The 57,671-nt window shown below is 46.2% G+C and carries 57 protein-coding genes and 1 riboswitch (2 of these 58 cut by a window edge); of the genes, 14 read left to right on the top strand and 43 right to left on the bottom strand.

The window, feature by feature from the left end:
• The 13 genes from AC2TDN_RS16800 to AC2TDN_RS16740 all read right to left on the bottom strand — a co-directional run.
• Positions 1-479: the 5' portion of an HNH endonuclease gene (locus tag AC2TDN_RS16800; RefSeq protein ID WP_484689088.1), read on the bottom strand. Its footprint begins 187 nt before the window's first position; 479 of the gene's 666 nt are visible here — the first part of the coding sequence; its start codon is at positions 477-479; the stop codon falls past the left edge of the window.
• A gap of 128 nt (positions 480-607) precedes the next feature.
• Complete coding sequence (locus AC2TDN_RS16795) at positions 608-748, bottom strand: hypothetical protein (RefSeq protein ID WP_169084850.1); 141 nt, start codon at positions 746-748, stop codon at positions 608-610.
• A 24-nt stretch (positions 749-772) separates the two neighbouring features.
• Entirely contained in the window at positions 773-1,720 is a 948-nt protein-coding gene (locus tag AC2TDN_RS16790) for a carbon-nitrogen hydrolase family protein (RefSeq protein ID WP_484689087.1), read from the bottom strand.
• A 177-nt stretch (positions 1,721-1,897) separates the two neighbouring features.
• A complete protein-coding gene (locus AC2TDN_RS16785) occupies positions 1,898-2,584 on the bottom strand; it encodes an ECF transporter S component (RefSeq protein WP_484689086.1) in 687 nt (228 codons plus the stop codon).
• Complete coding sequence (locus tag AC2TDN_RS16780; protein ID WP_484689084.1) at positions 2,572-4,224, bottom strand: ABC transporter ATP-binding protein; 1,653 nt, start codon at positions 4,222-4,224, stop codon at positions 2,572-2,574. The genes AC2TDN_RS16785 and AC2TDN_RS16780 overlap by 13 nt, the downstream gene beginning before the upstream one ends.
• Complete coding sequence (locus AC2TDN_RS16775) at positions 4,197-5,084, bottom strand: energy-coupling factor transporter transmembrane component T (RefSeq protein ID WP_484689083.1); 888 nt, start codon at positions 5,082-5,084, stop codon at positions 4,197-4,199. Before AC2TDN_RS16775 ends, AC2TDN_RS16780 begins: the two co-directional genes overlap by 28 nt.
• The gene (locus AC2TDN_RS16770; RefSeq protein ID WP_484689081.1) at positions 5,081-5,860 is read right to left on the bottom strand and encodes a DUF4430 domain-containing protein; all 780 of its coding nucleotides are present in this window, start codon (positions 5,858-5,860) and stop codon (positions 5,081-5,083) included. The genes AC2TDN_RS16775 and AC2TDN_RS16770 overlap by 4 nt, the downstream gene beginning before the upstream one ends.
• A gap of 183 nt (positions 5,861-6,043) precedes the next feature.
• A riboswitch (cobalamin riboswitch) is annotated at positions 6,044-6,242 on the bottom strand.
• Between the two features lie 118 nt (positions 6,243-6,360).
• The gene (locus AC2TDN_RS16765; RefSeq protein WP_484689159.1) at positions 6,361-7,809 is read right to left on the bottom strand and encodes a DHA2 family efflux MFS transporter permease subunit; all 1,449 of its coding nucleotides are present in this window, start codon (positions 7,807-7,809) and stop codon (positions 6,361-6,363) included.
• A gap of 57 nt (positions 7,810-7,866) precedes the next feature.
• Entirely contained in the window at positions 7,867-8,454 is a 588-nt protein-coding gene (locus AC2TDN_RS16760) for a TetR/AcrR family transcriptional regulator (protein WP_482068302.1), read from the bottom strand.
• A gap of 437 nt (positions 8,455-8,891) precedes the next feature.
• The gene (locus tag AC2TDN_RS16755; RefSeq protein ID WP_482068303.1) at positions 8,892-9,518 is read right to left on the bottom strand and encodes an FMN-dependent NADH-azoreductase; all 627 of its coding nucleotides are present in this window, start codon (positions 9,516-9,518) and stop codon (positions 8,892-8,894) included.
• Positions 9,519-9,681: 163 nt separating this feature from the next.
• Positions 9,682-10,341, bottom strand: a complete 660-nt coding sequence (locus tag AC2TDN_RS16750) for a response regulator (RefSeq protein WP_484689079.1) — start codon at positions 10,339-10,341, stop codon at positions 9,682-9,684.
• 9 nt (positions 10,342-10,350) lie between these two features.
• The gene (locus AC2TDN_RS16745; RefSeq protein ID WP_484689077.1) at positions 10,351-12,003 is read right to left on the bottom strand and encodes a sensor histidine kinase; all 1,653 of its coding nucleotides are present in this window, start codon (positions 12,001-12,003) and stop codon (positions 10,351-10,353) included.
• Positions 12,004-12,111: 108 nt separating this feature from the next.
• Positions 12,112-13,341 (bottom strand): multidrug effflux MFS transporter, encoded by a 1,230-nt coding sequence (locus AC2TDN_RS16740; RefSeq protein ID WP_484689157.1) that lies wholly within the window; start codon positions 13,339-13,341, stop codon positions 12,112-12,114.
• 166 nt (positions 13,342-13,507) lie between these two features.
• Here AC2TDN_RS16740 and AC2TDN_RS16735 point away from each other — a divergent pair, with 166 nt between their 5' ends.
• Entirely contained in the window at positions 13,508-14,449 is a 942-nt protein-coding gene (locus AC2TDN_RS16735) for a ribose-phosphate diphosphokinase (protein WP_484689075.1), read from the top strand.
• A gap of 511 nt (positions 14,450-14,960) precedes the next feature.
• Here AC2TDN_RS16735 and AC2TDN_RS16730 read toward each other — a convergent pair.
• The 3 genes from AC2TDN_RS16730 to AC2TDN_RS16720 form a co-directional block, all read right to left on the bottom strand.
• Positions 14,961-15,731, bottom strand: a complete 771-nt coding sequence (locus AC2TDN_RS16730; RefSeq protein WP_484689074.1) for a DUF3891 family protein — start codon at positions 15,729-15,731, stop codon at positions 14,961-14,963.
• 251 nt (positions 15,732-15,982) lie between these two features.
• Positions 15,983-16,177, bottom strand: a complete 195-nt coding sequence (locus AC2TDN_RS16725) for a phytanoyl-CoA dioxygenase family protein (protein ID WP_484689072.1) — start codon at positions 16,175-16,177, stop codon at positions 15,983-15,985.
• Positions 16,178-16,202: 25 nt separating this feature from the next.
• The gene (locus AC2TDN_RS16720) at positions 16,203-16,517 is read right to left on the bottom strand and encodes a hypothetical protein (protein ID WP_484689071.1); all 315 of its coding nucleotides are present in this window, start codon (positions 16,515-16,517) and stop codon (positions 16,203-16,205) included.
• A 192-nt stretch (positions 16,518-16,709) separates the two neighbouring features.
• Here AC2TDN_RS16720 and AC2TDN_RS16715 point away from each other — a divergent pair, with 192 nt between their 5' ends.
• A complete protein-coding gene (locus AC2TDN_RS16715; protein WP_484689069.1) occupies positions 16,710-17,165 on the top strand; it encodes a helix-turn-helix transcriptional regulator in 456 nt (151 codons plus the stop codon).
• Positions 17,166-17,204: 39 nt separating this feature from the next.
• Here AC2TDN_RS16715 and AC2TDN_RS16710 read toward each other — a convergent pair whose 3' ends face one another.
• Both AC2TDN_RS16710 and AC2TDN_RS16705 read right to left on the bottom strand, forming a co-directional pair.
• Positions 17,205-18,143 (bottom strand): aldo/keto reductase, encoded by a 939-nt coding sequence (locus tag AC2TDN_RS16710; RefSeq protein WP_484689067.1) that lies wholly within the window; start codon positions 18,141-18,143, stop codon positions 17,205-17,207.
• Between the two features lie 30 nt (positions 18,144-18,173).
• Positions 18,174-19,175, bottom strand: a complete 1,002-nt coding sequence (locus AC2TDN_RS16705) for a Gfo/Idh/MocA family protein (protein ID WP_484689065.1) — start codon at positions 19,173-19,175, stop codon at positions 18,174-18,176.
• A gap of 218 nt (positions 19,176-19,393) precedes the next feature.
• Between AC2TDN_RS16705 and AC2TDN_RS16700 the strand changes: the two genes are divergently transcribed.
• Positions 19,394-20,230, top strand: a complete 837-nt coding sequence (locus tag AC2TDN_RS16700) for a helix-turn-helix transcriptional regulator (RefSeq protein ID WP_482068314.1) — start codon at positions 19,394-19,396, stop codon at positions 20,228-20,230.
• Between the two features lie 32 nt (positions 20,231-20,262).
• Here the strand turns inward: AC2TDN_RS16700 and AC2TDN_RS16695 are convergent, their stop codons facing one another.
• Together AC2TDN_RS16695 and AC2TDN_RS16690 are read right to left on the bottom strand one after the other, a co-directional pair.
• Positions 20,263-21,273, bottom strand: coding sequence for a Gfo/Idh/MocA family protein (locus AC2TDN_RS16695; RefSeq protein WP_484689062.1), 1,011 nt, complete (start codon positions 21,271-21,273; stop codon positions 20,263-20,265).
• A 27-nt stretch (positions 21,274-21,300) separates the two neighbouring features.
• Positions 21,301-22,149: a sugar phosphate isomerase/epimerase family protein gene (locus tag AC2TDN_RS16690; protein ID WP_484689060.1), complete on the bottom strand. Its 849-nt coding sequence runs from the start codon at positions 22,147-22,149 to the stop codon at positions 21,301-21,303.
• A 172-nt stretch (positions 22,150-22,321) separates the two neighbouring features.
• On the opposite strand from AC2TDN_RS16690, the gene AC2TDN_RS16685 reads away from it, so the two are divergent.
• From AC2TDN_RS16685 to AC2TDN_RS16675, 3 genes are all read left to right on the top strand, one after another.
• On the top strand, positions 22,322-23,227 hold the full coding sequence (locus tag AC2TDN_RS16685; protein WP_484689058.1) for a helix-turn-helix domain-containing protein: 906 nt from the start codon (positions 22,322-22,324) through the stop codon (positions 23,225-23,227).
• Between the two features lie 172 nt (positions 23,228-23,399).
• On the top strand, positions 23,400-24,479 hold the full coding sequence (locus AC2TDN_RS16680; RefSeq protein ID WP_484689056.1) for a Gfo/Idh/MocA family protein: 1,080 nt from the start codon (positions 23,400-23,402) through the stop codon (positions 24,477-24,479).
• A 168-nt stretch (positions 24,480-24,647) separates the two neighbouring features.
• Entirely contained in the window at positions 24,648-25,313 is a 666-nt protein-coding gene (locus AC2TDN_RS16675) for an SIMPL domain-containing protein (protein ID WP_484689054.1), read from the top strand.
• A 67-nt stretch (positions 25,314-25,380) separates the two neighbouring features.
• Here AC2TDN_RS16675 and AC2TDN_RS16670 read toward each other — a convergent pair whose 3' ends face one another.
• From AC2TDN_RS16670 to AC2TDN_RS16655, 4 genes are all read right to left on the bottom strand, one after another.
• Complete coding sequence (locus AC2TDN_RS16670; RefSeq protein ID WP_482068320.1) at positions 25,381-25,557, bottom strand: hypothetical protein; 177 nt, start codon at positions 25,555-25,557, stop codon at positions 25,381-25,383.
• Between the two features lie 145 nt (positions 25,558-25,702).
• The gene (locus AC2TDN_RS16665) at positions 25,703-26,182 is read right to left on the bottom strand and encodes a hypothetical protein (protein WP_482068321.1); all 480 of its coding nucleotides are present in this window, start codon (positions 26,180-26,182) and stop codon (positions 25,703-25,705) included.
• Positions 26,183-26,274: 92 nt separating this feature from the next.
• Positions 26,275-27,021 (bottom strand): GTP pyrophosphokinase, encoded by a 747-nt coding sequence (locus AC2TDN_RS16660; RefSeq protein ID WP_482068322.1) that lies wholly within the window; start codon positions 27,019-27,021, stop codon positions 26,275-26,277.
• Positions 27,022-27,049: 28 nt separating this feature from the next.
• Positions 27,050-27,466 (bottom strand): MarR family winged helix-turn-helix transcriptional regulator, encoded by a 417-nt coding sequence (locus tag AC2TDN_RS16655; protein ID WP_482068323.1) that lies wholly within the window; start codon positions 27,464-27,466, stop codon positions 27,050-27,052.
• 105 nt (positions 27,467-27,571) lie between these two features.
• On the opposite strand from AC2TDN_RS16655, the gene AC2TDN_RS16650 reads away from it, so the two are divergent.
• Positions 27,572-28,033, top strand: coding sequence for a MarR family winged helix-turn-helix transcriptional regulator (locus AC2TDN_RS16650; protein WP_484689050.1), 462 nt, complete (start codon positions 27,572-27,574; stop codon positions 28,031-28,033).
• Between the two features lie 74 nt (positions 28,034-28,107).
• On the opposite strand, the gene AC2TDN_RS16645 is transcribed toward AC2TDN_RS16650, so the two are convergent.
• The 3 genes from AC2TDN_RS16645 to AC2TDN_RS16635 all read right to left on the bottom strand — a co-directional run bounded on the left by AC2TDN_RS16645 (position 28,108) and on the right by AC2TDN_RS16635 (position 33,599).
• A complete protein-coding gene (locus AC2TDN_RS16645; RefSeq protein WP_482068325.1) occupies positions 28,108-29,730 on the bottom strand; it encodes an MDR family MFS transporter in 1,623 nt (540 codons plus the stop codon).
• Between the two features lie 203 nt (positions 29,731-29,933).
• Positions 29,934-31,055 carry an NADH-dependent flavin oxidoreductase gene (locus AC2TDN_RS16640; protein ID WP_482068326.1) on the bottom strand — a complete coding sequence of 374 codons (1,122 nt, stop codon included), beginning with the start codon at positions 31,053-31,055 and terminating at the stop codon, positions 29,934-29,936.
• Between the two features lie 273 nt (positions 31,056-31,328).
• A complete protein-coding gene (locus AC2TDN_RS16635) occupies positions 31,329-33,599 on the bottom strand; it encodes a chondroitinase-B domain-containing protein (RefSeq protein ID WP_484689048.1) in 2,271 nt (756 codons plus the stop codon).
• A gap of 169 nt (positions 33,600-33,768) precedes the next feature.
• Here AC2TDN_RS16635 and AC2TDN_RS16630 point away from each other — a divergent pair, with 169 nt between their 5' ends.
• Positions 33,769-33,912, top strand: coding sequence for a hypothetical protein (locus AC2TDN_RS16630; RefSeq protein ID WP_484689046.1), 144 nt, complete (start codon positions 33,769-33,771; stop codon positions 33,910-33,912).
• 117 nt (positions 33,913-34,029) lie between these two features.
• Positions 34,030-34,932: a hypothetical protein gene (locus tag AC2TDN_RS16625; protein WP_484689044.1), complete on the top strand. Its 903-nt coding sequence runs from the start codon at positions 34,030-34,032 to the stop codon at positions 34,930-34,932.
• 79 nt (positions 34,933-35,011) lie between these two features.
• Here AC2TDN_RS16625 and AC2TDN_RS16620 read toward each other — a convergent pair whose 3' ends face one another.
• Positions 35,012-35,791, bottom strand: a complete 780-nt coding sequence (locus tag AC2TDN_RS16620; RefSeq protein ID WP_484689155.1) for a squalene/phytoene synthase family protein — start codon at positions 35,789-35,791, stop codon at positions 35,012-35,014.
• 411 nt (positions 35,792-36,202) lie between these two features.
• Between AC2TDN_RS16620 and AC2TDN_RS16615 the strand changes: the two genes are divergently transcribed.
• The 3 genes from AC2TDN_RS16615 to AC2TDN_RS16605 all read left to right on the top strand — a co-directional run bounded on the left by AC2TDN_RS16615 (position 36,203) and on the right by AC2TDN_RS16605 (position 38,874).
• Complete coding sequence (locus AC2TDN_RS16615; RefSeq protein ID WP_484689042.1) at positions 36,203-36,745, top strand: sigma-70 family RNA polymerase sigma factor; 543 nt, start codon at positions 36,203-36,205, stop codon at positions 36,743-36,745.
• 49 nt (positions 36,746-36,794) lie between these two features.
• Positions 36,795-38,132 carry a hypothetical protein gene (locus tag AC2TDN_RS16610; RefSeq protein ID WP_484689041.1) on the top strand — a complete coding sequence of 446 codons (1,338 nt, stop codon included), beginning with the start codon at positions 36,795-36,797 and terminating at the stop codon, positions 38,130-38,132.
• Positions 38,133-38,271: 139 nt separating this feature from the next.
• The gene (locus tag AC2TDN_RS16605; RefSeq protein ID WP_484689039.1) at positions 38,272-38,874 is read left to right on the top strand and encodes a DUF1349 domain-containing protein; all 603 of its coding nucleotides are present in this window, start codon (positions 38,272-38,274) and stop codon (positions 38,872-38,874) included.
• Positions 38,875-38,967: 93 nt separating this feature from the next.
• Here the strand turns inward: AC2TDN_RS16605 and AC2TDN_RS16600 are convergent, their stop codons facing one another.
• From AC2TDN_RS16600 to AC2TDN_RS16590, 3 genes are all read right to left on the bottom strand, one after another.
• Positions 38,968-40,656 (bottom strand): type 2 periplasmic-binding domain-containing protein, encoded by a 1,689-nt coding sequence (locus tag AC2TDN_RS16600; protein ID WP_484689037.1) that lies wholly within the window; start codon positions 40,654-40,656, stop codon positions 38,968-38,970.
• 79 nt (positions 40,657-40,735) lie between these two features.
• Entirely contained in the window at positions 40,736-42,370 is a 1,635-nt protein-coding gene (locus tag AC2TDN_RS16595) for a response regulator transcription factor (RefSeq protein WP_484689035.1), read from the bottom strand.
• 1 nt (position 42,371) lies between these two features.
• Positions 42,372-44,183 (bottom strand): sensor histidine kinase, encoded by a 1,812-nt coding sequence (locus AC2TDN_RS16590; RefSeq protein ID WP_484689033.1) that lies wholly within the window; start codon positions 44,181-44,183, stop codon positions 42,372-42,374.
• Positions 44,184-44,351: 168 nt separating this feature from the next.
• Between AC2TDN_RS16590 and AC2TDN_RS16585 the strand changes: the two genes are divergently transcribed.
• Positions 44,352-45,278 (top strand): ABC transporter permease, encoded by a 927-nt coding sequence (locus AC2TDN_RS16585; RefSeq protein WP_484689152.1) that lies wholly within the window; start codon positions 44,352-44,354, stop codon positions 45,276-45,278.
• 15 nt (positions 45,279-45,293) lie between these two features.
• Complete coding sequence (locus AC2TDN_RS16580; protein WP_482068335.1) at positions 45,294-46,166, top strand: carbohydrate ABC transporter permease; 873 nt, start codon at positions 45,294-45,296, stop codon at positions 46,164-46,166.
• Positions 46,167-46,231: 65 nt separating this feature from the next.
• On the opposite strand, the gene AC2TDN_RS16575 is transcribed toward AC2TDN_RS16580, so the two are convergent.
• The 12 genes from AC2TDN_RS16575 to AC2TDN_RS16520 form a co-directional block, all read right to left on the bottom strand.
• Complete coding sequence (locus AC2TDN_RS16575) at positions 46,232-46,648, bottom strand: VOC family protein (RefSeq protein ID WP_484689030.1); 417 nt, start codon at positions 46,646-46,648, stop codon at positions 46,232-46,234.
• A gap of 12 nt (positions 46,649-46,660) precedes the next feature.
• Positions 46,661-47,230, bottom strand: coding sequence for a hypothetical protein (locus tag AC2TDN_RS16570; RefSeq protein ID WP_484689028.1), 570 nt, complete (start codon positions 47,228-47,230; stop codon positions 46,661-46,663).
• Positions 47,231-47,310: 80 nt separating this feature from the next.
• Positions 47,311-47,613 (bottom strand): YhfM domain-containing protein, encoded by a 303-nt coding sequence (locus AC2TDN_RS16565; RefSeq protein ID WP_484689027.1) that lies wholly within the window; start codon positions 47,611-47,613, stop codon positions 47,311-47,313.
• A gap of 190 nt (positions 47,614-47,803) precedes the next feature.
• The gene (locus tag AC2TDN_RS16560) at positions 47,804-48,286 is read right to left on the bottom strand and encodes a tetratricopeptide repeat protein (protein ID WP_482068339.1); all 483 of its coding nucleotides are present in this window, start codon (positions 48,284-48,286) and stop codon (positions 47,804-47,806) included.
• 1 nt (position 48,287) lies between these two features.
• A complete protein-coding gene (locus AC2TDN_RS16555; RefSeq protein ID WP_484689024.1) occupies positions 48,288-49,601 on the bottom strand; it encodes an ABC transporter substrate-binding protein in 1,314 nt (437 codons plus the stop codon).
• 240 nt (positions 49,602-49,841) lie between these two features.
• The gene (locus AC2TDN_RS16550) at positions 49,842-51,314 is read right to left on the bottom strand and encodes a response regulator (RefSeq protein ID WP_484689022.1); all 1,473 of its coding nucleotides are present in this window, start codon (positions 51,312-51,314) and stop codon (positions 49,842-49,844) included.
• Positions 51,292-52,977 (bottom strand): cache domain-containing sensor histidine kinase, encoded by a 1,686-nt coding sequence (locus AC2TDN_RS16545; RefSeq protein ID WP_484689149.1) that lies wholly within the window; start codon positions 52,975-52,977, stop codon positions 51,292-51,294. Before AC2TDN_RS16545 ends, AC2TDN_RS16550 begins: the two co-directional genes overlap by 23 nt.
• Positions 52,978-53,245: 268 nt before the next feature.
• The gene (locus AC2TDN_RS16540; RefSeq protein ID WP_482068342.1) at positions 53,246-54,079 is read right to left on the bottom strand and encodes a carbohydrate ABC transporter permease; all 834 of its coding nucleotides are present in this window, start codon (positions 54,077-54,079) and stop codon (positions 53,246-53,248) included.
• 19 nt (positions 54,080-54,098) lie between these two features.
• The gene (locus AC2TDN_RS16535) at positions 54,099-54,989 is read right to left on the bottom strand and encodes a carbohydrate ABC transporter permease (protein ID WP_484689019.1); all 891 of its coding nucleotides are present in this window, start codon (positions 54,987-54,989) and stop codon (positions 54,099-54,101) included.
• A 97-nt stretch (positions 54,990-55,086) separates the two neighbouring features.
• On the bottom strand, positions 55,087-56,466 hold the full coding sequence (locus AC2TDN_RS16530; RefSeq protein WP_484689147.1) for an ABC transporter substrate-binding protein: 1,380 nt from the start codon (positions 56,464-56,466) through the stop codon (positions 55,087-55,089).
• Positions 56,467-56,745: 279 nt separating this feature from the next.
• Entirely contained in the window at positions 56,746-57,555 is an 810-nt protein-coding gene (locus AC2TDN_RS16525) for a carbohydrate ABC transporter permease (protein ID WP_482068345.1), read from the bottom strand.
• On the bottom strand, positions 57,552-57,671 hold the end of the coding sequence (locus AC2TDN_RS16520) for a carbohydrate ABC transporter permease (RefSeq protein WP_482068346.1). 834 nt of this gene lie beyond the right edge of the window; 120 of the gene's 954 nt are visible here — the last part of the coding sequence; the start codon falls outside the window, past its right edge; the stop codon is at positions 57,552-57,554. Before AC2TDN_RS16520 ends, AC2TDN_RS16525 begins: the two co-directional genes overlap by 4 nt.

Genomic DNA, 57,671 nt, shown 5'->3' with positions numbered 1-57,671 from the left:
TCCAAAATATAGCGCCGAAAATCCTTGTTGCTGAACAATCTTCGAATCGTATGCCGGTTGACGATAACCGCAGCATGCTCCTTCACGAGCGTTATCGCCAGCTCCAGGTCTATTTCTTGATACCACCGCCGACCTTTATCCGTCTTGCCTCTCATCCAAATCGTCCCTTGCCGAGTCGTTTTTAGAGCGGCGGGGTCATTCGGTAATGGGATGGAAGGCCTTGGAGGCGAAGAAGGCTGTGGTTTGGATGCTTGAGCGCTGCGTCGTTTCACTACATTCTCTTTGGCCGCGACAGCTGCCAATGGTGCAGCTGCAGCCAAAGGGGCGACAGCAGCCTTCGCCTTTCTGCAAGCCCGGCATGCGCCGCGGCGCGATCCGGCACTTGAGCGTCTGCCCGTTCGCCGCAAAAATTCGGAGAGCGGCTTCTCTTCCTTGCAGCTGGCGCATTGCTTAGTGACAAGAGGTTCTGTTTCATCCATCAGTTTGTCCGGGGCATCTCTCTTGGTTATGCTCCCGATTTCGTCCCCTCATGTTTTTCTCCTATTGTAGCATTAAATGCTAAGCCATGGGAGCTTCGCTTCAATGACACGAATAAAGTCGCTTCTGGCTAATAGTGTTTGCCTTTCGTCTCGGTATCCTGGTCTTCCCATCTCCGGGAGTATGCCTTGTTCGTAATCCAAAATGTAATCCATGCTAAAATAACGACAATAATCGCAGAAGCGATCCATACGCCAACTGGCACTTCCATTTGAGTTCCTCCTCATCATTATTATCAAGTAAAGGTTACAATGCTTTGCTTCGATTCGTTCACGTGAAGCTGAAATATATCCGAACGGTTATAGTGGCCGACAACGTCGAAATCAAAGCGGCTTGCGGTCACAAGCGACATATCCAAATCCGCGTACAAAATCGTCTCTTCCCCATATACCGGCTCGGTTACATAATCACCCAAAGGGCCAACGATTGCACTTCCTCCCCGGCATAGCGTGTCCGGGTCCTGCGCAAGCTCCGCATAACCATTTATATCCCCAGGATAAGAGTCCTTTGTAACAAATTGGTTGCTCGACAATACGTAGCACCTCCCTTCGCATGCTATATGCTTCAGCGTTGCTTGCCATGTATCTCTTGCATCTGCTGTTGGCGTTACTAAAATATCGATCCCTTTCGCATACATGGCCGTTCTGGCAAGAGGCATATAGTTCTCCCAGCAAATTAACCCGCCGATTCGGCCAAATGGAGTATCAATTACAGTAAGCGTACTCCCATCGCCTTGTCCCCAAAGCAACCGTTCCGAGCCGGTCGGCATCAGCTTCCGATGCTTGCCAAGCAACCTGCCGTCCGGTCCGATATAAATAATGCTATTGTAAAGCGTTGAGCGGCTATAATCCTGATCCCGCTCCACAACGCCTACGATCAAATAAACGCCAGCTTCCTTCGCGACTTCTCCAAGCAAATCGGTATCCGTTCCGGGAACATCAATCGCGCTTTCCCAATAGCGTGCAAAGTCCTCGCGTCCTTCCATCGTTCTGCTTCCGACCCGGGCGCCGAAGGAGAGCCCTCTTGGATAGCCGGCGATAAATACCTCGGGAAAAAGCAGCAGCTTGGCGCCTTGTGCCTGCGCTTGCTTGGCATAGCCTGCCATTTTGTGAAAGGCGGACCATTTATCGAATAATATCGGAGCTGCCTGAACGACAGCTACCCTTGCGTTTCGTTCGTTCATCTTCGCCGTCTCCTTCTTAAATCCAGCCAATGATATTCAACGCACCTTATAAGACAATCATAAATGGACCTCCCCCACTTGTAACCGTCCAATTGGCGTGTATTTTACCCAACCAATTTAAGCAACAAATAAGACGCCAGCACAATTGCTGGCGCCTGATTTTTTATACAATGAATGTTACGAATCCAATAAGCCATACTTCTTCTTGAACCGAGACAAAATAGCGATCCAGCTGCTGCCAAACACAGCAAGGAAGAACACATTTGACAGCGCATGCGCAAGATCAAAATAAAAGCTTTGAATATAGGCGATAATAATCAAATTCCAGCTCAGCGCATCAGGCAAGCCAATGATATACCATATATTCATGATCCAGCCGAACAGAAAGCCCCACACAAAGCCGAATGTAAGCAAGCCGATCTTCGTTTTGATGAGCCAAGTATGGCGAAGCCAGCCTGCAGTAGCCCCAATCATGCCCCAGCAAAACATTTGCCACGGCGTCCACGGCCCCTGTCCAAGAAAAATATTTGACACTACCGCGGCGATTGCTCCAATAATGAAGCCCGACTCCGCGCCGAACACGATTGCCGCAATAATGATCACGAACGAAGTAGGCTGTACACTTGGCAATGGCGCGAACGGCACGCGGCTAACGGCAGCAATTGCAGCCAGTACAGCCAGAATGACGATTTCGCGGGCTTCAATCGTTCGTCTCTCAAACCTTGCAAAGAAAGGCAGCATCGTTGCAAAGAGCAGCACAATGCTCAGCATCAGGTAATGCTCATCTGTAATGGCTGCCGATAACGCCATGGCAGCAATGAACAGCAAGGTGCTAGCGAGAAACCAAAGCTTTAATTTGCCCATCGATCGATCACATCCTTGGTCGTCAACGCATCCGGAAGCCATTCGCGAACCGTTCGGTTGATGGCCGTCGTATAGAAATAATTGGTTCCAAAAAAAGCTGCCGGAGCTGCTTCCGCTGCTATCGCTCCGTCAAACAGCATTGCACAGCGCGTCGCATGCTCAGCGGCAAATTCAATATCATGCGTAACCATGACAATAGTTTTGCCTAATTGACAAAGCTGCTGCAGCAGCTCCGCTGTTCTCTGCTTCGCAATAGGATCAAGTCCCTTCGTCGGCTCATCGAGGCACAGCACATCAGGCTCACCAAGAAGCACCAAGGCAAGTGCTGCCCGCTGCTGTTCACCGCCGCTCAAATCATAAGGATGCTTCGTCAATATTGCGGCGATCTGGAGTGCGTCTACGACGCTTGCGATCTTGCGCTCACGATCCGCGAGTCCCGCGTAATCGGCCATTCGCTGCAGCTCCTCTTCAACGGTATCGTAGCTGAAGTAGAGGAGCGGATTTTGAGCTAAATAGCCTACCTTGCTATTTTTCTCCCGCTTCACCTTGCCTCGCTGCGGCTGCAAAAGTCCGGCCATCATCATCAGCATCGTCGTTTTTCCGGCCCCGTTGCCGCCAAGCACCGCCAAAAACTCATGCTTATACACGTTAAGCGACAGCTTCTTCAGCACCTCTGAACCCGTTTTCTCATACTTGAACGTAATTTCATCACAGGCTAGCAGCCATTGCTTCTCACCTTGCAATTGGTGTTCGCGATTATGTTCATGCTGCGATAAATCCGGCTTTATTCCGCCTTGGCCAGCCAGCCACTGCTTTCCTTCCCGCACCGTAAGCGGAATATCTTGAGCTGCAATAGGCTTGCTTGACGCATGAGCTGACAAAAACAGCTTCGTGACGGAAGGCAAATACGACATATCATTTGTCGCTGCTTCATTTGCTAAGATCGATTGGCATAGCTCCCTCGGGGCAGCGTTGTACTTTACTCTGCCGCCCTCCAGCATAACAATTCGATCTGCAAGCGGGATAACATCCTCCAGCCGGTGCTCGCTAATGATAACTGTCATAGACATTTCCTGATTCAAGCGGTAAAGCAGCTGCAAAAAATCACGCGAAGCAACCGGATCAAGCTGCGAGGTCGGCTCATCCAGTAGAAGCAGCTTCGGCTGCAGCAGCAGGACGGAGGCAAGATTTATCAGCTGCTTCTGGCCTCCCGATATTTCATGCACGGACTTGTAAAGCAGCTCCTCAAGACCGAAGAAATGGCTTATCTCAGCTAGACGCTTGCGCATAACCGCCTGCTCATAACCGACATTTTCCATCGAAAAAGCAAGCTCATGCCACACCTGGTCCATCACGATCTGATTCTCGGGATTTTGGAAGACCATGCCGATATGCTCTGCCGCCTCTATCGCAGGGAGCTCATCCAGCAAAACACCATTATACATAACGGAGCCAGAGCGTTTGCCTACCGGAAGTGTCTCTTTTTTCAAATGCCGAAGCAGCGTCGTTTTCCCACAGCCCGAAGCGCCGCATAAAACGACGAATTCGCCCTGCTTCACATTAAACGATACTTCGTCCAGCGCCGCCCCCTTTGCTTCGGGATAGCGGAACGTCAATTGATTGACTTGAATGACTTCCATGACCTTCTCTCCATTCCTTCGAGTACGACCGGGGTTAGCAGGAAAGCACAGTAGCACCCATATGCAAAACCTTCCCCTCGGTGAAATTGCATCGTTTCGAGCCGCGGATAAATGGTCAACACGCCAAAGCCCTGTGCCCAGCCCCATAGGCATGCAAGTCCCATCGCAGTTAAAAATAAGAGCGTATATCCGTCTCTTCGATCCATGCGGTATATGACGTACGAGCTCCGCTTAGCCGCGCCATAACCGCGCGCTTTCATGGAATCCGCCGTCTGCAGCGCTTCCTCAAGCGACCAGGTCAATAACACGCGAACGAGCAGCATGCCGTCCTTGCTGCGCTTCCGCAGGCTGCCCTCCATGATCGATACGCCCTTTGTCCGCTGTACGGTTGTAATCTGCTCCAGCCTTCGCAAAAAAAGCGGCACGAAACGAATCGACATTGACGTGAGCAGAGAGGTTCGCGGAAGCACGCGGGAAAACAAATACATCCATTTGTCTGTCGTGACGATATGCTGAAACGATACGAATGCCAGTAAAATCCCTAATAAGGAAAGCATCATTGTCACTCCATACAAAATCGCTTCTAGCGTAATTGGCTGATCCATGAAATAAAATAAAATATGCCTCCCGCGATGCGAAAAAAGCGGATTGAGAACAGCGACGGAGCCGCCCATCAGCACATAATAAGGAAGCAGCTTAAGCAGCCGCTTCCCTTCGCCGTGAATAATAATAACCAGCGTAACCACAGCAAGCGAGGTCACTAGAAATAAAGGGTGGAAGAGCAGCATGCTAAAAGCGATCGCACCTGCGTAGTAGCTGAAGCTAGTGATCGGATGTACGGAATCGAAGGCGGTATTCATTCATATTCAGCTCCTAGATCCTTGCCGAGATCAATCGTGTACAGCCACTCGATAACATCGCCTTCCTTGAGCGCATAGGCACCTGCGCTTTTGTTAGGAAACTCGCCATTTACTTTGTACATCCAGCCGCTCTTCGCGCCGTGGTCGAATTCGTATACGTTATCGATCCCTTCGATATACGCCGCTGCTTTTAAACCTTTGTACTCCATCTGAATTTTATTTTTTCGGGTAATTCTCTTCAAAACCTCAAGCACCGTATCGTCCTTCTTGAGCTCAACGGCGGTCGGTTCAAGCACAGTGCCCGTCTCTTCATCCGCTATAATCGAAATGGTCACGATATTCGTCGGCTGCGGCGTTACGGCAGGCGCAGGCTCATCCGTCTTAACCGGCTTCGCCGTTGCACTTGGAATCGCTGAAGGAGAAGTAATCTGCTCCTTCGCTGCGGGAGCTTTGACCTGGTTAGCGTCAGGCTTTGACGCAGCTGTTGCCGGCTTATCTCCTGCGGCGTCCGCAGGCTGCTTATTTTCTGTGCTGTGTGTCGAAGTCGACTTTGGCTCAGCTGCCGGGGCAGCCGCATCGGATTTCACTGCCTCGCTTGTCGCTGAAGGCTGTTCCTTGCTGCCGGCATTCGTTGCTTGATCGCCTTGCGATTCACCGACTTCCTGCGTCTGATTCGCCTGTACATTCACATCTTGCCCCGGTGCGGCGCAGCCAGCTAACAAACCAATAATCAGTACGAGTATGATGCAGCCGGAAAACCATCTTTTACTATTCATAACCATCGTCTTCTCTCTGCTCCCTTTCAACCTAACTAATCAAACAACGCTGTTAAAACAAAAAAAAGATCCCTCTTTGAAAGGGATCTGCATGTCAAATTAAAGATCAGTTCAGCATATAAATAGGATACGATATGTGCTGCGTTTCGATCACGCCTCCTCATTCTTACCCCCGAAGAATAGGAAACAAAATAAGAAAAGGCAGGTCTCCTGGCTCGTGCGTCATCACGCTTCTCTGCCTTCCCATCCTTTGATCGGACAGTGGCTTGTTTAGAGAATCGCTCTTCACTTACAGTGGCGGGACCGCGCCGGCGTTGCACCGGACTTCCCTATTAAGCAAACAAAAAAACGACTTGTCTGCACCTTTTCTTTATCATTATTCGATTGTTTAATCAATCATATCGGGATTGCAGGGGTTTGTCTATAACAGATTGCCTGTTAACGAGCAAGAAGATTCGATCGCATGTGACGGTCGAATCTTCTTGGTTCGTGCCTATCGATTAATGCTGCTTGCTCTTGCCTACATGAACCCGTTTAATGAAGAAAGCGACGATCAAGCCGACAATAGCTACGATCATAGCGAATATAAACGCATCCGAGATGCCCGCTGTCATCGCGAGCGGCGCATTGGCGGGATCGGTTGGATCATCCACGCCCTTCATAAAGCTGTTCACACCGGCAGTCATGATGCTCACGGCAACGGCTGTGCCGATTGCGCCAGCAACCTGCTGGAGGGTGTTCATAATCGCAGTTCCATCCGGGTAAAGCTCAGGCGGGAGCTGATTAAGACCATTAGTCTGAGCAGGCATCCATACCATGGAGATTCCGATCATCAAGCAGGAATGCAGCACAATGATGAGTGCAATTGTGGATGCCGTCGTAATGCCAGAGAAAAACCATAGCACAGCGGCAACGATAACAAGCCCCGGAATAACGAGCCATTTTGGTCCGAATTTATCGAACAAGCTGCCCATAATCGGTGACATAATCCCGTTCAAAAGTCCGCCTGGCAGCATGATAAGTCCTGCCGTTAATGCGCTAAGACCGAGTCCGCTGATCAAATACATGGGCAATACGAGCATCGATGATAAAATAACCATCATACAAATAAACACCATTAGCGTACCTACAACGAACATCGGATGCTTAAATGCCCGCAAATCCATCATCGGATGCTTCATTTTCAATTGACGAATAGCGAATATGACAAGCGCCAAAAGGCCGACGATCATCGAAGCGATCACTTTTGTGCTGCTCCAGCCGCCTTCTCCTTCGCCCGCGCTGCTGAAGGCAAACACGATGCCGCCAAAGCCAAGCGTTGAGAACACGAGGGACATGACATCAATTTTAGGCTTCGTAATCGTGGATACGTTCTGCATATACATAATTCCGAACAATAAAGCAATAATTAAGACCGGCAGCGATAACCAGAAAATCCAATGCCAGCTCAAATTTTCAATGAGAAGACCTGCAATCGTTGGGCCTACGGCAGGCGCGACCATAATGACGAGCCCGATAACACCCATCGCCGCTCCCCTTTTTTCAGCAGGGAAAATAATAAGTATCGTATTAAACATAAGCGGCAGCAGCAAAGCGGTGCCTACGGCTTGAATGACACGCGCTGTCATTAAGACTTCAAAGCTTGGGGCAAGCGCCGCTACAAGCGTGCCGAGTATGGAAAAGCTTAGCGCCGCTATAAATAGCTGTCTAGTCGTAAACCATTGAAGCAAGAGTCCCGAGACGGGGACCAAGATCCCAAGCGTAAGCAGGTATCCGGTTGTCAGCCATTGTACAGTTGGCGCCGTTATGTTGAATATGCGTATCAAATCGCTTAGTGCTACGTTTAAAGCCGTTTCACTGAACATACCAACAAAGCCGCTTAATAATAATGAAATCATGATGGGGATAACTTTATATTTCTGTTCCGTTTTTTGATGCGTTGCTGCCATTGTTGCTTGCAAGCTCTCCACTCTCCTACATTCAATCTCTCTTTTATTGATGACCTCTCATAGAGATGGGCATTGATTAATCAAATAGGGCACACACTTCGCCGCAGAAATTAACGGCTGCTTATCTCGCTTCGTCAAAGCGAGGATCAGCGCACCTTCCAGCAACGAGACTAAGACGACACTTACTTCCTCTGCTCTTGCCTCATCCATGCCTGTGAAAATCAACCTGCCTGAGATGACGGCCTCCCAGGAGGCAAACACATCCTGCCCCGCAGATCTCAGCTTATCGCTAATGGCAGAGGTTTCCACAGCCATCCAGAAGCTAAATGGCATGAAGCCTTGAAAATCATATTTTTCGGCATCCTCCCCCATATCGTGAACGAATGCCTGCACCGCATCGGACGGGTCCTCAAATGCTGCAAATTTGGTTTTCCACCGCTCGATAACAAACGCCTTGGTGCACGCGATGCATTCCAGCGCCAGCTCTTCCTTGCCTTTTGGAAAATAATAATACAAGGAGCCTTTTGGACATTTGCTCTCGTTAATAATTTGGCTTAATCCTGTAGCATGATACCCTTTTGTGAAAAAAAGCCTTGATGCTGTATCCAAAATATTTTGGCGGGTATTTGGTTTTTCCGTATTCATTCACCCCTCGATTATAGCGATCGGTCTATATAATAAAACCATTAGCAACGCTGCTAAGTCAACCTTTTTTTGTTGGATACACTCTCATTTGTTAATGTCCAACCCATCTTCCGACCCGTCCAGCCGTCCAAAATATCATGGCTGTACAATTAATTGGAAAATCCCGCTATTCCAATAAAATCTAGGTGAAAATGGAAGTTAGCAGGATTTTCTACCGTTAATTTTCTATTTTTTACCGAATGGGGGGTGAAAGTGTCTAAAAATGATTTAAGGATGTTCGACTAAGAAGAGGTGATCGAAAAAGATTACGGCTTCCTTCCAGCACGAAAAACGCAAAACGAGCCTTAGAAACGATTCTAAAGGCTCGTTGCGCATGATTTGTGGAGTTTATTAGCAGCTTTGACGATAGATCTGCTGCTTATGGTTGTATCTTTTTATTAGAAGCCTACAGCTACTTTCTTAGCTTGCTCAAGACCAGTAGAAACAATCGTTTCTGCTTGATCAGGAAGCTGGTTGTGGCCTTCGATAATGATGCTTTCTACGTTTTGGACACCGAAGAAGCCCATTACAGTACGAATGAAGTTGTAGGACATTTCAACTGATGCCGCTGGACCCTCAGAGTAAATGCCGCCGCGAGCGTTAAGCAATGCGACTTTTTTATCAGTAATCAGGCCGACTGGACCTTCAGCTGTGTAAGAAAATGTTTTGCCAGCTTGAGAAAGGTAGTCAATGTAAGTGTGCAGTACTGCAGGAACGGTAAAGTTCCAAAGCGGGAATGCGAATACGACTTTGTCTGCTGCAAGAAATTGGTTGATATATTTATCGGATACTTGTACGGCTGCTTGCTCTTCTGCAGTCAGATCGTAGCCGCGCGCTGCTTTAAAGTTTCCGTTGATCATATCAGCGTTCATGTAAGGCAATTCTTCTTTGAACAAATCAAGCTCAACAATTGTGTCTTCTGGGTGGCTGGCTGTGTAGCTGTCCAGAAATGCTTGGTATAGCTTAACGCTTGTTGCCTGCTCGATTCCACGATCGTTTGCTTTAATAAATAGTACAGTACTCATAATTTTTTCCCTCCAAGGTTGAATTGTATTTACTTTTTGTAAGTACCTTTATTGTATTAAGTTTTGATGTCGGCAGCATCGGCAATTAGACCGAAAAATAGTCAAAAAAAAACCGCCTAAGGCGGAGGACTAGTCTTAAGACTATAGTCGTACAACTCTTGCGTTAATCGCTGCCATTCATCAATTGTACCGCATACAACGCAGCTTGCGTGCGATCCGTCAAATTCAATTTGCTCAAAATGCTGCTCACATGCGTCTTAACGGTTTTCTCGGCAACCGTCAGAGCGTGTGCGATATCTTTGTTGCTCATTCCTTTTGTCAGCAGTTGCAGCACCTCAAGCTCCCTTGGCGTCAATATTTCGGCTAACCCGCGGCTAGGATGCTTCTTAACCTCCTCTGCCTGAGGAGCCATCTGTGCAAGCAGCGCGGCTGAAATGTCCGGATGCAGCTGAACATTGCCTTTATAGGCGCTTCGAATTGCTTCTGCAAGCTGATCCGGCTCCACATCCTTCAGCATATAACCAATTGCCCCGGATTGCAGCGCTGGAACAATATGGCTGCGGTCCGAGAAGCTTGACAGCACCAGCACTTTAATTGCAGGATTGTTTTGGGCAATGAGATTGCTTGCTTCAATGCCGTCCATAATGGGCATATTCAAATCCATCAATACGATATCAGGCAGCAATTCGGCTGCTTTCTTAACCGCTTCCTGTCCGTTATGCGCTTCGCCAACCAGCTCGAAATCAGGCTGCATGCTCAGAAAGAACGAAATACCCTTTAATACGATAAGATGATCATCTACCAGCAAAATTTTTATTTTCACAGCCGCACCTCATTCCTCGTCCCACATTTCCATTTCTTTCGCAACCGGTATCGTAGCCTGAATGACCGTTGGCTGCCCCTTGCCGCTCTTGATCGATAATTCGCCGCCTAGCGTTTCCGCACGCTCCCGCATGGAGAGCATTCCCATCGACAGCCTACCTCTCCGCTTCTCAGGTGAGAAGCCTCGCCCTTTATCCATAATTTCCATGCTTGCAACATGCTCCGATTTCACCAAACGAACATATACAGCATTCGTATCCGCATGCTTCTTCACATTATTTAAAGCCTCTTGCCCGATTCGCCAGAAGGCTTCCTCGATCGCTCGCGGCAGCTCCCGTACCCCCTCTACCTGCTCATATACGGTCAAATCCATGCTTTTCCCGTATTGCTTAAGCGCAGTGATCAGCCCATGCTCCAGCCCCGCAGGCCGAAGCTGCCATATGAGTGTCCGCATCTCCTTCAAGGCTTCCTGAGACAGCTGCCTGATTTCTTGAAGGGATCGCTCCACAATCGGTTCCTTGCCTGCAAGCACCGTCTCGGCGCCTTTAGCAAGGAAGGATAGCGAGAATACCTTCTGGATGACCGAATCATGCAAGTCTCTTGCCATCCGGTTCCTCTCCTCCATGCGAGCCAGCTCCCGCCGCTGCTCGTATACGCGTAGATTTTCTACGCTTAGCGTAAAATGATCGCCAAGCGAGTACATGAAATCCTCCAAGTAATCATCGAACTGCTTGCTGAGCTGGCTGCTGATAAACAGCACGCCTATCGGGCGGCTTCTAATCCGGAGTGGAATCGCCACCGCAGACGAGAAGGGAGGTATGCCGATGGTCGATAGACTCGAGCGAGGCACCTCATGGCAATCCGATAGCTTTACGAGTCGATTTTCACTGAACGCCGTGCTTACCGGTCCCCCTTGATCGATCGCGAGCGACAGCCACTCTTTTTTGACTTGATTATCCGAATAATGCGCACGAAGCGATAATTGCTGCTGTTCATACATAAATAGCGACACATGCTGCCAATGAAACGTATCGCCGATCTGCCTTACCGCTTGAAGCGGAAGCTGATTAATATCCTGTATCGCGTTGATTTTTTGGATGACATCGCCGAGCTTGGCATAATGCAGCGCGTGCTGCTCCTGCACCTGATACAGCCGGATTCGTTTAATCGCTGTCCCGATCTGGTAAGCTACCGCCTGCAGCAGCGCCAGCTCCTCCTCTGTCAGACGCACTTTCCCCGCATGCGCGACGTTTAACAGACCAAACTGATCTAATCCAGCTTTTAGCGGTACTGTCGCATGATGGGATACGCCCTCCGTGTCTCCAAACCCATGCGTATTGGCGTATGTAATTCTAGAGCATTCTATAATATTAACGGCCTGATGCAGCTTGTGCTGCTTGTAGCTCTCCACGCACCAGCATTCCGAGCCGCACATGACCGCCTGATTATTCGCTTTTAGCCCTTGCGGCAAATTATGTGTTGCAACGCATAGATTATCGCTTCGATTATCGATTACAAATATCCAGCCCGTGGTAAAGCCTGTGACCTGAAGCAGCTTGACGAGCACGTCATTGAGCATTTGATCCATATCGTTCGTACTGTTAAGCATCTCCGCTATTTCCTTCAATGCGACCAGCTCGTAAGCTCTAATCTCTTGCGACATGCTCCCACTCCCTTCTAAGCACACATTATACACCTTGCGCTGCAGCAAAAAAAAGAGCCGTTCAATGAAGCAGCATTCACTGTTTCATCGAACGGCAGCAGCTAGGCGCTAACGCTTCTTGATCGGTTTTTGGATGAGAAAGATATAGCAGGCCACGGCGCCCAGCTCGGAAATGGCGATCCATATGCCCATTGGCAGTGCATTTGCGCTACCGCCGAGACCCACAAGCGGCGCCATAATGCCGCCAAAGGTAAATGACATGAGCCCAAGCAGCGCGGACGCGCTTCCTGCTGCATGGCCATGCTTCTGCATCGCTAGAGAGAAGCCCGTCGTGCTGATCACCCCTACGCTTGATACAACAAAGAACAACGGAATAAGAATCGCAACAAGCGGCGCTTTTGCAATGATCATAAGAAGCAGTGCTGCTCCTGCTATCGCTGCTATAGCGAGGCCAATGACGAATAGCTTCTTCTCTCCAACCTTAGCCGCGAAACGCCCTGTCAGCTGACTGAATAAAATAATGCCTAATCCATTTAGGGCAAATAACAGGCTGAACCCTTCCTGCGTTACGCCGTAAATATTTTGAAGCACAAATGGCGATCCTGCTATGTAAGCGAACATCGCTGCCATTACAAGTCCTTGCGCCAGCGCATAGCCCATAAACGAACGGTCGCGCAGCAAAACGCCAAAGGTGGATAACGTCTGGCGGAAGCCGCCTGCCATTCGTTTCTCGGGAGGAAGCGTCTCCGGCATGCCAAACCATACCGCTGCAAAAATAATGACTCCCCATGCGCCAAGAACGATAAACACGCCTTCCCATGACGCAACCTTTAGCAGCTGTCCTCCTGCGATAGGTGCAAAGATAGGCGCTGCGCCGTTGACCAGCATCAGCATCGCAAAAAACTTGGTAAGCTCAGGCCCCGTATACATGTCCCGCACAATAGCCCGCGAAATAACGATTCCCGCCGAGCCGGAAAACCCTTGAATGAATCTTAGTACGATTAGGACGCCAATGGTTGGCGCGAACGCGCAGAGGATGGATGATAGCCCGTATACCGCTAGAAAAATAAGAAGCGGCAGCCTGCGTCCCTTTATATCGCTCCACGTACCGGAAAATAATTGGCCTACCGATAATCCAATCATACAGGCCGTTAAGCTTAATTGTACAAGCGATGAGCTCGTATTGTAATCACTCGTCAGCTGAGGCAATGCAGGCAAATACATGTCAAGGGACAACGGACCAAATGCAGACAATGAGCCTAGTAAAATGATGAGCCACACTCGCTTTGCCCCTGTAGACTGATTAGCCTTAATCGAAAGTATTTTGCTGTGATCGATCACTTGCGGCATCTCCTTCTCCACTTCATTTTACATTGTTTTACTTTATCACCTTTCATTATTAGATCCAATACCTATCAAACTCAGCAATGATTTGTCCTCCATTGCAATGTTTGTTATGATTGAGCAAACAATGTCGATTCCCGTAGTTTTAAGGAGAGATCTCATGCAAAAAGTTAAAATTTTTTCCGGTACCTCAAACGAGAGGCTAGCCGAGGAGCTCTGCAAGGAACTTGAGGTACCACTTGGGAAAGTAGCGATCTCCAGACATCAGAGCGGAGAAATTCATGTATCCTATCAGGAATCGATCCGTACCTGCGACGTATTTATCGTCCAATCGCTATCCCATCCCGTTAACGAGCATTTAATCGAGACGCTTGTCATGATCGATGCAGCTAAGCGCGCATCAGCCAAAACCATCAATATCGTCATGCCTTATTATGGCTACGCAAGGCAAGAAAGAAAGTCTGCCCCGCGTGAGCCGATTTCGGCAAAGCTAGTGGCGGATGTGCTGACTACCGTTGGCGCCAATCGAATTGTTACGGTCGACTTGCATGCCGATCCGATCCAAGGCTTCTTCGATATTCCAGTCGATCATTTAACGGCGCTTGATTTGATCATCGAATATTTAAGATGCAAAAAAATTAAAAATCCTGTTGTCGTATCCCCGGATGCGGGACGGGCAACAACCGCTGAAAAGCTGGCTGGCTTGCTCGATTGTCCGTTCGCTATCATGATCAAAAATCGTCCCGCGCATAATCAGTCCGAGATTACGCATATAATCGGAGACGTCGAGGACATGACACCGATCATTATCGAAGACTTGATCGATACGGGCAGCACGATCGTGAACGTCGTTGAGGCGCTTAAGAAAAAAGGCGCACATGATTCATACATATGTGCAACACATGGGCTCTTCTCGGCAAATGCGCTTGAGAAGCTTGACCATCCGAACATTCGCGAAGTCGTCATTACCGACACGATTGCGATTGGCGAAGCTCGTTCCGATAAATTTATCGTACTTCCCATGTCGCCGCTTCTTGCTACAGCAATCAAAATTATTACAGAAGGCGGCTCCATTGCAACGCTGTTCAAGGCAGGCACATAAGTGAATTCGGCTTAACCGCTTCGACTAATAGAGTGATACCCCCATGCCAATTGGCATGGGGGTATTTGCTGCCTTGGTGCATAGCTTTGGATATGCATGATCTGTTGTTTGTAACCTTCCCCGTCTTAACCCTATTTTACCGCTGCGCAGGCGATTGATGTGCTGAGAATGGGGCTGCACCCTCTAAAGTCAGCATTAACGGGAAAAACTCCCGTTATCTCAAGTATTTTTGGGCGAAAATAAGGTTTAGATGGATTTTCTCCCGTTAATTTCCCGCTTTTGACCCTATTTCGTTGAAAGCATTCCAATTAACGGGCGTTTTTCCAGCTAAATGAACGAACTGACGTCTTGTTAGGAAAATAGATGGATCTTTTCCTGTTAATCCCACCCAACTGAAATGATTTGAGGTTGCATTTTATTTCTAACTTATGAATTAGAATAATGAGCGTCGAAAATGCCTGTGGAAAGCATGGTTAAGGAGCGAATGCATGGGACAGTCGTATTCGAAAGCCTATATGCGCTTTTCTTGAAACAGAAGCTTAAGCTCCTGCAATGGCTCGCGTGCATAAGCCTGCGCAATGCCGTATTTGCTAATATTATCCTTGCTCACTTCCTTGAATAACAAGGACGTCTCCACTGGCCTGCTGAACGGAAACGGCTGCAATTCAATCGTAGACTGATCCGTCCAATCGGCAATCAATGACGTGCCGCCTGTGCGATCGAACCAGTACGTAAAGCCTTCCGAGAACCACTCATATTGCTGACGCGGCGTACCCGGCTTCTCCATGCATGCAAATAGCGACAGCTCATCGCAAAGCAACAGCGCCTTCGCATGATGCTGGAGCAGCTTCACATCCAATTGAAGACGCTCGATAATCGCGCTCTGGCGCGCAAACTCTTTTTCCACGAATGCAATCGTATCCTCGTTTCTGAATTTCTCCGCTAGCGTCGTATATAGAATGCTGCCGAGCAGCGCTGCATACTCGCTCGTTTCCTGAATGTGATCCAGCCCCTTGGAATAGAAGAAAAACCGGATATTGCCTGGAAAATCGCGGAATGAGAAAGGAATATGGCCGGCATCATTCCAAAGCGGAATACGGTCCAAATCAATCCAGCTGCTGTCATGCTCATATGCGGCATAGGCCAATTCTTCTCTACGCTCGGCGCTATGAAATAATTCTCCTTGCCACGCAGACACAAGATCTCCGGAAATGCGTGCATGATCATGCTGCGCTATTAATATGAATGCATCTTCCTTCTCGTACACAATCATCGTTGTCATCCCTTCCCTCATGCCGATATGGTCAATAAGCCTGTTTATATTTGTCCAATCCGATTGTTCTGCTCATAGGTTTGCTCAATTTCCTCTAATCTAGAAGCCTCCATGCGCCTCTCCCTTATTCATCTATTTTCTTTTAATTGTACCATTGCCACAGCTTAATCGGCTATGCGCTGCTAACTATTTGAGCAACAAGACAGTCGCATGTCCAGCCGTTCCTTGCAGTCAGTTATTCATTTTTTGTTCATCATCTTCTAGTGCGGATACGCCGTTTCGAATTCAATTCCACCGTGAATGAGATTTCCGTTAAAAAACAACACGTCGCCTTTATCCATAATAACCGGAATCGCCTTCTGATCCTTTGGCGGCTTGACGTAATGCGTCGTGAAGGACTCGGTGGAATCGGCTAATTCCGGGCAGCTAATCTCATGCTCGCTCGTTTTTGGCACGACCAGCAAACCGCCGTTTTCCTCATTAGCCGCATCGATTGCCGTCCATGTACAAATCAGCTAATACAGCCATCACCGGCTCATGCAGCATATATTGTTTGGCTGTGTCATTAAAGCGATGGGGATGCATCACCCGCGGAAATCGCTTTAAAGGATCCTCGCACTCCCTTGACAAATCCGGCTCGAACAAGCCCGGTACCGTCGTATGGCTAATTCCCTCGAATGTATTTTCAATGAGACGAATGTCCTCGTGCGAGAATAGATCCTTTATTACGATATAGCCATCCGCAAGAAATTGATTGACCTGCTCACCCGTTAAAACGTTCAATTGCCTCGTCATCGCCTATCTCTCCTTCAATGATATTTCATTGCTCTTGACATAATCATAGAGCTTTCGTTATTTTTAAGGAAGAATGATTGCTGCTGAAAACTATTGGTATTCTGCTTTTTTTCATTCGGAGAAGGAGACGAATATGGTTTCATATAACAGTGCATCGTCGCAAACGTTCCCGATGGAAATATGCAAAGCAGGGTGCAGCAAACCTTCCATCATATTTTGAATGATTCCCGCGAGCGGACGAGCTTCTGGCAAATGCTTTGCGAAAATGGCTTGCGTGAGGTTATATTGCTCTCTGCGCAGCTTTTAGAGCAGCGGCTTGACCCGCGCATCGAGCTCGCGCTGCAATATTTATCCCGCAATAGGCAGCAAGCGATCCGAATCGACGATTTAGCCAAATCAGTTGGCCTATCCGTCTCTAGGCTTTCCCATCTCTTCAAGCAGGAAACAGGTGCAAGCGTGCTGGATCATCTGAACAGGCTTCGGCTGCAGCAAGCCGCATTGCTGATGGAGCACATGGGCCGGACGGCCACGGAAGCCTCGCTCGATGTCGGGTTCTACAACTACAATCACTTTGCTGCTTTATTTCGCAAAACATACGGCATTAGTCCCAGAACGTACAAAAAGGACAAAGCTGCTCACAAGGAGTAGCTTTGTCCTTTATTTTCTTCTATACCATCATCCGTCTTATTAAACCTTTTGCGTTGCCAGGTCGAGCCAGTCCATCTCTTCCTTGGTCAGCTGAATAAGCGAGCCAGCATTGCAGGAATGAAGCTCTTCCGCTGATTGCGCGCCGATTAAGGCACAAGTCGGAAACGGCTGATTAAGCACATAAGCAAGCGCGATTTGGATAGCGCTGACGTTTTTCTCCGCTGCAAGCTGTTTTGCGCGCTCAAGGCGCTCCCAATTTTCATCGCTATAAAATACGCGCACCAGATCGGCGTTGTCGCGTACCTCGGGGGAGAATCGGCCTGTGAAGAAGCCTCTTGCTTGCGACGACCAAGACAGCAGCGGGAATTGCTCCTCCTCATGCCAAGCGCAGGTCTCCGCATCGGCAGACACGCAGCCTGCCCAGAACGGCTCGTTCGCTTTGGCAAGACTAAGGTTCGGACTGCTGAACGAGAATCCTACGAGCCCTTTTGCAGCTGCATATTCATTCGCTTCCTTAATACGCTGCCAGGTCCAGTTCGATACGCCAATCGCCCTTACAGCGCCTGATTGCACATGCTCATTAAGAATATCGATAACTTCTCCAGCAGGTACGGAAGGATCATCGCGATGCAGCGCATAAAGGTCAATATAATCGGTTTGCAGACGTTTTAGACTATCAGCCAAATCCTGGCGTATCGCTTCTCTGCTCACCCGCGGGCCGTCTTTATTATGATGCGCGCCTTTTGTCAAAATAACGATTTGCTCGCGGTTGCCCCGCTCCTGCATGTAACGTCCAATGACTTCCTCGCTTTGTCCGCCGCAATAAATATGCGCCGTATCGATTGAATTTCCTCCAATCGCTAGAAAAGCATCCAAATTCGTTGACGCTTTCTCGTACGTATCATGATAGAAGTAATCCGAGCCCTTCATTAAGCGCGATACCGGCTTTGGCGATCCCTGTATTTGAATAAATTCCACTAATTCCTACCTCCTTAGATTGTTGCAGCGCTAAAGGATGACACGTGTACGCTCATGAGCTGAAAGCAAGCAAGCGTCAATGACCTTCATATTGCTTATAGCATCAGCGCCGCCGAATTGCAGCTGCGTACCTCTCCGAATAGCCTCAGCGATATGGTCGGCCTGAGCGGTGTATGCGTTCACATGCGGTACCTCGACCTCGCGGCGTTCACCCTTAACACTTACGAAGAAATTGCCGCTGCCCGGCTCCCCGGTTACGAATGCGGATGGAACCTCTATGATGCCCTCGGTGCCAAGCACCTCCAGCGGGTTGCGGAATGCCGCCCACATGCCGCAATCGAACGTCAACGACACAGCTCCTTCGAACTCAATCAATCCAGATGCCATCATATCGACATGATCATGCTCCGGCGAAAATAAAGCCTGCACCGTCACCGCTTCCGGCTCCTTGCCAAGCAGCAGGCGTGCGGCATTGATCGGATAGCAGCCGACATCATAGATCGAGCCGCCGCCCCATTCCTTGCGGTATCTCACATTTTCCTTATGACCTGCGTTGTTGAAGGTGAATGCGCTGCGAATGCCGCGAACGTCACCGATTTCTCCTGCGTCGATCAGCTTCTTGATCATGTCATACCTTGGATGGTATCGATACATGAAAGCTTCAGACAATAGCACGCCAGCCTTCGCCGCAGCTTCCGCCATCTCTGCTGCTTCCTTCTCTGTCAGTGCTAGCGGCTTCTCGCACAAAATATGCTTGCCCGCCTCCGCAGCCCGAATCGTCCATTCCCGGTGCAAATGATTCGGGAGCGGAATGTACACGACATCAATGGAAGGATCAGCCAGCAATTCTTCATAGCTGCCATAGGCTGTCGGTATATCCAGCTCTTCTGCCGTTTTCTTGGCATTGTCCAAGCTGCGGCTCGCAATAGCAGCAACCTCGTTTAATTCAGACCGTTTCAGGCCAGGAATAACCGCTCTTTTGGCAATACCCGCGCAGCCCAAGATGCCCCATTTCAGCTTATCCGTCTTCATCCCAGCTTCACCTCAGCGATTATTTTATTATTATATTGTGATTGTAAGCATAATTACTCATACCGTTTGATTTCATTGCAGGTCATTAAATGCTTCTAAATAAAGTAGAAATGGAACGGTTAACTTATGCTTGCCTCTAGTTTAAAGTAGAACATTCAAAAATAAAATGATATTATTTTGTTATAAGTTAAAACAATATTGTCATTGAGGTGAATCCTATGCAAAGGCAAACCCTTCTGCTTACGCTCCCGCAGAATCCGTTCTTTTGTTTCCCGGAATCAGTCGGCCACTACTGGGATCACCCCGAGCATTACTCGATGCGAAAAGCCGGCTCTTTAAACAATTTTAATATTCATTACGTCGTATCCGGCAAAGGGTATGTGGAATGGGACGGCAAGGTGCACACGCTTGAGGCTGGGGAGGCCGTGCTTTATTTTCCGCTGCAGAGGCAGCATTACTATAGCAGCAAGGATGATCCATGGGACATTCGCTGGGTACATTTCTATGGAACAGGCCTGCAGGATTATATGATCGAACGAGGCTTTCACAAAAGCCAGCTTTGGACGATACGCCAGCCTGCCGCATGGGAGCAGGTGCACGAGGAGCTGCTTGCCGAAGCGGAGACGCATAGAATGCTCCATCCGACGAAGCTGTCTGCCCTGACCTACGCGATTCTCGCCGTGTTTGTGGAGCAGGCTGTCCCGATTTCGGGAAGCAAGGCGAGCACATCCGGCAACCGCATCTTGGAGCTGCTTCCGCTCATGCAGCAAGAGGCGACGCAGCCCTTTGTGCTGGAGCACTGGGCCGAGCATGCCGGCGTATCCCCCTATTATTTCTGCAAGCTGTTCCGCAGCGTCATGGAAATGACGCCTATGGATTTTATTACGCGTTGCCGACTTCAAATGGCGAAGCAATGGCTGCTCGAGCGCAAAGAGATCAATATTGGCCAAATTGCCGGCGATGCCGGCTATCCGAGCGTCAGCTACTTCAACAAACGGTTTATGGAGCATGAGGGCATGACGCCAACCTTATACCGGCAGCTTTACGGGGTATAAAGTAAAAAGCTGCGCCTCTTGGGCGCAGCTACTTATAATTGGACCAAAATGCCGCCTTCATCAGCCGAGCGCATCTCCGCTTCAATGATTTCAAGCGTGCCTACCGCGCTTTCCGGCGAACAGATCGATACTGGCTTTCCAGCCTCAACCGATTCGATGAAATATTTGATTTGGCGGTAATAGCCCATTTCCTCCGACAACTCAGCGATAAAGCCCGGAGCGTTATTCGGATTCACCTTCACCTGGCCATTTTCAAATACGAGATTGCCGCCTTCAAAATTAACGCGATACGTCATCGAGAAGCCGAAATCACCCTCTAAAGTCCAGTCCGCTTGCGCATTCAGCACCTTGCCGTCGGGATATATATAATGGGTAGAAACGACGTCATAGCCGCTTCCCGGTATGACGTTGCGAGCAAGCGTCGATACCTTCTCCGGCTTGCCGAACAGCCAGTGCACCATATCCGCATCATGAATATGCATGTCGAGCAGACAGCCACCGCTTTTGTCACCTTCAAGGAACCAGCCCTTCGGCGCACCTGAGCCCCGGAAGAAATAACCGCCGGTGACAGCTCCGAAACGATTATCCTCTACGCTAGCCTTCAAATATTCATAGGCTGGCCAGAATCGCAGGCATTGGCCGATCATCAATGTTTTTCCCGTACGCTTTGCCGTGTTCGCCATCCGCCAGCCGTCCTCTGAACTAGATGCAACCGGCTTCTCGCAAAGGACATGCAGCCCTCTCTCAAGCAGCGAGCAGGCTAGATCAGCATGCAAATAGGTTGGCAAAGTAATATCGACGACATCGAGTTCCTCGTTCTCCAGCATCGCAGCAATACTATCATACAAGTTGTAGGGAGCAAGATCGTAAACATCCTGCTCCGTTGCGATATTGCCGGACGCCTTGCCTTGCTTCAGCTCTTCGATCAGCAGATCGCAGATGGCTACTAGCTGTACCGGCGCTCCCTCAGAAGCAAGACGAACATAATTGTCAAAGTGCATGCGTCCCATAAACCCAAAGCCGATCAATCCAACCTTTAACATCTTATAACCTCCTAGTAGATTTATTAATTATGAGTACTGACGTCCCAGAATCGCGTCCATCGCTTTAGAAGTGTTGAATATGATCTGTTCCGAATGATGATTGTATGGCGGAATCATTTCTCCCGTAACGTAATTGCTGTAGCCAATCGCACGAAGCGCTGTCATAACGGCCGGATAGTCTACGTCTCCTGCCAGCAAATCTACAAAGCCGTGCAAGCCGCCTGCTTGGCGACGATAATCTTTAAAATGCACCTTCATGATGCGATGGCCCAAAATTCGAATCCACTGCTCCGGATAACCATTCTGCAGCGCATTGCCAACGTCAAAGTAGGAGCCGATATTAGCGGAGCCATGAGCATCAATGAATGAACGCATTTCCAGCGGCGACAGCAAAAATTTGTTCCATACGTTCTCGATGCCGATAGAAACTCCCGCGCTCTCTGCAAAAGGAACCAGCTTCCCAATCGATTCAAGCGCCCGGTCATACGCATATTCATAATCGGCAATCTCGCTGTCTGGTATAAAATCAACGCCAACCGCGCCGGGTATAACGAGGATCGTATCGACGCCAAGCGCCGCAGCCAGCTCCAGCTGCTTCTTGCATACATCAATCGCTTTCTCCCGCGTTGCCGCGTTTTCGCTTGTCATCGGATACGACCAATACAAGCCGGTCGCGAGGCCCGCGATTTCAAGCTCCGCCTCCTCGAGCCGATTTTGAATATCGCGGATTTCATTGTCCGTAGCTTCCAGGCTTAGCTCACCCGTTTCGTTCAACGACAGCTCGATTCCGTCGAAGCCTGCCTTCTTGGCGGTCGTTATGCAATCAGCAATAGTGGAGTCGCCTTTAAACGACCAAATATTAATCCCTTTTTTCATTGGAAAGCCTCCTATGCTTTTTAACTTATTACGTGATATTGAACTGATCGATTGAGCATGTGATAATACGTATATAATAAACGATTTCTAACAAAATATATTTAGCTGTTAAAGCGATTATTTGGACGATTCCGCTCTCTTTTTCAAATATGCACAGGAAGGAGCCTGCAGCTTGGAGAAGCCCGATTCCAACTATCCCAGCATTCGTATAACAACGTTTCGAGAGTGGTCGCCAAGCGTCCATTACGCGCAGTTCCAGCGCATGCCGTCCGGCGTTCTTCCTAGACGCAGACTCTATGATTTCGAGCTGCTGTACGTATGCCAAGGCGAAGCGGCTACAACGATGGCCGGACAGCGCCATAAGATCGAGGCGGGACAGCTTATCTTTTTGCCATCTGGCGTCTATCACCAAAATGAAGTCGTTTCCAGCCCTGATGCTCGATTTCTGGGCATTCATTTTGACTTTTTCGATGAGCTCGACATTCAGACGGAAGCCGACATGGTTGTGAACGAGGCGTCCGTTCAGACTAATAAATTTACGTTTGAGCCTTGCATCGAGGGTTTTGCGCCGTTGTCTAATCATCAGGTATATACGCCCCCTCTCGTATGCGTCCAATTGATGGAGCAGCTCGTCCATGAGTTCACGATGCGCCCGCTCGGATATGAGCTCGTCTGCAAAGCATTGATGCTCCAAATCCTTGCCCATTTGCTTCGAACGCCATTATCGCGCGCCTCCGGGCAAGCCTCCTTGCACAGCGGAAAGCTTGCTGAATTGATGGAACAGATTGAAGCAGAGCCTTCCGCCAACTGGACAAACAAGGCAATCGCCGAAAAAATGAATTTGAGCATTGACCATACGGCCAAGCTGTTCAAACAAATCGCCGGCATGCCGCCAAGCGAATATGTGCAGTCCATTCGTCACCGCGAAGCGAGAAGGCTGCTTCGAGAGTCGGATCAATCGATCGAAAACGTCGGCATCCTCATCGGCTATTCCGATATTCACTATTTCAGCCGTATTTTCAGCCGCCATGAGGGAATCTCTCCCCGGGAATACCGGAAGCTGTCGAAGATTTTATAGAGATTCTTCTGCAGCTGCACAGGCTCCTGACCCCACCTCCTAAGCCATAAATGCGATTAATTGGTTTGGCGGCGATGTCATGATTTTGTAGTTGCGATGTCCTTTTATCGCATTTCATGGCTTGTAGAGCTGTGCTAAAGTAAAGGCAATACGATGAAAAGAGGGACATACGATGACGAGAACGATTCGAATTGGAATAATAGGAAGCGGCGGCATTGCTAGAGCCCATGCTTCTGCTTATAAGAAAATGACCCATGTTGAAATTGTAGCGGTAGCAGACAGCTTGGCGGGAAGAGCGCAAGCCTTCATCGAGCAGGAAGGTCTTGTCCATGCTGCAGCATTCGAGGATCATAAGCAGCTGCTAGAGCTTGATATTGACGGCGTGAGCATCTGTACGCCTAACTTCGCCCACCACGAGACTTCTGTAAACGCATTAAATGCGGGCAAGCATGTGCTTGTCGAGAAGCCGATGTCTGTAACGCTCCAGCAATCCATCGACATGGTTCAAGCGGCTGAGCGAAGCGGCAAAATGCTGACCGTAGGCTTCCAGCCAAGGTACGACCCCAACATGTCGTTAATTCAAGAAATCGTGCAATCGGGCAAGCTTGGCAACGTTTATTTTGTAGAGACAGGCGGCGGCAGACGCCGCGGCATGCCTGGCGGCACCTTCATCCGGCAGGAGCTGGCTGGCGCAGGCGCTATGGCCGATATCGGCTGCTATTCGCTCGATATGGCGCTTAATGCGCTTGGTTATCCGAAGCCGCTTACCGTATCGGCATATACATCCAATCATTTTGGTACAAACCCGAAATACCATAGAGAAGCCGCTAATTTTGACGTGGAGGACTTTGGCGTAGCGATGGTTCGCCTTGAAGGCGACATCGTGCTGAATTACAAAATCAGCTGGGCGATGCATATGGATACGCTTGGAGCGACTATGTTTCTCGGAATAGACGGCGGCCTTAAGGTTACGCCAGCCGGCACCGGCCCTTGGAGCGGCGTATGGGATGGCAGCGTGGGCAGCATGACGCTTTATCATGATGTGGTGGATCAGCATATCGAATCATCCATTCCGGTTATCCAGCACGGCCTTAATTTGTTCGACGAGAAGATCAAGGACTTTGTCGCCGCTATTGCGGATAATCGCCCTGCCCCAATTCCTGGCGCGGAAATTTTGTATAATCAGGCGATTATTGACGGCGTGCTCCGCTCCGCAGCAAGCAAGCGCGAGGTTTCAATCGATTTGCCTTAAACTACTTATTTCTATTATATTGGCGGCGCAAGAGCTCATTCTTGCCCGCCATTTTTGTATTTTCTGCTAGCTGCTGCCGCAGGCAAAGAAGAAACAGAGAAGCAAGAATTTTGGAGAGCTTTCCTCCATACATTAGTTTATCTCGCTTTACACGAAAGGAGCCCTGCGATGTACGGTAATCCCATCTATTATCCGGCTTCTCCCGCTCCATGCAAAAGTCTGCCCACCATTGAGGTTTTAGGTGAAGGGACGGTTGCCGCTGCTCCAGATCGAGCCTTGATCATCCTTGGAGCCGTTACAGAAGGAATGGACCTTCAGAAAGTCCAATCGGAAAACGCGCAAATCGTGACGAACATCATCCAGTCCCTTCAAGAATTGAATATGCCTCGTGAAAATATCCAAACGAGCGATTATCGAATTGAAATTCAGTATGATTATCCAGACGGCCAGCAAATTTTCAAGGGCTACAAGGTAACCCATCTGCTGCAAATCACCCTTGACGAGGTAGACCAGACTGGAAATGTTGTGGATACTGCCGTTTCTCATGGGGCCAATACGGTGTCGTCCATTCAATTTTCCATCGTTCAAAAAGAACGTTTTGAAACGCAAGCATTGTCGCTTGCCATCCAAAATGCCCGGCATAAAGCTGTCGCCATATCGCACACTCTCGGAGCCTCTATCTCTCCATTGCCCAGCAAAGTTCAAGAGCTGTCAAGCGGAACCGAACCTATCCCCTTCAGGAGAGCTCTCCAAGCCGATTCTATCGTTACGCCCATCGAGCCCGGGCAATTGACGATCTATGCCGCAGTACGTGTGTGGTATTGGCTTGTATAAAGAGAGAAGGATACAAACAAAAAAAGCCGTTCCGGAAAGGAACGGCTTCATCCCATTGAGCTGCGTATTAGACAGATGATATAATGCCGCGGTTGCTGTTCTTCGCAAAGTTAATAATGGACTCGTACTGTGTCTTAGCGATGCGACGGTCAGACATCGGAAGATGAGGGTTTTTGACAATCTCAGCGAGCTTCTTGAGCTCATGCATCTCTTCAGGTGTCACTTTAACCGTTGTTTTCCCCAAGCGCTCCACCCTCCTTTAAACATTTTTTTGGAGTGAAACTTTCATCTTAAACATTCGATTCGTTTGTTAGATAAAAAACTCGCTCCGCAAGGGTTACCTTTTTCATCTATGGTCATTATACGCAGCACTTAAGTAAACTTGCATATTATTTCGACGGTGGTCGCGGATTTTGATCATCCATTTCTTCCGGAAACAAATCTGCGAACTCTTTATTTTGCTTGCTCTTCAAGTAGGATAAGCCAGCATAGCCAGCAAGCAAAGAACTGCTCACAACCGCAAAATTATCCGTTGTATTCGCCATGGAAAGCGCTGTTTTCGCTAGTATTCCAGTCCCAATCGCGATCAGCAAATCGCCTAGAAAACCAAGATCAAAAAATATTTTCTTCTTCGCATTGCTATGGTTCCTGAGGCCGATGACGAATATAACAAAATAGTACGCCCGCTGTATCCATTTCATTAACCAATTCGACGACAGCGTTAATCCAGCCTCATCATATTCTATGACGAGCTTCGGCAATTCGATAATCCCATTTTTCACAAAATGACCAATTAAGCCTCCTATCAAGCTCATGGAGATCGATAAGCCAAACACCTGAATGAATGCTTGAAAGCTGGAAATGACCATCGCCTTATGACCACCCTTCAACAACGCATTTCGTTCGGTAGTATGTAACGCACTACTTTCACTTTATGTCATTGACAAAAGGTTCACGACTATTATTTTAGCTCGCCCTCATCGAATAGATCGAGCAGCATGCCGGGAATCGCAAAGCTCTGATTGTTCATGAGCAGGCGAATCATCTCATCCCCGATATCATCCTCGCGTTCTTCCTTGATCGCTTCGATCTCATTGTGGAGGCGCTCCATCTTCTGATCCAGCGCGGAAGCGGATTCAGCTGCCTCCTTCAGCTCTTCCAACAGCTGCGGCGGAATGGATTGATTATATTTATAATAAATTTTGTGCTCAAGACTAGCCCAAAAATCCATTGCGATCGTCCGAATTTGAACCTCTACACATATATTCTGAACCCGGTCTGATATGAATACCGGAACCTCAATAATCATGTGGAGGCTTTGATAGCCATTTGGCTTTGGTTTTTTTATATAATCTTTAATTTCGATTATTTTTAGGTCACTTTGATTTTTCAGCATATCTTTAATGCGATAAATATCCGATATGAATGAACAGGTAATGCGCAAGCCTGCAATATCCTTAATGTTGCTGCGAATGCTGGAGAAAGTAAGATCAGATTGCTTTCTGTACAGCTTCTCCAAGATGCTCTTCGGCGATTTCAAGCGTGAGCTAGTATGCTCAATCGGATTATAGGCATGCAATAAATGAAACTCCTCTTTCAAAATCTCTATCTTCGTTTCCAGCTCTTGAAGCGCAAACTTGTACATCATCAAAAATCGTGTAATCTGATGCTTCATTTCTTTCATTTTGTGCATTTGATCCATAACCATCCTGCAATTTTCCCCTTCCATGCATGTGCTAATCATTAAAAAGCGTAAATATCCGTCTCAAATGAGCCAAATCCTCCTGCGAGACACGCTCGCTCATATAACGAATGATGGCCTCGTCGTTTTCTTCAAAGGATTTGATATACTGCTTGCCCTCATCTGTAATTTCCAAATAAACGACACGCCGATCTTCATCACCGCGATATCTTTGAATAAGCCCACGCTCTACAAGCTTGTCCACGATAAGCGTCACGCCGCCAGCTGTAATGAACAGCAGCTCTGCTAGATCCGTTGATTTCATCGGACTTTGACGATCCAAATATTGAATCATTCTCGTTTGGTTAACAGAGAAGCTGCAATCCATGCCTTTGTACCATTCGGCTTTCAGCTTTTTGTAAACACCCTTTAAAAGGGGAAACAGCTCCTTCCATTCCTCATAATCGTGCATCTTGGACCTCATTTCTTTTCTATCATTGACTTATTAACCTCAATCTAACTATAATTGCGTTGGTAACCTAATTAAATGATTAAATAAATTCACTGAGGTGAATCAATGAGCACGGATAAATATGAAAACATTTCGGATTTAATGAATGTTTTCCAACGATTTGGACGAGCAGACTGGCGTAAAAAAACGTGGGGAGGACTTAAGGCCAGTGAAATCCGAATGCTAATATGTGTAAAGCAATGCAACGACAAAGGTAAAGCAAACACTAATGTATCAGAAATAAGCAAAATGCTTCAAGTCACATCGCCTACTGTAACACAAATGCTCAATAGCTTAATTAGCGCTGGCTATGTCCTGCGCTCCGCCGATAAGACTGATCGGAGAATAACGGAAATTACGTTAACCGACAAAGGCGAGCAGCTCGCCCAGAAGGCGTCTGAACGATTTAATACTATTTTCACAGGGATGGTCGATCATTTAGGCAAGGAGCAAAGCGATCAGCTTGTCAGCCTGCTTAATCAGGTTTTTGAATATCTCGAGACTGTAAAAACGAATGATGAGTTTTAAATATAGAAATGGGATTTCGTTGAAAGCATTGCTGCAAACAACGAAATCCCGCCTCTGCGAGCCTCTCTTACTATTTAATTAAGAGCTGGCTCTTTTGTTAATTTATCCCTCTGTTCTACACTCGCTTTAGCTTTCATGTCATTGGAGGTACGAAGCGGAATTTCTTTCAAGAAAAACACAAGAACGAATGCAATGATCAGCAATGCCATGCCGAATAGGAATACGACCGTAAGCGAGTCGCTTAGTACCGAACGCACCATTTCGATAATATGAGTAAATAAAGGCTGAATCTGTTCAGGAAGCGTTGCATGCAATTCCTTCAGCTTAGGCTGATCAAGCAGCATTTGCGGATTGAGGAAGCTCGTCAGCTTCTCAGCTGTAGCAGGATCTACCTTCGAGAGATCCGGGCCTTCTCCTGCTTTTACCGCATCCGAAAGCTTGCTTGTCAACGTCGAGTTCATAACCGTACCCATTACTGCAATTCCGATCGTCCCGCCAAGGTTACGGAATAAGGTAGCCGTAGCGGTAGCTACACCCAGCTCAGAAGGAGCTACAGCGTTTTGAACCGTTAACGTAAATACAGGCATCGAAATACCAAGGCCGATACCAAATACAATCATCGCTGCAACCGCAAAGCCAACATTAGTCATAAAGGCCATCATAAGCATGCCTACTACCATAAATGGCATACCCGCAAGCGCAAAACGTTTGTATTTGCCTGATTTTGAAATCCAGCGACCCGATAACGTACTGAGGATGATCATCGCAATCGACATTGGCATGTTAACGAAGCCTGATGTGGTTGGCGATATGCCAAGCACGCCCTGTACGAAAAACGGCAAATACATCATTGCGCCCATCATTCCGGCATTCATGAGGAAGCCAATGGAATTCGAAATGGTAACAATGCCGTTCTTAAACATCGATAACGGCAGCACGGGACTTTTTGCTTTGCGTTCAACAAGCAGCAAAAGAATTAAGAAAACGACCGCTGCACCAAGCAAACCGATAATTTCGAATGAATCCCAGTCATACTTCGTTCCTGCCCATGAGAAGCCGAGCAGAAGTGAAATAATGGTCAGCGATAGAAATAAGGATCCCAGATAATCGATCGATTCCGTTGTTTTGCGAACTGTTTTCGGGAACATCGACCAAATCATCCCGAAAGCGACTAGACCAAGAGGAAGGAATATCCAGAAAATCCATTTCCACGCGATGTGATCGACCATAAATCCGCCAAGTGTCGGACCAATAACACTAGAGAAGCCAAAAATAGCCATCATTATGCCGGTCCATTTAGCTCTCTCACGCGGTGCGAACAAATCCCCTACCGCTGTGACGGTGGCGGACATGAGAATACCGCCTCCTATGCCTTGAATACCCCGATACGTAATGAGCTGAAAAATGGTCGTTGATGTCCCGCACATAAAGGCACCGATAATAAAAAGTACAATCCCGACGAGCAGGAATGGTTTACGTCCATAAATATCAGACAGCTTCCCTACCAATACAGTGGCAATTGTTGAGGTGAGCATATAGATCGTGATGACCCATGTGTAATACTCTATGCCCCCTAAAATTGCAATAATCCGCGGCATTGCTGTGCTCACGATCGTCTGATTGATAGCGGCGAAGAACATCGCTGCCATCAGAGCAATCATGATTGTAACTTTTTTCTTTTGAGTCAATTGCTCCATTTGCCCTGCACTCCTAAATATTAAATATTTTTATTATTATGGCCTATTGGCAGCAAAACTACTTTTTTTAATTTAGTTAGGTTGCCAACCTATTGTATGATGATACAATAACTTTAGTACTAAAACAACTAGCAAATCATTTTTAGTTTTCAAGCAAGCAAAAAAAACAGGCCAGAGTAATCTCTGGCCTGTTTGCTTCTATATTAATCGCCTAGCGGGAACCAACCTGGTGTATGGACAATAGCCTGCCAGAGTGGCGTCGGCACGACCAAACGATCTTGATCAGCTCTGCTAAGCGTTGTTTTTATTTCCGATTCCCTACCCTCGGCCACCTTCTCGACCCAATCCGGCTCTATGATGAGCTCGCGGCCAATCGCAACGAGCGGAATGCCTATGTCAAGAGCCTTCACCGCATCATCCGGCGTATGAATGGAGCCGACACCGATAATTGGCACCAAATGTCCTACACGCTCTTGTATCCACTCTATGCGAGCTTTCGTCTCATCCGCGCCGCGCCTTGGCAGCGACCAGAAATCCTGCAGTGAAACATGAAGATAGTCCAGCTCCTTCTCAGCAAGCTTATCTATAAGTCTGAAGGTATCCTCCATCGTTATGCCAGGTGTCGTCGCTTCCTCAGGAGAGAACCGGTAGCCGACAAGAAACGGTCCCTTCGCATGCTTAGCTGCGACACGCTTTACTTCATCTACCACCGCTAGCGGGAAGCGCAGTCTATTTTCAACACTGCCGCCCCATTTATCTTCACGCGTATTCGAATGAGCAGAGAAGAATTGCTGCACGAGATAACCGTTGGCGCCATGAATTTCAACGCCATCAAAGCCTGCTTCTATTGCTCTTCTTGTCGTTTCTCCGAAGTCGCGGATAATGTCCTCGATTTCTTCATTCTGCAATGCTCTAGGAACTCCATTTGCATTTTGCTCGGACGCTACAGCACTTGCGCTTACTACATCGCCATTCACTAAACTAGGCGGGCATTCTCTGCCTCCATGAAAAATTTGCAATACAGCCTTTGCGCCTTTTTCTTTGATCGTAGAAGCCAAGCTTCTTAAGCTGTCAATCATTTCGTCGCTATCGCCCGCAAATTCCCCTGGAAATCCTTTGCCGTTTGGTGAAACATAAATGCAGGCCGTAACGACTAGTCCCACGCCGCCTGATCTGCGGCCATAGTATTGAAGCTCAGAATTGGATACCGTTCCGTCTTCATTCGAGGAAAAATTCGTCATTGGCGCCATCACGACGCGATTTTTTAATTCAACACCGGATTTCAAAGCAAAAGTTTCAAACAATGGCTTATAATTTGAGTTCATTTATTTCATCTCTCCCGTTTCTCATTTATCTGCTCGCTTTAACTGTAACTTTTTTCAATACTGTAATATTAGTTTATACAGTTTCTGTTGTCAAGCGGCAAACAAAAAAGCATGTTGAACCGCTAGGCTCATCATGCTTCCTTTGTCTATTCGATTAAACTTGCTTATTAAAAACACAGTTGCATTTTTCGAACCGCTTCATAGCTGCAAGGACATTCTCCGCGCCTAATCGTCAATGCACACGGGGAAGCAGGCAGAGGCGCTTTTTTTGTTTTACTTTTGAAGGAACGCAGTCAATGCCGTCGCATAGCCGACTAGCGACTCTTTGGCTTCAGGTGAAACTTGGGCTGCTTGAGCGTTCTTCGCATTTTCGGCAAATTTGTCCAGAAATTTCACAGCTTGTTTATTGGATCCACTCGCATTTGAGAGCTCATAGTGATGCAAGGCTTGCCTCAGACTGTTGGACAACTGATTAACCGACGGTCCGCTGACTGCTCCTGCGCTAATATGCTGCTCAAGCAAGTCTTGCAGCGTCTCGAATGTAGGAGTCACGCTTATATGATATTCAGCTTCGGCAGCATGCCCAGCCGCATCCATAACAGACACCTTAATAACATGCTCGCCCAAACGCCCGGCTAACGGGATAAGCGCCGAAGTCACGTATGCATCGTCATCCCAGCTAAAGCTCTGAGCTGAGATTCCTGATCCGGCATCTTCCGCTTGCAGCTCAAGAGCAAGATTCTCTGTATCGGCGAAGGACGATGCCGCTCCGATAGAGGAGCCATTTCCGAGCAACTGAAAGGTAGGCGCATCGCGATCGATAGCAGTGATGAGCTCCTTCTCAGGCTCAGCGATTCCTTCATTAACATAACGGTAGTTAAGCTTATTTTGCCCATCCTCGGTCAGTATAATAGGATTACCCGAGCGTGATTCTAGCCAGATATTCGAATCATTCACACGGAATTCAAGTCGGCCTGCGCCTATTTCTACGTTAACGGCTTCAAGTTTGACGGCAACGTTGGACGTATACCAACCACCTGCAGTTTGTGTTCCTTCGGCCTGTGCTGTCAAATGTGTCCATGCATTCGGACCTACTTCTGCGGTTGTGACCGGCTGTGTGCGAACAGGTCCCAAAGCATATTCATCCGCTCCGATATCACTGGCTGCTCGAGGTTGTCCATCCATGTCGACTTCCAGCGAATAGCTGCCCGTTGCGGCGTCGATAGCCGGACTCTCTGAAGTCAGTCTATACAGCCCATTCTGACTGACAAGAAGCGGATCGACTTCCTGAATCTCGGCCGTGCTTCTCGGAACGTCGCTCAGCACATCGCCAAAGCCGATATTGCCCTCGTATAAGGTATTTGTCGACTTCACATCACTGTACAATGATCCGCCTGTGCCTACTACAATATTATTGGCTACAACACTGTCCACCGGACCGTAAACGTAGCTCTTGCCGACGACGATTCCGAGCGTTCCGTTTACGATCGTATTATGGAAAACTTGTGCCCGGTACACGCGCCAGTGCCTGGTCAGCACCGAGGAGTCGTACTGGCTTCCGTCCGGTCCTGCATCATAATTAGCGCCATCGATATGGATGGCATTATTGATGTTATAGAAGTAGTTATTGTAAATTTTGTGATCATTGCCGTAGATGCGGAAGCCGCCGACGTTAGGCTTATCTCCGGAACGGAAGAAGTAATTGCCATAATAGCTGTTGGTATGCCCGTGCCGCGCGGTTACTTGGCCTCTGTTGTCGATGAAGGTATTGAAACGAACGGTGTTATTCCCGCTCTTGACCGAAATGACCTCTGGATCGCTATTCAGATTGACAAACAGATTGTACTGAATCGTAGCGAAGCCGTTCGACATCGACGAGCCGGACAGGCCGACTCGAATCGTCTCGCCGCCGTTCACTGACTGATGGTCGGCGTCATGGAAGTAATTGTATTCAATGACGTCATATTGCGACATGACCTTGCCTTGGAAAGCGATCATTTGCCCAAGATCAGTGCGAGGTCCGAATTCATTGCGGTCAATCCGGTTATGATGGCTTGCTTCTCCTGTGAATTGCACCCACTTCAAGCCGCTTGGATTGCTCGTCGGCGCAAGGGCAAATGTATTGCGGGTCAGCCTAATATGATGAGAGTTGTTCATGCTGACGGCAGTTGACTCGCCAGTGAACTTCAACCCCCGCAATACGACATGCGAGGAGTTGATCACTGAAAAGCCTGCCCGTCCAGTGATTGTCGCTTGACCTTGATTAGCCGCCATGATGGTAATCGGGCTGCTCTCTTCTCCGTGCTTGTCCTCGATATGAAACGATCCGCTTCGGTTGTAGGTTCCGTCGGCAAGTAAAATCGTCGTACCAGGGGCAGCTTCATTGATAGCGCTTTCAAGTTCATCCGTATTGGATACATGCACAATTGTTGAGGTTGCGGCTGCATCTTCGTTTCCCCCTGCGCTGCCGGATACCGGCAAGCTCCAAGCTAATGCGGCGAGGCAAAAGATTTGAATTAGGCAGATCAGTCTGGATACTCTCATTCTTCATTATCATTCCTTTCAATAATTTGGCTTTACCCGTGCGGGACTAGACTGAGCTGAGCCTTGCCTACTTTTCGAATCCCCCTTTTATTGTTGATATAACCAAGTATATCTAATCACGCGAATGAGAAGGTTGTGTTTCCTTGCGTCCGAAGTGGACTTTCTTACGATGTTGTTCATGATAAATTTCTTCAATTATGACCGCTGTACGTTCTCGGGCTCAAAGTTCAAGCTAAGCAGCAGCTTGCTATTGCTGCAAAACGTTTACTCACTGCTGCCTTCTGCTGTAGCTGCCAGTCGGTCGAAGGACTGACAGCTATCGCGACTAATGTCTAAACGAAGACACAGACTTAAGGATGTTTTTTCCATTTCTGTATCGCCGTACAATAAATATATCAAAGTCTTACGGGACAGATAAGGAGAAGCTACAATGGTTGTGGAGAGAATGAGGAGGACAGTTGAAAAAGTAGATCCATCCGTTCGTTTTTTTGAAGGGGAAAAAGGGTTAGTGCTTACCGGGTTTCTCGGCTTCCTGCTTGCCGGGATTTGTGCCGTATGGGTAATGCTGTATGGAGGGCCTGTTTCACCTAATGGAAATGTATCCCATGCTTTTTCCTTTAATGCAGCGCTTGGCATATTTCTGCTGTCGACGGCGGCGATCGTTCCGTATTCCGGGATGGGATCAAGAAGCAGAGCTTTCTTCCGATGGTCGTTTATCCTGCTTGCGCTATATTCCTATTTTGCGGAAACGGTGCAAAATTTTCGCGGTGCAAACCCAAGGTTTGTGAATGGCGGTGCGGCATTTGACGTCGCGGTCGGTTCCATTTTCACATTCGTAGCACTCTTGATCTCCCTATATTATCTGTTCTTAGCCATTCATTTTTTCCGCAGAAAAGCGTATTTTCTCAGGCCAGAGCTAGTTGCAGGCATACGTTATGCAATGATCGCTATCCTTTTCTCGTTTGCAGCAGGTGTTTGGATATCGATAAATGAAGGTCGAGTTGTCGGTGCACATGGCAACATTATAGTACTCCACGGCCTTGGCTTCCACGCGCTGCAAGCCGTACCGGTTGTCGCTTGGCTTACTGAACGAACTTCATTTACCGCTAGAGCTCGCAGCATATGGATCCATATTACGGGGATCACCTTCCTGCTCGGTTTAATCGCAATTGGCTGGCAAACGTATCTTGGTCGAAGCATCGTCGATTGGTCAGCCATTTCGCTTCTCGTCCTCGCGTGCTTCCTGATCTCAATCGTTTCGGGTGGGTATGTTCTTTATAAGACGACTCAAGGTACAAATTTTAATAAAAAGAGAGTAATCAGAAATCAATAACGATGTCATAATGGACACAAATAAAAGCCAAGCCCTGCTTTCGATCATGGGCTTGGCTTTTAACTATTTGATCAGTTGCTTAATTAATGCTGCCTACAAGCTTCATAACGGCATCCCTTGTAAGCTTGTTGCCGCCTGCAGCAATCAGGTTAACGGTCGCATGCGCCAACGTTAGCGGGATTTTGCAGAAGTCGAGAGCCGGTCCGCCCTTCAAATCTACAATATAGGAATCAGCAAGCTTTAGATTGCGCCGCGTGTACTTGATCATTTCCTTCGTGCCCCAGCCATCAGGAAAAAAGTCTACGCCACGTTCCAGATCTTCCTTACGATTGCGTAAAATATTGACAGCCTGCAAGCCTCTGCCGAAAGCAACCGCTTTCTCTTGATCTGATTTTGTACCGTCAAACCAGAACCAGATCTCAGATAACATTTCCCCAACCATGCCTGCAACACTATACGTATAACCGTCCAAATCCTCTTCCGTCCGAATGTTCCAGCTTACGTGAACCCAATCTGCCATCTGCTTGGCCATCTTTGAAGTGTTGCGGTATACGACTTCAGTGACTGTGGGAGGACATAGCAGCGCCCATTCATGAATTCGCATCGTCACATCGGGCAGTACATCACGATAGGGGAACAACAGCTTTTGAGATTCGTTAACGACATCCTTTGACTCGAATGCATCATGAATGCCATTCAAAAGCTCCACTTTCACATCGTCCTCAAGCGTCTCATGATCCTCAATTTCATCAATCGCACGCATACACAAATAGGCAGCTGCAACTGCTTCCTTTAATCCTTCTTTTAAACGATTGATGGGAATATAAAAAGTACGACTCGTTTTCTTTAACATGATCATAGCATCATTCAAAATAAAAACTCCTTCATTATGGCAGCTTTGCTTTTTGCTTGTTTTATCGTTAATAATATAATACCATACATGGATTTAGATGTGCACCTTACTGCGATTTACTGCCTTTAACCACGTCTGATTCGGGAGCATTTGTAATGAGGGCTTGAAAGTCGAAAAATTTGATGTTTGGTTATTTATATTTTACCTATTTTTAAAAACGATTATGTATAAATTTTTTTCATCTATGTAAAATCCGATAAGAAGAATGAAGAAACTGCCTTTATTCAGGTCGTTTCTGATAATGCGATGAGGCTCTGGCGAAATCTTGTGAATTTTTTTCATTGAGAAAAAATGATATTTCTTTCGAAATGTATAGTGAAGATATGCTAGTAGAGAAGCTGAGGTGAAAAATAAGGAATGAATGATCTTCAAATAAAAACAGCGGTTGAAATGAAGGATCCAAAAGCCATTGAATTAGTAATGGATATGTATTCAAAGCTTCTCTGGATGGTAGTCGGATCTATATTAAACGCTGCTCCTACTGAGGAAACAGAGGAATGTGTAGCAGATGTTTTTTTCTCTTTTTGGCAAAAACCGACTGCTTTTGATGAAAAGCGAGGGAGTTTAAAAACTTACCTTGTCATTATTGCAAAAAATAAAGCGATTGATCGATTTCGCAAACTCCAAAAAACATCCGTACTCCCTTTTGACGACAATATTAACCTTCGAACTGATAATATTTTAAACGATGTTGTAAGTCGTGAAAGTGATGAAGAATTGTTGAAAGCCATCCATGCTTTCTCTGAACCCGATCGTGAGATTATGATACGAAGAATTTACTATGAGCAAAAGCCTGCGGAGATTTCTACGGCCTTATCCCTTCAATTAAGACAGGTACAGAACAAAATTTATCGATCCAAGCAGCGTCTTAGGGGGCTTTTTCTAAAAGGAAAAAAGTAATCATTACATAACCCAAACTCATTACATGTTTAAGGATGTGATACTAACTATGTCAAACGACTCGTTCAAATTTACAGAAGAGAATTTAACGAATATTAAAGCTAAATTTTATATGAAAGCAGGTATTAAAGGCATTCAGCCTAAACAGAAATATAGAAAAAAAATCATATCGATTGCCATGATAGCCATCATTTCGTTATGTCTTGTTACGAGTGCGGCGGGGATGGTTTTTTTTGATCTAACATATGTTTTGAACGCCATCGGGAAGGATGCTTTAAAGCTTCTTCAGCCAGTTCAAAAAGTCAGCGAGGATCAAGGGATTCAGATGCAAACGCTCGCAGCCTTAAATGACAATGAAATGGCAGCTATTTATTTTAATATTACCGATTTATCAGGCAACCGGGTGGATGACTCCATCGACATTTATGATTTCTCCGTAACAGGAGCCACCGTTCATAACGCCCAAATGATTCATTACGACGAAACAACAAAAACAGCTACTATGCTAATGAGATTAAATGGCGGAAAAAAATTTAACGGTAAAAAAATTACCGTTCGAATGGATTCATTCTTGAGCGGTGCCATGACTGACAAAAATTATGATACAGGACTTAATCTTTATTCCCTTCTTGAAAAAAGACCACAGCCTAATTATGAAATATTGGATACAAAAACAGATCCGATAGGCGGAGGCGGTAAGGGTTTAGATGAAGTAATGAAGCAGCCGGAGGTTGCGGTTCTTCAACATGATGAATTCGCTATTCCACTGCCTGGTATGGACTGGCAATATATTTCCAACATCGGATTTGTCGAGGGCAAATTACATATTCAAGTAAATCCGAATAGCAAAATGGGGCGCTTTAACCATGGCTCTTTTTATTTTACAGACGCGAAAGGTAAAAGGCAGGATATTGCTATGTACACGATAAGTCACGGACAATACAAGCTTGGTCAGACCACCTATTCGGGAGATTATGATGAATATGTGTTTGATTTATCAGAACTGTCACAGCTCAAGGATTTGAAGCTGGCAGGTGAATTTACAACTTATAAAAATTTTGTTCCGGGCAAATGGAGAACCTCGTTTAAGTTGGAGACAACTACAACATCAAAACAAGGTGCTGTTAATATAAATATTGCTGATACTACGATTACACATGTTGAAGTTTCACCGCTTGGTATTACACTTGATGGTAATTCTATAAGCGGAGAAAATATATCCAAAGCGGATATAGCTATTCATTTTACGGACGGAACAATCATTCATTCTGAATCAAGCTTGATTGCAACAAATAACAATCGAATTAAACTGCTTTATCCAGAGATGATTCCAATGGAGAAGGTAGATTTTGTATCGATAGATGGTCAACATGTAAAATTACATTGATTGTGGTTGTATCTTTGTAACTAAGTCCCTTCGACTAATAACCTTTTGGTTACTAACTCACCTTCAGATCACTACTTTTCCTTCTTTCATTTATCGATTATACTCTATTCATTGATGCATACTTGAGGGGGATAACATAATGAGTCATCTTACTTTAATAGGAACGGATATAGGCAATCCGGTCAAACAGGGGTCAACGGAGGCATATTCCGATGGATACCTTCTGACTGCAGGAGGCACCGATATTTGGGGTGCATCCGATCAATTCCACTTCGCTTATGCTGCACATACAGGAGATTTTGATTTTTCGGTCCGCTTGGAGTCTCTGAGCAGCGCGGACTTATATACAAAGGCTGGGATCATGGCTCGTGAGACTTTAGAGGCCGACAGCCCGCATATTTACCATATGGTATTTCCAGATAACAGCGCCCGAAATAAGAACAACGGCGGATATGAGCTTCAGTTCCGTGAAAAATCAGGTGGTGAAAGCGCAGCGATCTATCCTTCCGATTACACTTCTGAAACACCGGAGTTTCCCGTGCTTTTTCCCGAAACATGGATTAGGCTGAAGCGATCAGGCGACAGCTTTGAAGCCTTTTGCCGTACGGGAGAGGAAGAATGGAAGCTCTTTGCGGCACAGGTTTTGAAGCTGAACGCTACGATTCAGCTGGGTTTGGCCGTTACTGCCCATCATAAAGACGAAGCTGTTCTAGCTTTCTTTAAAGATCTCACTTTACTGTAATACCCGGCTTCAAAAACCTTGATTCACCATGGCAAGCCCGCAAAAAGACACGCCAGATTTGGCGTGTCCCTTGTTATGAGCAGTTCACATTTATTATTGCGTTACCGACTTGAACCATTCATTTACTTCCTTCGTGATTTGGTCGCCGCCGTTGGACTTCCAGCTGGCAACGAACTCATCGTAAGCATCGATTGGCAATTTGCCATAAATGATCTTGTTAAAGGTCTCCATCTCAGACTGGCGCAGAAGGTTCCATTTCGAAATCATCGTCGGCGTTGCCGCACCTGTAAAGTAATTTTGTTTGCGGATATCCTTTTGGGACATAACAACCTTCGCGGCATACCAGTTTTCTGGCTTCCGGAATTCAGCAAGCTGCTTCTCGTAAGGCGTTTCCGGTTTATTGCCTTCGGCCAGCTTAACCAGCGTTTGCATGTAAAGGTTTGGAATACGGGCAGGTCCGGTAATGTAAGGGAAATCATTAAAGAAGTCTTTGATTTTGTCTTTATTGCTTGTCGGTTCGCCGTCCACGATATCCCAGTCATATCCCTTTGCAAAGCCATATTCAAATTTGCTGCCGACAGCCGGATTCGCTAGGTTATCAAGCAGGAAGTTGTAATAAAGGAAAATCGCTTCAGGATGCTTCGCATCCTTATTGATCATAATACTGCTGTTTACACCGGAATTTTGCCATTTGGTGCCCATCAAGCCATCTGGTCCAGCAGGAACCGGATATGCTTTATATTTTGATCCTGGTACGTTTTTCAACAAATCCGGAGCCGGCCAGTCCGGAACCCAGTTCGCGCCAGGCAGGATGCCTGCGTTTCCTTTTGTCCAGATTTCAGCAGATTTCCCTTCATCCCACAAAGCCGCGTCAGGATGAATATAACCTTTGTTCATCCAATCTTGAAGCTTCGCAAGTGCATTTTTGGCGCCTGGATTAATGGAACCATATTCAAGATTGCCACTCGCATCCTTGTTCCATTGCTCCTCTACCGTGCCATATGCTCCGAACAGCCAATCCAGTGAGCCCATCCATGTGTTCGTATTGTTTTTCAAAGAAATCGCCAGCGGATATACGTCCTTCTCTGCCAATCCATCGGGATTTTCATTTTTGAATTTGTCCAAAACGACCTCTAGTTCCGCAATCGTCGTTGGCGCTTTCAGGTTCAGCTTCTCCATCCAATCTTCTCGGAACCATAGCAATGTATTGTCATTGTCCGTATATTCAAGGATCGGGAGATTGTATTTCTTGCCGTCCCGCGTGAACGGATACCACAATTCTGGATTCTGTACCGTATGATCTTTCCAAATTTGGTTGGCGTACTTTTCGAACAGCTCATCGATCGCAATGAATTGACCGGAATCGATCAGTTGGTTAGTCAGTACAGCGTCGGTTGGTACAGGTACAAAATCAGGCAGCTTCTCGCCGGACGCGATAGCAAGCTGCAGCTTTTGTTTATATTGATCGCTGCCTGCCGGATACCAGTTGTCTTTATATTTTAATCCAAATTGCTCCAGCATCCAGCGGTCGTGGACATTGTTTTCCTTCGTCTCATCCTTAAGATATTTCTTCGGCATCAATACGGTGCTAATTGCAATAGGCGGATCATATTTACCAAGGTCAAACCCTGTCGCGGCTTCGGTTGGTGCTGCGCTCGCTTCATTCGTAGCGGTATCTCCCCCTTTTGCATTCCCATTGCCCGCATTATTTCCGCTGCAGGCCATAATCACAACAAGTGCCATAACCACGAGCAACAGCCATGGTTTTCGAAATGTACTCATTTTTCATTCCCCCCTACGATGTAAGATCACTACAGTGTAACTCTACCAATTAGCCGGGTAGGGGATCTATAGGATTATGTTAGTTTTCATAAGAATCTGTTAGGCTGTTATTTCCGTCCCGATACTCTTGAGGCGTCACGCCAAACTGGCGTTTAAACACTTTAATAAAATAAGCCGGGTCCAAATAGCCAACGACCATGCTGATTTCGTACACCTTTTTTTCAGTTGATCGAAGCAAATGGCAGGCACGATCCATACGGAGAGCGGACACATAATGGCTTATTCCTTCCCCGGTTTCGATCTTATAAATTTTGGACAAATGCGTAGGATGAAGGTTCACATGATCGGCCAGCGTACGCAAGGAAACGTCCAGATGCAGATTTTTCTCCACAAATTGCTGGGTCTTCTTCACATACAGGGAACGGAAATCTTTAATTTCATTCGAAGTCCCCTCCTTCATCTTGCCAAGCACGCCAACGGACCACTTGCGAAGCTTGCTTATCGAACTGAAAGCCTCGCCGCTCTGCAGGGGCTGGATATCCTCACCCAGCAATTTTGTGAGCGTACGGCCGTTCCGATGTGCAAGATGAGTGAAGGAAGACGCGATTAAAAATCCCGCCTCCATGCAGTGCTCCAAAGATTCGGACCATCGCTCATCCAGCTCTGCGAACACGGTAACCAGCTTTTCCTCGGCTGCGTCCCAGCGTCCGGCTTCCAGCAGGTTGATCAATGTGGGAGGCTGATAGATAGCATCAAGAGCCCCCTGGAAATCGCTCGGTTCCAGGTCGCCGACGCGCATAACAAATTCGCGTTCTTCGCCAACGATTTGCATAAAATATGCGGAAGCCTGCCGGTAACGCTCAGATAGCTGCTCGGGCAGCTTAAACCACTCCGTCATCACAATCGACAGCGAGCCTTTCAGAAATTGCTTGACCTTATACTGAAGCTGAATGGCAAGCTTCTCCAAAATCGTTTCCTTCCCTACATCAGAGCGGCCTTTCTTAAGCTGAACAAGGAAAGCAAGATACCCATGCTCCTCCTTGACGCCCCAAACCTCGGCAAATTCTCCAATGATCTCCTCAGCCATATTGACGATTGCGTATTCCATAAGCTGCCGCCCATTGTTTTTATATTGCTCGAATTCTTCCTCCATTCGAACGAGCAGCAAGGCGCTGTCGCCGCAGCTGAATGGCAAGCCGTAACTCGCAAGCTTCCGGTTCCATTCATCAATGGAAATCCGTTGGCCATGCAGGGCATCCAAAAGAAGCTGGCCGCGAAGCAGCGGCAAATTTTCCCGCAGCGTCGTTTCTGTCCGTTCAAAGGAGCTAATGCTCTCCCATTCTGCCGTCAACTGATCGATTGCCGTCTTCACAGCGCCAAACAATTCGGTATCGGTCGGCGGTTTAAGCAAATAGTCCACCGCTTGGTTTCGGAGCGCTTCCTTCGTAAATTCAAAATCGGAATGACCCGATAAAATGATGCATTTTATTTTTTTATCACGCAAGCGAATTCGCTCTATAAGTTCTATTCCCGTCATCTCAGGCATGATAATATCCGAAATGACAATATCAATTGGATACGTCTCCAAAATCTGAAGCGCCTCGCGGCCAGAATAAGCTTTATGTACCTGCTCAATACCAAGTGTACGCCATGGTTTATGCATGGATAGGTTATCTACCCAGTGTGCTTCATCGTCTACTATGATCATCTGCATGTCACATGTCCCCTTTTATCAATCGTCGTTGAAGTTGCTGTCCAGAGGCCGTCTCCCACTTGATCTCTGTCCGAAAACCGCCTAGAAGTGATTTCGAGAAATAAACATAAGAGTTTTCACCGAATAGATGGATAATACGCTGATTCGTATTCCAAAGACCGCAGCCCATTTCCTCTTGCAGAGGCTCATGCATTTTTCGATTAAGCGCCTCCTGCGGCTCGGCGTTCATACCTGGACCATCGTCATCGATAAACACCCTGCAAAAGCCGTCTGACATTTCGCCGGTAATTCGAATTTCTCCTGCTGAATAGGATTTTCCTACGCCATGGATGACGGCATTTTCCACGATCGGCTGCAGCATCAAACGGGGAACCTGCTGACTCAACATCTCCTCGGGTATATCAATCGTGTAATGAATTCTCCCGTTGCGAAGCTTCTGAATTTCCAAATAGTTTATAATAAGTTTAATTTCATCGCTCAGTGTAGCTGTCTGTTTCTCCATTCGAGTGATGTAACGATAATACGAGCTTAAATTATACGCCATCGATACGACTGCTTCCTCATCCTTCATCTGGGCCATATTAATAATATAGCCGAGACAGTTGTATAGGAAATGGGGATTTATTTGTGCTTGCAGCTGTTTTAATGTCGCTTCCTTGACTCGCAGCTTTTCATTGAGTACGTTTTCAATTAGACTTTGTATTTGCCTCGACATGTCATTGAATCGATAAAACAAAAAAGAAAACTCATTGTTGACATTGGACTTAATCTGAACCGAGAAGTCTCCCCGCTGCACGCTTTGCAAGCCCTTAATCAGCTTTCTGATCGGCTGCTGCACGTTTCGGTAAAGCAGCACGGAAGCAGAAATGCCTACGACAAACAGCAGCACCATCGATACATAAAATAAATTGCGGCTGAACGATATCGGCCCCATAATTTGATCAAGCGGAACAATATCGACTAAATACCAATCGAGCTGCGGTGATTTCACAGCACTAACCAAATAATTTTCACCATCCAGCCTCACGACCTGCTGCATCGTGTCTTCAAGCTGATGCCCGTCCAAATACTGAATCAACTCATTCGACAGCCCCTTGGCTGCGCTGCGATTTAGAATCGGAATCTCACCCTTATGGTAAAATAACGGATCACCCTGTCCGCCCGCTTTATATGTATCCAGCATGTTTTGAATATTTTCATGGCCAAAGCTGGCTTTAACCACGAGATTGCTGCCTCTAAGCGTCCCCTGTTGGCCAAATGAATCGGTATAAAACCAATAAAACGATTTTGGAGTCCCTTCCGGAACGCTTTCACCATCCCCGTAAGTCCATTTTCCTGTCATATTTTTTTTGAGATAGTCCTCATCATAGGAGGCAGGATTATTGTAATTGGAAATAATCTCTTTGTTTTGCTGGGAATATACCGTATACTTGACCGGCCAAATATTCATAACTCCTGACTGCAGCGCCATCTTCTCCTGCACCACATATCTGGTTTGCATCCGATCGTAGCCATCGTCCCAAATATTTAAGCCATTAAACTTCTGCACATTCGGATCCCGGGAGAAAGTAATAATAAAGTCCATCGTTTGGTTGATTCTTGAATCGATTTGACTCGATAAGAAAGAGAGCTGCTTCGTGTTGGAAACTTGAAGCTCTTTGCTGATCACATCTAATGCTATGCGGTTGGAATAAGTAAACATGATAATAATCGGAATGAACAAAATAATAATCAAACCGTTCATTTTGGCAAATAAACTGAATTTTGCGCCCGTTTTTCTTCGGATATACGATATCCCTTTATTAAGCACCATAACTGACCCCTCCATGAAATATCCCTAACAAAACCCTATCGATCCTAACAAAATCCTATAGTTCGATGGCTGAGCTTGTTGTTACTATATATATCAGGGTTACTCAGAATACACAAATGAGTTTTTAGGGAACAGGAGAGAGATATGGACGCAAACACAACTAAACAAATGAACCTCAAGAGCACTCGTCGCGAGAAAATCAAAGGCGGATACAAGCAGCCTTGGATGCTTCACTTCATGGTTCTGCCGGCTGTCCTATTGGTTTTCGTCTTTTCTTATCTGCCCATGACGGGGATCGTAATGGCGTTTCAAGATTATAAAGCAGGGCTCGGCATTTCCGGCTCCTCGTGGGTCGGGTTAAAACATTTTCGCTATATGCTGGAAAATGAATATTTTTTGCAAATTACGTGGAACACCCTGTTCTTTGCTTGCAGCAAAATAGTAATGAATTTATTTATTCCGTTTATTTTCGCCTTGTTGTTGAATGAGGTTAGAAATATGGGATTGAAACGGGGCATTCAAACGCTAGTCTACCTGCCTCACTTTCTTTCCTGGGTCACATTAGCAGGAATTCTCATCGATGTGCTAGCCCAAACTGGACTTATCAACCAATTTCTATCGCATGTATTTGGGATTAAGCCGATATTTTTCCTAGGCGACGGCAATTGGTTCCGATTTGTTATTATCTCCAGCGACGTGTGGAAGGAATTTGGATTCAACACAATCATCTTTCTAGCTGCGCTTGCAGGCATTAACCCCGCTCTTTACGAAGCTGCAGAGGTTGATGGAGCGACACGCTGGAAGCAAACGATGCATCTGACCATTCCTTCGCTTGTACCGATTGCGATCGTTGTTGCGACTCTGGCGCTAGGCAACGTACTGAATGCAAACTTTGACCAGGTGTTCAACTTGTACAGTCCACTGATCTATCAGCAGGGTGATATTATCGATACATTCGTTTATCGGGAAGGTCTTCTTAGCGGGCAATTCAGCTTCGCTACGGCGGTAGGCCTGTTCAAATCATTGATCAGCCTAATCTTAATTATCATATCCTACCGACTTGCCTATAAATTGGCCGGCTATCGCATCTTCTAGAAAGGGGGACCTCCTATGTACCACAAAACGTTATCCTATCGTATCTTCTCCGTTTTCAACAATGTCTTTCTGGCTGCGGTTTCGGTTCTATGCTTGCTTCCGCTTTATCACCTGCTGATGGTATCCTTAAGCTCAACCGCTCCCGCCAACGCTGGCTTGGTTACGTTTTGGCCGATCGGATTTACATTTGAAGCTTATGCCAAAACGTTTGACAACGCCAACTTCCTCTCGTCCCTATGGGTATCCATACAGCGGACCGTAATTGGAACGGCGATGGCGATGTTCGTCAATCTCATAGCGGCATACGCCCTCTCCAAGGATACCCGCGTATTCCGAGCACGCAATATTTATCTTTGGTATTTTGTTATTACGATGCTGTTCAGCGGCGGCTTGATTCCGGGATATATCCTGATCCTGAAACTTGGACTAATGAATTCACTGTTCGCGCTTATTCTTCCAGGCATGGTAGCAGTCTTTAATATCATTTTGCTGCTTAACTTCTTTCGTACCGTACCTAAAGATCTTGAAGAAGCTGCCTTTATGGATGGTGCTGGCCACTTCCGATCATTCTTCACTATCTATCTGCCCATCTCCTTGCCAGCCATTGCGACGGTTTCCTTGTTTACAATGGTCGGCCACTGGAATGCTTATTTTGACGGTTTGATCTACATTAAAGAAGCAGAAAGGCTGCCGCTCGCCAGCTTCATGCAAACGATTATCGTGCAGGCCGATTTGACGAAGTTTGATCCTGCGATGGTTGCCAATATGTCGCAGCGAACGATCCGAGCCTCGCAAATTTTTATCGGCGCTCTGCCCATATTGCTCGTTTACCCTTTCCTGCAGCGTTACTTTGTTAAAGGCATCACAATTGGTGCCGTTAAAGAATAGCGTGATTTAGGAAAATGCAAAAAAAAAACCGCATGTCGCCGTCGAGCAGCATGCGGTTTTGCTATTTAAGATAATCCGCTCGTGTTCTGTAAAACGATTCTCCATCCATCCGGGTCACAGATCGTTATGCCATTTTCATTCCAATACGGATTCTCTGGCGGCACGGCATCATAACCCATTTGCTGCAACCGCGCTGCGATCTCGTCCCTTTGAGCGAGATTCGGTATGTAAAAAACGAGCAGGTTGTCTTCGGATGGCGGCGGTACCGGAACAGCATCCTTATGCTGAGTAAATTCTAGGTGATGGCCAGCCGCAGGAAGTCCAAACATAATTCCGTCATAGCCTTCATGCTTTTCAAAAGAACCAATGATGTTGAGACGCAAGCCTTCATGGTAAAATTCAATTATTTTATTTAGCTGATGAGTTGGCCTTGCTATACGAAATTGTACGACAGGTACTTCCTCTGACCATTGCTTATTCATAACAGCCTCCTACTATTCGTAGCCACCCTCTGATTCAGGCAGCTTTTTATATTCTTCTTTCTCCGCAACGATTTGCTGGATGAAGCTTCGCAATTCCAGCAGCTGCTTTGCATCGCTCGTTGGTTCACAATATTGATCTGACCAAGAAAATTGGTTCGTTTCCCCATTTACATGGATTTCCCAGCTGTCCACGCTATATGGAGTAGCCTCGCAACTTATTTTAGCGGGTACTAACTCTTTCTTTCCCATTATGTTTATTTCCCGCATTTTCTCATAAATGCTGCGCATCTCTTCGACCGTTAATGTTATTTTTGCAGAGGCCGTCCCATTCATGATTAAATCCTTTGTGACTGTGCCTTGGAAGGTGTTAACTTCATTTTTATTCACCTCGCCATAACCGAAACGAACCATGAAATTAAAGCTGCTCGGCATGTCTTTGGGCATCTTGTTTGCTTCGCTAGTGTTTTTAACTGTTTGCTGCTCGATGTTCGTGCCGGTATTCACATCTTTTTCCGTGTCCTTCTCGGCACCGCAACCTGTCACCCACAGCAATATAAACAAAGTAGCGAATAATCGCTTCATTATAATGCCTCCCTAACATAGATCTATATTCTAGTTCTATTTCTTTGAATTGATCCCCGAATGCGCATTTTGTGAAGGCATCAGCGCACTTCTAAAATGGAGAGCATCTTCTCGCTATCTGCGCTTGATAATTTCCCATACTTGGACTGTCCTTCAATGATCACTTCTAATATGTCTTTATTTGGTGAAATCCAGATTGCATAGGTTTTTGGTTCATACGAAACGGCTGGGCTTGTGTTAACCGTATCCATTTTATAATCAGGTTGACGAGACATCAATACTTTAGCATTTTCCCAGGACACATTTTTCAAAATATTCATTATGGCTTGAACGGTTTCACGCTCTTCGATTTTCTTATAAAACGAGTCACTGTTTCCTTCCAACCCCCCACTCCAATATTTAACATAACGATGCAATACTAAATAATGTTGCAATATTACCACTTCTAAACACAAAAAAAAGAGCAGTCGAAAAGGTTGTTACCTCTTCGCGTCTGCCCCCTCATAATGCTTATCCTTCTGACAGCTCCAGCTTCACCAGCAAGTAAGACAGCTTATGCCGCTCCTCCTCGCTTCATTTCCAAATTTGCTCAAGCTTGTCCGCATAAAAATTTATCGCTTTCTTATAGGCTTGTATGCCTTTATCTTCACTCGTATCAGCCAGAAGCTTTAATAATATTTCCATTGCTTGTCCGTAATCCTCCAGGTTGTATAGCGTCATGGCGTAAAAAACCCGAAACTCTCTTTTCTCAGGGTATTCATTTATAGCTTCATCAAATACGCTTATAGCATTTTCATACATGCCTAGAGATCGATAGGTGCTTCCAAGTCCTAACAAGGCCCCTTGCCTCTCTTCCCCTGACAATCCTAACTCTAATGCGATGATATAATAAGATACTGCTCCTTTTTCCAGCGTCAACACATCATGTACCCAAGCAAGCTGATACCATACCGATGGATTACGAGGCTCTTCCCTTGCCAAATCAAACAGTATCGTTTTTGCTTCCTCCAGCTCCCCAGCTTCCCTTAATTTAATCGCTTTCATTAAATCGTCCATTCTAGTCATCCTCTACCCTTAATGTTAATGTTTGCTGGCTTAATTTGTCTTTGTAGCTTTGCGCCATTACTTTTATGCCGTCATTAATCGCGCCGGATTGTCCGGCTAATATAGCCGCTCCAGTTGAACATAGATCTTCCCACATTCCGCTAGGAAGGTACTCGCGATCAAAGTAAGAAATCATTTTAGTATTTGCATATTTGATATAGTCTTGCGCAACGGCGCCCTCATCGGATGGAATGCCTGTCAACCCAGCAGGGAGATTGTTGGATGAAGCAATGCTTTCCACATTTTCAGGCCTGGCGATATATTCAAGAAATTTCAGCGCTTCCTTCTCATATTTGGAGCCTTTCCATACGCCAATCGCTGTTTTCTCTCCGACGATCAAGGTCGGAGCATCGATCGCGTCGACAGCTGGAATCGGCATCATGCCAAAGTTTGCATCTGGGTTTAGCTCCATGACTTCCTTTAGGATGTTGTTGCCATGGAACGCAAAGGCTGCCTTGCCTTCTGCCATTGCCCTGGAGGTATCTAGATAATTAGAAGTCAGGCTGTCTTTGTTGATATAACCAGCTTTTTTCCATTTTTGAAGCATAGCAAGAGGCTGCCTCCATAGGTTCCATTCAAAGGTGCCGTCTTTCAATTGTTTACGGTAATTGTTGTTTTCGTTCGTTGTGAAGAAGGAAGGTGCTGTATAATCGAAAAATTGTCCAATAGTCCAGCTATCTTTACCGGCAAAGTGAACGCCAATGTACCCTGCGTCTTTAACCTTTGTCAGCGCATCTTCAAATGCAGTCCATGTAGTAAGCTCATCAATATGAATATTCAGTTCTTTCATCATATCGCGATTGTACACGATGCCTGCCAAATCAACATCTACTGGCAGAACGTAAACTTCACCGTTTTTATCAGTAATAAGAGGTTTAATTGCCGGGTTAATACCAGAAAACCAAGCCTGATCTCTAAGCGATCTCAAATATCCGCTGTATCTTTCAACTGACCAGCCATGCGTAGTAAATAGATCTGGCAGGTTTTTGCTTGCCATTTTTATTTTCATTATTTCTTCATAGGCTGCACCTGGTGAGACCGTTTCCACTTCGATGCCGGTTTCAGCAGTAAAGGCTTTGCTTATCTTATCAAGAAGCTCAAATTGCACACCGCTGATATTCGTCATAAGGGTGAGCCTTGCGTCAGACTTAGGAGCCGCTGGCGATGAGCTGGTACCCGTTGCGTTTGCTGGTTTTGATGAACAGCCGGATAGAACCGACAAAAGGAGCAATAGGATGGTAATGTTCAAGTTTAGTGGTTTTCTCACTTTGAACCGTCCCTCCTATTTTTTTCTATGTTCACTTCACGCATAATAATTTTAAAGCGTTTTTATTCATCTGGCTATTGATACAAAACTATACTAGCAGAGCTCATTTCTACAGATTTGGAGTGTTTTAGCATTAACTAAGATCGAATTGTCTCATGCTTCAACTAAAAAAAGGCCTGCCGGAAAACCGGCCGCCTCGTATGATTTCCTATAAATTAACCATCCACTTGCATTGCTGTCTTAAAGATTTGGATTTTTTGCAAAATCAGAGGGATAGATTCCTACTTCCTTTAGAAATAACTTGGAAAAATACCGCGTGCTGAAATAGCCTACTCGAGCTGCTACCTCTTTGACTGGCATTTTAGGATTATCGTAAAGCAATCTTTTGGCATGCGCGATACGCACCTCCGTTAAGAAATCGATAAATTTCATGCCCTTCTTCTGATGAAAGATCCGACTCACATAATTGGCAGTCACTTTCAGGTGATCAGCGATTTCCGATATGCTAATTTCATTCATATAGTTTGCGGCAATATAATCGACGATTTGTTCGATTAATTCAAAGGAATCCGCTCTCGTATTTTTGATTTTCCCCCCATAAAGCTCCAGCGTTCTAAGCATGGTGTCTAGTCCTTGATCTGCTTCGAACAGACAGCCGATGGAACAATAAATAAAATCAGCAATCTTGGTCTTAATATCCAGCCTGTCCAAAGAAGTGTTTTCTGCAAATATTTTGCGAATTTCCTTCATATGATCGGAGTAAGAAAGCAAGTGCTCGTCTTTAAAGCTATCACATAGATCTATAACCCTTTTGCAAAGCTTGTCCTTTACAGGATCCTCGGCTATTTGCTCCAAATCGTTCCAGCAAAGCTTATTTTGAAAGCCAGAAAGTACCCTCAAATGCTTATTTGCTTGCAGATGATCGGATTGCTTGTACAATTCTGCTAAATCCTCCGTTGGCTGAAAGGTCAGCATTGTGATATGGAATTGCGGGTCGTTAAGCTCGTCAAGCTTGCGCAAAACCTCATCTGAAATTTGCTCGGCCAATATCCGTAAGCTTGGATCATAGCTGTATATACAGGCTACATCGCCGTTTGACATCGTAATCATCGCAGTATGGATGGCATGCGGCATCAGCTCGTTATTCAGCCTGGACACCTGGCCAAAAAAATCCGTCAGCACCTCCACCTGCCTTGGTTCACTCCAAGAGCTGTCCTTAATAAGCAAGAAACCTCCGAATTCCCTCCCTTCGAAAGTTTGCTCCAGCTCCCTATCGTAATGATGAATAAAATAATTGGCAATTAAATCCCGCTTAAAGCTTTTATTGGCGGCTTCCATCTCGGCTATAAGCTTCTGCCTGATTTCCATCAGCAGCTCATTTAACCTTTGCGGCTCAATAGGCTTAAGTAAATAAGCATATGCACCAAGCTTGATGGCTTCCTGTGCATATTCAAAATAGGAGAATCCCGTTAAAATAATCCAGTGCGTCGAAGGGGATAGCATCTTCCCCTGATTAATGGCTGAGAGTCCATCAAGCTCAGGCATTTTGATATCAACAAAAGCAATATTCGGTTTATGGAGCGCTGTCAATTCCAGCATCTCATTCCCGTCCTTCGCTTCTCCCACTATAGCAATTCTTGAATCGATCTCCTCCAAAGTGCTCCGGAGAACAACCCTGACCATTCTTTCATCATCCGCTATCAGTACTTTCATATGGATCAACCTCTTTGTAATTGATTTCAATCGTGCACAGCGTTCCTTCGTTTCGTTTACTAACAATTGAAAAATGATAATCTTCAAAAGCGATCGAGAGCCTCTCCTTAATATTGCTTGTTCCAATGTTTGGCTTTACCTTGTCAAAATTATGTTTATCAAAGCCAGCTCCATCATCCTCTACAGTCAAAGTTAAATAAGGAATGTTCTCTTTGTACTCAATTTTAGCTAAAATGTCAATCATGCACGGTCGACTTATAGGCTCAAGACCGTGAATCACCGCGTTCTCTACAAGCGGCTGCAAGAGCAGCTTCGGGATGCGGCAGGCTGCAGTTTCCTCATCGTAAAAGATATGAAACGCCATCCGATCCTCAAACCGATATTTTTGAAGGTTGCAATAGTTGGATATGAACTGCATTTCCTTATCAACAGTGGACCAATTATCATGCTCTAGCGTGTATCTCAGCATCGAGGTAAGACTCAAGATCGAATTTTCCAAGCCTATGCGGTCACCCACCCGGTTCAAGCCCATTAAACCCGTCAGTGTATTATAAAGGAAATGAGGTTGAATTTGCATTTGCAGCGCATGATATTCGGCGTTTCGCTGACCAAGCACCGCCTTGTATTCCCGATCGATCAAGTCTCTTAATGTAAACACCATATGATTCAAAGCGGCGCCAACTTGCGCGATCTCATCCTTGCCAGCAATGCTAAGATGGGCGCCTAGGTCTCCTTTTTCCACCTTTCTAATCGTAACAATAATGCTCTTCAAGGAATTCATCATCCGCTTGGAAGAAGCAAAATATAGCGCAAATGCCGTCAACACACACAAGGCGCTGAACAAGACCGAAACATGGTACAACCGCTTCGACGATAGCTGCATTTCCGTATAGGAGGAGAGAACCACCATCTTCCAGCCTATCCCTGAAATGAGCTGACTGCTCTTGATGTACGTATCATTCCCATTCTTAATTGTCGACTTATTTGCCGTAAGCTGCTCGATGATATTCTCATCCATTGTCTTATTCGCGTAAAGAACTCGATTGTTACGGTCCAGTACGGTTACAATTGCGCGATCGCTAAAATTAATGTTATTCACTATATTTTCAAGCGCCGAGCTTTTGGCATCTGCCATCACGACAGCAAGTATTTTCGACGAATTCGGGTCTTTTACCGCTTTAGCAATCGAGAATGCTTCGGCAGGCATTGATGTTCTGCTGTAATAATCGGTTTCGTGCATATCAATAAGTACCGTTTTGCCTCCGGCTTTGATGGCTTCGTTGTACCATTCTTTCTCGCGATAAGGGTAATTGTCCAGCAGTGTCGTCTTCGAGTCGTATTTATTCGTCGAGAACGTAATTCCGTTGCTGGCAATAATGACGCTTCCTAAAATGTTGTCGTTCGTATATTGCAAGTACGAAGGCAGCAGCTGAAACAACGCCTTATTCGCATTAAATTTGGTCAGCTCATCAAGCAAGTCATAATCTGCTTTTCCAAATAGCTGAAGTGCTTGCATGATGCTTTCATTCATATAGAGGCTGGTCATTAAATTTTCCAGCTCTTCTATGTTTGCCTCTACGTTGTTTGCCATGGCTTGGATCGTATTGGTCGTCAACCGGTCCGTTTCCTTTGCCATTATAACTTGATAATAGTTCGTACTCACAATGGACAAGATCAACGATGGCACCAATATGCATAGTAAAAAAGAAGCCAACAACTTAAACCTTAACGAATGCCATATCTTCATCTGTTCACACCCTTCCCTTGAAAGGATAGCTTTCCCTAAATATGCCCATAATCATCAAAAAAGATTTGCAGCATTAACAGCCCTCAGCTTAGGAACATGCCTCTTTCCGGACTCCCCAAACAAAAAAAACATGCCCCAGCAGGCATGTTTAATTAATATGAGGTTGTTCAAACCGCTTATTTCATTACCCTTTCGTCCCGCCTTGAAGTCCAAACCCTTTGGACATAAACTGCTGGGAGAGGATATACAGCACGACCGAAGGAATTGCATACAGCACGGAGAATGCTGCTAATTTGCCATATTCCACCATTCCGTATTGACCAAAAAACTGATAAAGCTTCAATGAAGCCGGGAAATTCTCAGGTGTCTGCAATAAAATATACGGAACAAAGAAATTGCCCCAGCTTCCGGAAAATGTGAAAATCGCTACCGTGCAAATGCCCGGAACCATTAATGGCGCAACAACCTTTCGAATGCCAACGAAGACAGACGCCCCATCGACCCATGCGGCTTCTTCCAAGTCATTTGGCACCGAATCCATGAAGTTTTTCAACATCCAAATGCCATATGGCATCGATGATGCGACATAAAATAAAATGACACCAAAAATATTGTCATACAATTTTAGGCTTAAAAACAGTTGATAAACCGGTACCATAACCGCTGTAATTGGCAAAGAAGTCATAAATAAAATCGTCAGCATAAAAGATTTCTTATATTTCATTTGATATCGAGACAAAGGATAGGCTGCGAGCAAGGCTAATATGACGACGAGTATAGCTTGGCCAACTGACATGATAAGGCCAATGACAAATGCACGCTGGTTGACGCGATTGGTGATCACATCCACATAGTTGCCACCCGTTATTTGATTCGGTAATTTAAGCGATTGCATCGCGTTCGGATCAATGGAGGCCACGAACACCCATAGAAGTGGAAGCAAGAAACAAATTCCGATCAAAGTAAGAATCGTATACGGCAGGACTCGATAAATCAGTTTACGATGTTTCGCATTCATACGAAGTCTCCTTGTACATTTACTCTTTCATCGAGCGGATGTAGAACAAGCTAAGAATAATACCAATTAACAGCAGCAATAAGGATATTGCGGTGCCATAGCCAAGTTGATAATTAACGAAGGCTTGATTATACATAAAGATAGGCAATGTAGTGGTTGAAGTTCCTGGTCCTCCGCCAGTCATCGCATAGATAAGTCCAAACACCCCAAGCGTCTGGAGCGTTACGAGCATCATATTCGTTGTAATCGTATCTTTAATATAAGGAATCGTAATTTTCGTTAAAATCTGCCAGCCTGATGCCCCGTCTACAACTGCCGCTTCTTCTATCTCCGTTGGCACATCATCCAGCGCTGCTTGAAACACAAGCATAGAGAAAGCCGTGCCGTGCCAAATGTTCGCAAGGATGATGGTGACCATAGGAACGGTATACAGCCAAAGGACTTCAGGAAGTCCAAAGGATGTAATAATGGCATTGAGTGTACCTTCATCTCCGAAAAAACTGTAAAGGCATAATGCGCATACAATTTCAGGTGTTACCCAGCCAGCCAGCACAATCGTACCAACGACGCGCCTAAACATCTTATTTTTATGCTTCATTAGAAGTGCAATCAGGAATCCCAGCACTTGCTGGCCGATAACTGCAGAGCCTATTAAGAAAATGAGCGTATTCCATATGCTTACTCTAACTGTCGGGTCTTCAAACATGCGAGTATAGTTGTCGATCCCGACAAATTTCAGCTCCTTGGCCGCTTCTCCGGTCAATGCCAAATTCGTAAAGGAATAAAAGAAGGTCAACAAAATCGGATAAATAAAAAAGACGAGCATGATCGCTATGGATGGAAGCAAAAAATAGAGCCAAGCATATGATTTTCTTTTCTTATAGAGAACATTTCCCGTCAAACTGCTCATGCATCGTTCTCCTCCCGCATGCTGAAAATCAAAAAAAAGCGGCTGCTCAAGCAAATCCGCTTGCAAGAATCTGCTTGAGCAAGCAAGCTTTTCTCTCTTATTTTTCCGTTACATTGTCTTTGCCAGCAATCCTCGTTACATCCTGCGCGTACTTTTTCAGCGCTTCCGCAGGCGACGTACCTGTAGTCACTGATTCAACCATCGTTTGGATTTGAGTGGACACTTCAGGATATTTATCCTGCGCTGGCCTGAACTCCGCATTTTGCAAATACTCCGTCGCGATTTCATTAAACGGCATTTTTGTATATTCAGGATCCTTAGCCACATCAGCCCGAACCGTAATGTTGCCTGCAGCAATGACAAGCTTTTGGGTGTTTTCTTTGTTTAATGCATATTTGATGAAGTCCCATGCTTCATCTTTATTTTTCGCATTGCTAGGGATGGATAACGCCCAACCGCCAGCCAGTGTAATCGATCCTGGTGCCTGGCCTTTGCTTGTCGGCATTGGTGCAAAGCCTAGAACATCCTTATATTCCGGCCAAGGCGCAGCGCCGCTTTCAAAGTAGTTGCCTGTGATCCAAGAGCCATCTAATGAAATGGCAAGCTTGCCTTGAGGCAAATATTCACGCGAAGAAGTGTTTCCTGCCTGGCCATTCAATACTTTAGACAGCGGCGGTCCAAGCTTCTCCTTGTTAATCGTCTCAATGAAGCTAAGCGCGTCCAATATGCCCTGACTCTTAATAATCCATTTGTCGGAGTCATTATCGTATAATCTATCACCCGTTCCATAGAGCAGCATTTCATAGGTTTGCATGGATGTTGCTTCTCCTGTAGCCTTGCCAAGGTTCATCCATAATGGAACAATATCCTCGCCAGCTTTTTCTTTGATCGTTCTCGCTGTACTTAGGATGTCATCCCATGATTTCGGCTGCCAATCCTCCGGTAAACCTGCTTTTTTGAAGATTTCCTTGTTATACCAGAGACCTCTTGAATCGGTGTTGTAAGGAACGCCATACACTTTTCCGTCGCTCGCTGTGACTCCCTTTTTCATCGCTTCAATAAAGGAACCATTGGTCCAATCTTCCCAACCTTTCAATCTCTCATCCAATGGCTCCAAAAATCCTGCGCTTGCATCCGAATTCAAAATAAAAGTGTCTTCCGTTACAATATCAGGCGCCGTATCCTTAGATTTCAGTGCCAATGCAATTTTGGCAAAATAGTCTCCTTCGGACGCTTGAATAGGAGTCGGCTTGATTTCTACATTTTTGTTCGGGTAACTGGCTGATATTTCCTTAATCCATTTATAAAGCGTTCCTTGCTCGCCAATTCCATCATCTCTATACGTAATTGTGATCGTTTTCTTTGTCGTCTCGGCATTCCCTTCCTCTGTCTTTGTAATACTGGGTTCATTCGTCGTCGTTCCATTATTGCTCGTACAACCGAATAACAATGAAACACAAATGATCGTTGCTGTCATTAGAACAAATTTTCTTCTGCTCGCTTTCACTCTGTTCCCTCCTTCATTTGGTAGCTGCTTGTCGACCCAACAAGTCATTTTTTTGAATGCGCTTACTGGATGTATTGTTTATGCTTATTTAAATAGCCGGAGTTATATTCGAACTTTTCATTTGCTTCAGGACAATGCGTAATATTTGACCTATCGAGCTGTATTCGCCTAAAAACTTATCCAATAAAACAACAAAAACCACTTCCGGGGAAGTGGTTTTTGTTGTTTTGCTAGATGTATGCCGTAACGCTAACCTTTAATTGCGCCATCTGCCATGCCTTTAATAAAATATTTCTGAAAAAACATATAAATGATGGTCATCGGCATCATCGCGATCATACAACCAGCTGCTACCCAGCTGATATTGTTCTGGAACTGCGAGATGAATGATGACAGCGCAACGGGAATCGTACGGTAATCCGCTTTTTGCAGGAAGAAGATCGAGAACTGGTAATCGTTCCATACCTGCATCCCCAGTATGATGACAACCGTTGCAGTAATCGGTTTCATCAATGGGAAAATAATGCGGTAAAAGATCTCAAAATGATTGCAGCCGTCAATTAATGCGGCTTCATCCAATTCCTTTGGAATGCCACCTACAAATCCTGAATATAAGAATATGGTCATTGGAAGAATAAAGGTGACATGAATCAATATAATCGCCCAATGCGTATTGATGCCATTGACATCGACGACCAGCCTATACAGTGGAACCAGAATCGTAAGCGCCGGTACGACCAAGCAGGACACACAAAGCATATACACAACCTGATTCACTTTAGTCTTGAAGCGCGACAATGGATAGGATGCCATCGACCCGATTAAGATTCCAAGTACAATGGTGCAAACGGTAATAATAATATTATTCATAAGCGCTTTATCTAATCCAGCGTGCTTCCATGCATCAACGAAGTTGCTAAAATTGATGTTGGACGATGGAACCCATTTTGAACTTAAATCCTTCATTGGCTTAAAGGCCATGTTGACCAGTAAGTAGAAAGGAACAATATGAACGATTACGATTAAAAATGCAGCGATGTATTTCGTCACTTTGCTCATGCCTGAACCTCCTTCCTGCGAAGCAGCCACAGTGCCGTCAAGCTAATGACGCAAATCATTAAGAACATGACAATACCTAATGCGGATGCATAGCCTGCGTCCTGTCTTGCAAACAT

Source organism: Paenibacillus sp. Y660 (genome assembly GCF_057221575.1).
The sequence above is the reverse complement of the archived record's forward strand: the minus strand, read 5'-3'. Positions and strand labels throughout refer to the sequence as shown.

Excerpts from the sequence above, each read along its gene's own strand:
- AC2TDN_RS16795 (WP_169084850.1), bottom strand. The coding sequence starts at position 748 with ATGGAAGTGCCAGTTGGCGTATGGATCGCTTCTGCGATTATTGTCGTT.
- AC2TDN_RS16705 (WP_484689065.1), bottom strand. The coding sequence starts at position 19,175 with ATGAAGACGGATAAGCTGAAATGGGGCATCTTGGGCTGCGCGGGTATT.
- AC2TDN_RS16650 (WP_484689050.1), top strand. The coding sequence starts at position 27,572 with ATGAGCACGGATAAATATGAAAACATTTCGGATTTAATGAATGTTTTC.
- AC2TDN_RS16770 (WP_484689081.1), bottom strand. The coding sequence starts at position 5,860 with ATGAATAGTAAAAGATGGTTTTCCGGCTGCATCATACTCGTACTGATT.
- AC2TDN_RS16625 (WP_484689044.1), top strand. The coding sequence starts at position 34,030 with ATGGTTGTGGAGAGAATGAGGAGGACAGTTGAAAAAGTAGATCCATCC.
- AC2TDN_RS16790 (WP_484689087.1), bottom strand. The coding sequence starts at position 1,720 with ATGAACGAACGAAACGCAAGGGTAGCTGTCGTTCAGGCAGCTCCGATA.
- AC2TDN_RS16720 (WP_484689071.1), bottom strand. The coding sequence starts at position 16,517 with ATGACGAGGCAATTGAACGTTTTAACGGGTGAGCAGGTCAATCAATTT.
- AC2TDN_RS16640 (WP_482068326.1), bottom strand. The coding sequence starts at position 31,055 with ATGAACTCAAATTATAAGCCATTGTTTGAAACTTTTGCTTTGAAATCC.
- AC2TDN_RS16595 (WP_484689035.1), bottom strand. The coding sequence starts at position 42,370 with ATGCAGATGATCATAGTAGACGATGAAGCACACTGGGTAGATAACCTA.
- AC2TDN_RS16655 (WP_482068323.1), bottom strand. The coding sequence starts at position 27,466 with ATGCACGATTATGAGGAATGGAAGGAGCTGTTTCCCCTTTTAAAGGGT.
- AC2TDN_RS16570 (WP_484689028.1), bottom strand. The coding sequence starts at position 47,230 with ATGAAGCGATTATTCGCTACTTTGTTTATATTGCTGTGGGTGACAGGT.
- AC2TDN_RS16645 (WP_482068325.1), bottom strand. The coding sequence starts at position 29,730 with ATGGAGCAATTGACTCAAAAGAAAAAAGTTACAATCATGATTGCTCTG.
- AC2TDN_RS16560 (WP_482068339.1), bottom strand. The coding sequence starts at position 48,286 with ATGGACGATTTAATGAAAGCGATTAAATTAAGGGAAGCTGGGGAGCTG.
- AC2TDN_RS16615 (WP_484689042.1), top strand. The coding sequence starts at position 36,203 with ATGAATGATCTTCAAATAAAAACAGCGGTTGAAATGAAGGATCCAAAA.
- AC2TDN_RS16760 (WP_482068302.1), bottom strand. The coding sequence starts at position 8,454 with ATGAATACGGAAAAACCAAATACCCGCCAAAATATTTTGGATACAGCA.
- AC2TDN_RS16695 (WP_484689062.1), bottom strand. The coding sequence starts at position 21,273 with ATGTTAAAGGTTGGATTGATCGGCTTTGGGTTTATGGGACGCATGCAC.
- AC2TDN_RS16535 (WP_484689019.1), bottom strand. The coding sequence starts at position 54,989 with ATGAGCAGTTTGACGGGAAATGTTCTCTATAAGAAAAGAAAATCATAT.
- AC2TDN_RS16690 (WP_484689060.1), bottom strand. The coding sequence starts at position 22,149 with ATGAAAAAAGGGATTAATATTTGGTCGTTTAAAGGCGACTCCACTATT.
- AC2TDN_RS16605 (WP_484689039.1), top strand. The coding sequence starts at position 38,272 with ATGAGTCATCTTACTTTAATAGGAACGGATATAGGCAATCCGGTCAAA.
- AC2TDN_RS16730 (WP_484689074.1), bottom strand. The coding sequence starts at position 15,731 with ATGACAACGATGATTGTGTACGAGAAGGAAGATGCATTCATATTAATA.
- AC2TDN_RS16550 (WP_484689022.1), bottom strand. The coding sequence starts at position 51,314 with ATGAAAGTACTGATAGCGGATGATGAAAGAATGGTCAGGGTTGTTCTC.
- AC2TDN_RS16600 (WP_484689037.1), bottom strand. The coding sequence starts at position 40,656 with ATGAGTACATTTCGAAAACCATGGCTGTTGCTCGTGGTTATGGCACTT.
- AC2TDN_RS16540 (WP_482068342.1), bottom strand. The coding sequence starts at position 54,079 with ATGAATGCGAAACATCGTAAACTGATTTATCGAGTCCTGCCGTATACG.
- AC2TDN_RS16575 (WP_484689030.1), bottom strand. The coding sequence starts at position 46,648 with ATGAATAAGCAATGGTCAGAGGAAGTACCTGTCGTACAATTTCGTATA.
- AC2TDN_RS16620 (WP_484689155.1), bottom strand. The coding sequence starts at position 35,791 with ATGATCATGTTAAAGAAAACGAGTCGTACTTTTTATATTCCCATCAAT.
- AC2TDN_RS16580 (WP_482068335.1), top strand. The coding sequence starts at position 45,294 with ATGTACCACAAAACGTTATCCTATCGTATCTTCTCCGTTTTCAACAAT.
- AC2TDN_RS16660 (WP_482068322.1), bottom strand. The coding sequence starts at position 27,021 with ATGGTTATGGATCAAATGCACAAAATGAAAGAAATGAAGCATCAGATT.
- AC2TDN_RS16780 (WP_484689084.1), bottom strand. The coding sequence starts at position 4,224 with ATGGAAGTCATTCAAGTCAATCAATTGACGTTCCGCTATCCCGAAGCA.
- AC2TDN_RS16755 (WP_482068303.1), bottom strand. The coding sequence starts at position 9,518 with ATGAGTACTGTACTATTTATTAAAGCAAACGATCGTGGAATCGAGCAG.
- AC2TDN_RS16765 (WP_484689159.1), bottom strand. The coding sequence starts at position 7,809 with ATGGCAGCAACGCATCAAAAAACGGAACAGAAATATAAAGTTATCCCC.
- AC2TDN_RS16585 (WP_484689152.1), top strand. The coding sequence starts at position 44,352 with ATGAACCTCAAGAGCACTCGTCGCGAGAAAATCAAAGGCGGATACAAG.
- AC2TDN_RS16675 (WP_484689054.1), top strand. The coding sequence starts at position 24,648 with ATGTACGGTAATCCCATCTATTATCCGGCTTCTCCCGCTCCATGCAAA.
- AC2TDN_RS16635 (WP_484689048.1), bottom strand. The coding sequence starts at position 33,599 with ATGAGAGTATCCAGACTGATCTGCCTAATTCAAATCTTTTGCCTCGCC.
- AC2TDN_RS16680 (WP_484689056.1), top strand. The coding sequence starts at position 23,400 with ATGACGAGAACGATTCGAATTGGAATAATAGGAAGCGGCGGCATTGCT.
- AC2TDN_RS16530 (WP_484689147.1), bottom strand. The coding sequence starts at position 56,466 with ATGACAGCAACGATCATTTGTGTTTCATTGTTATTCGGTTGTACGAGC.
- AC2TDN_RS16700 (WP_482068314.1), top strand. The coding sequence starts at position 19,394 with ATGCAAAGGCAAACCCTTCTGCTTACGCTCCCGCAGAATCCGTTCTTT.
- AC2TDN_RS16525 (WP_482068345.1), bottom strand. The coding sequence starts at position 57,555 with ATGAGCAAAGTGACGAAATACATCGCTGCATTTTTAATCGTAATCGTT.
- AC2TDN_RS16665 (WP_482068321.1), bottom strand. The coding sequence starts at position 26,182 with ATGGTCATTTCCAGCTTTCAAGCATTCATTCAGGTGTTTGGCTTATCG.
- AC2TDN_RS16735 (WP_484689075.1), top strand. The coding sequence starts at position 13,508 with ATGCAAAAAGTTAAAATTTTTTCCGGTACCTCAAACGAGAGGCTAGCC.
- AC2TDN_RS16785 (WP_484689086.1), bottom strand. The coding sequence starts at position 2,584 with ATGGGCAAATTAAAGCTTTGGTTTCTCGCTAGCACCTTGCTGTTCATT.
- AC2TDN_RS16775 (WP_484689083.1), bottom strand. The coding sequence starts at position 5,084 with ATGAATACCGCCTTCGATTCCGTACATCCGATCACTAGCTTCAGCTAC.
- AC2TDN_RS16745 (WP_484689077.1), bottom strand. The coding sequence starts at position 12,003 with ATGTCGCAAGAGATTAGAGCTTACGAGCTGGTCGCATTGAAGGAAATA.
- AC2TDN_RS16590 (WP_484689033.1), bottom strand. The coding sequence starts at position 44,183 with ATGGTGCTTAATAAAGGGATATCGTATATCCGAAGAAAAACGGGCGCA.
- AC2TDN_RS16630 (WP_484689046.1), top strand. The coding sequence starts at position 33,769 with ATGTTGTTCATGATAAATTTCTTCAATTATGACCGCTGTACGTTCTCG.
- AC2TDN_RS16610 (WP_484689041.1), top strand. The coding sequence starts at position 36,795 with ATGTCAAACGACTCGTTCAAATTTACAGAAGAGAATTTAACGAATATT.